This window comes from Pseudomonas sp. PDM04 (assembly GCF_014851765.1).
Classification (GTDB): Bacteria; Pseudomonadota; Gammaproteobacteria; order Pseudomonadales; family Pseudomonadaceae; genus Aquipseudomonas.
Genome location: NZ_JACVAI010000001.1, coordinates 1031752 through 1087925 on the forward strand (window position 1 = coordinate 1031752; position 56174 = coordinate 1087925).

The 56174-nt window shown below is 62.7% G+C and carries 56 protein-coding genes, 1 tRNA gene and 1 riboswitch (2 of these 58 only partly in view); of the genes, 27 read left to right on the forward strand and 30 right to left on the reverse strand.

From position 1 onward, the window contains the following. Both IB249_RS04805 and IB249_RS04810 read right to left on the reverse strand, forming a co-directional pair. A protein-coding gene (locus IB249_RS04805; RefSeq protein ID WP_192302348.1) for a hypothetical protein crosses the window boundary here: on the reverse strand, window positions 1-412 show its 5' portion. It extends 44 nt beyond the left edge of the window; 412 of the gene's 456 nt are visible here — the first part of the coding sequence; the start codon lies at window positions 410-412; its stop codon lies beyond the left edge, outside the window. A 167-nt stretch (window positions 413-579) separates the two neighbouring features. Beyond that, window positions 580-822, reverse strand: coding sequence for a hypothetical protein (locus IB249_RS04810; protein ID WP_192302349.1), 243 nt, complete (start codon window positions 820-822; stop codon window positions 580-582). 281 nt (window positions 823-1103) lie between these two features. Continuing rightward, window positions 1104-1204: riboswitch (guanidine-I (ykkC/yxkD leader) on the forward strand. Window positions 1205-1265: 61 nt separating this feature from the next. Here IB249_RS04810 and IB249_RS04815 point away from each other — a divergent pair. From IB249_RS04815 to IB249_RS04880, 14 genes are all read left to right on the forward strand, one after another. Next, window positions 1266-2333 carry a putative urea ABC transporter substrate-binding protein gene (locus IB249_RS04815; RefSeq protein WP_192302350.1) on the forward strand — a complete coding sequence of 356 codons (1068 nt, stop codon included), beginning with the start codon at window positions 1266-1268 and terminating at the stop codon, window positions 2331-2333. 15 nt (window positions 2334-2348) lie between these two features. Continuing rightward, a complete protein-coding gene (locus IB249_RS04820) occupies window positions 2349-3164 on the forward strand; it encodes an ABC transporter permease (protein ID WP_192302351.1) in 816 nt (271 codons plus the stop codon). Next, on the forward strand, window positions 3161-3949 hold the full coding sequence (locus tag IB249_RS04825) for an ABC transporter ATP-binding protein (RefSeq protein ID WP_192302352.1): 789 nt from the start codon (window positions 3161-3163) through the stop codon (window positions 3947-3949). The genes IB249_RS04820 and IB249_RS04825 overlap by 4 nt, the downstream gene beginning before the upstream one ends. A gap of 13 nt (window positions 3950-3962) precedes the next feature. Beyond that, on the forward strand, window positions 3963-4688 hold the full coding sequence (locus IB249_RS04830; protein WP_192302353.1) for an urea amidolyase associated protein UAAP1: 726 nt from the start codon (window positions 3963-3965) through the stop codon (window positions 4686-4688). Between the two features lie 11 nt (window positions 4689-4699). Next, window positions 4700-5341, forward strand: coding sequence for an urea amidolyase associated protein UAAP2 (locus IB249_RS04835; protein ID WP_192302354.1), 642 nt, complete (start codon window positions 4700-4702; stop codon window positions 5339-5341). Window positions 5342-5622: 281 nt separating this feature from the next. Continuing rightward, entirely contained in the window at window positions 5623-9258 is a 3636-nt protein-coding gene (gene uca, locus IB249_RS04840) for an urea carboxylase (protein ID WP_192302355.1), read from the forward strand. A 24-nt stretch (window positions 9259-9282) separates the two neighbouring features. Then, window positions 9283-11049 carry an allophanate hydrolase gene (gene atzF / locus IB249_RS04845; RefSeq protein ID WP_192302356.1) on the forward strand — a complete coding sequence of 589 codons (1767 nt, stop codon included), beginning with the start codon at window positions 9283-9285 and terminating at the stop codon, window positions 11047-11049. Between the two features lie 204 nt (window positions 11050-11253). Beyond that, a complete protein-coding gene (locus tag IB249_RS04850; RefSeq protein ID WP_192302357.1) occupies window positions 11254-12741 on the forward strand; it encodes a sensor domain-containing diguanylate cyclase in 1488 nt (495 codons plus the stop codon). Between the two features lie 6 nt (window positions 12742-12747). Continuing rightward, a complete protein-coding gene (locus IB249_RS04855; RefSeq protein WP_192302358.1) occupies window positions 12748-12942 on the forward strand; it encodes a cysteine-rich CWC family protein in 195 nt (64 codons plus the stop codon). 56 nt (window positions 12943-12998) lie between these two features. Further along, window positions 12999-13691 carry a pseudouridine synthase gene (locus tag IB249_RS04860; protein ID WP_192302359.1) on the forward strand — a complete coding sequence of 231 codons (693 nt, stop codon included), beginning with the start codon at window positions 12999-13001 and terminating at the stop codon, window positions 13689-13691. Window positions 13692-14005: 314 nt separating this feature from the next. Beyond that, window positions 14006-14890 (forward strand): alpha/beta fold hydrolase, encoded by an 885-nt coding sequence (locus IB249_RS04865; protein ID WP_192302360.1) that lies wholly within the window; start codon window positions 14006-14008, stop codon window positions 14888-14890. A gap of 151 nt (window positions 14891-15041) precedes the next feature. Then, window positions 15042-15115: transfer RNA gene (locus IB249_RS04870), tRNA-Gly, on the forward strand. A 336-nt stretch (window positions 15116-15451) separates the two neighbouring features. Then, window positions 15452-15631: a type II toxin-antitoxin system HicA family toxin gene (locus IB249_RS04875; RefSeq protein WP_192302361.1), complete on the forward strand. Its 180-nt coding sequence runs from the start codon at window positions 15452-15454 to the stop codon at window positions 15629-15631. Window positions 15632-15663: 32 nt separating this feature from the next. Continuing rightward, window positions 15664-16071, forward strand: a complete 408-nt coding sequence (locus IB249_RS04880; RefSeq protein WP_192302362.1) for a type II toxin-antitoxin system HicB family antitoxin — start codon at window positions 15664-15666, stop codon at window positions 16069-16071. Between the two features lie 306 nt (window positions 16072-16377). Here the strand turns inward: IB249_RS04880 and tam are convergent, their stop codons facing one another. Beyond that, complete coding sequence (gene tam, locus IB249_RS04885; protein ID WP_192302363.1) at window positions 16378-17148, reverse strand: trans-aconitate 2-methyltransferase; 771 nt, start codon at window positions 17146-17148, stop codon at window positions 16378-16380. Between the two features lie 149 nt (window positions 17149-17297). On the opposite strand from tam, the gene IB249_RS04890 reads away from it, so the two are divergent. Then, entirely contained in the window at window positions 17298-17708 is a 411-nt protein-coding gene (locus IB249_RS04890) for a low affinity iron permease family protein (protein ID WP_192302364.1), read from the forward strand. A gap of 62 nt (window positions 17709-17770) precedes the next feature. On the opposite strand, the gene IB249_RS04895 is transcribed toward IB249_RS04890, so the two are convergent. The 6 genes from IB249_RS04895 to yiaY all read right to left on the reverse strand — a co-directional run bounded on the left by IB249_RS04895 (window position 17771) and on the right by yiaY (window position 22491). Next, on the reverse strand, window positions 17771-18274 hold the full coding sequence (locus IB249_RS04895) for a DUF4142 domain-containing protein (RefSeq protein WP_192302365.1): 504 nt from the start codon (window positions 18272-18274) through the stop codon (window positions 17771-17773). Window positions 18275-18348: 74 nt separating this feature from the next. Beyond that, window positions 18349-18507, reverse strand: a complete 159-nt coding sequence (locus IB249_RS04900; RefSeq protein ID WP_157712152.1) for a KGG domain-containing protein — start codon at window positions 18505-18507, stop codon at window positions 18349-18351. A 117-nt stretch (window positions 18508-18624) separates the two neighbouring features. Beyond that, window positions 18625-19974 (reverse strand): diguanylate cyclase domain-containing protein, encoded by a 1350-nt coding sequence (locus tag IB249_RS04905; protein WP_192302366.1) that lies wholly within the window; start codon window positions 19972-19974, stop codon window positions 18625-18627. Window positions 19975-19977: 3 nt separating this feature from the next. Then, on the reverse strand, window positions 19978-20616 hold the full coding sequence (locus IB249_RS04910) for a LysE family translocator (RefSeq protein ID WP_192302367.1): 639 nt from the start codon (window positions 20614-20616) through the stop codon (window positions 19978-19980). Window positions 20617-20682: 66 nt separating this feature from the next. Beyond that, a complete protein-coding gene (fos, locus tag IB249_RS04915) occupies window positions 20683-21099 on the reverse strand; it encodes a fosfomycin resistance glutathione transferase (protein WP_192302368.1) in 417 nt (138 codons plus the stop codon). Between the two features lie 243 nt (window positions 21100-21342). Continuing rightward, complete coding sequence (gene yiaY / locus IB249_RS04920) at window positions 21343-22491, reverse strand: L-threonine dehydrogenase (protein WP_192302369.1); 1149 nt, start codon at window positions 22489-22491, stop codon at window positions 21343-21345. Window positions 22492-22647: 156 nt separating this feature from the next. Between yiaY and IB249_RS04925 the strand changes: the two genes are divergently transcribed. Further along, window positions 22648-23667 (forward strand): DUF4917 family protein, encoded by a 1020-nt coding sequence (locus tag IB249_RS04925; protein ID WP_192302370.1) that lies wholly within the window; start codon window positions 22648-22650, stop codon window positions 23665-23667. A gap of 39 nt (window positions 23668-23706) precedes the next feature. Here IB249_RS04925 and IB249_RS04930 read toward each other — a convergent pair whose 3' ends face one another. The 3 genes from IB249_RS04930 to IB249_RS04940 all read right to left on the reverse strand — a co-directional run bounded on the left by IB249_RS04930 (window position 23707) and on the right by IB249_RS04940 (window position 25075). Next, window positions 23707-24051: a YegP family protein gene (locus IB249_RS04930; RefSeq protein ID WP_192302371.1), complete on the reverse strand. Its 345-nt coding sequence runs from the start codon at window positions 24049-24051 to the stop codon at window positions 23707-23709. Window positions 24052-24173: 122 nt separating this feature from the next. Then, window positions 24174-24479: a ribbon-helix-helix domain-containing protein gene (locus IB249_RS04935; protein WP_192302372.1), complete on the reverse strand. Its 306-nt coding sequence runs from the start codon at window positions 24477-24479 to the stop codon at window positions 24174-24176. A gap of 14 nt (window positions 24480-24493) precedes the next feature. Continuing rightward, a complete protein-coding gene (locus IB249_RS04940) occupies window positions 24494-25075 on the reverse strand; it encodes a DJ-1/PfpI family protein (protein WP_192302373.1) in 582 nt (193 codons plus the stop codon). Between the two features lie 286 nt (window positions 25076-25361). On the opposite strand from IB249_RS04940, the gene IB249_RS04945 reads away from it, so the two are divergent. Then, the gene (locus IB249_RS04945; RefSeq protein WP_192302853.1) at window positions 25362-26267 is read left to right on the forward strand and encodes a DMT family transporter; all 906 of its coding nucleotides are present in this window, start codon (window positions 25362-25364) and stop codon (window positions 26265-26267) included. A gap of 56 nt (window positions 26268-26323) precedes the next feature. On the opposite strand, the gene IB249_RS04950 is transcribed toward IB249_RS04945, so the two are convergent. From IB249_RS04950 to IB249_RS04965, 4 genes are all read right to left on the reverse strand, one after another. After that, entirely contained in the window at window positions 26324-27538 is a 1215-nt protein-coding gene (locus tag IB249_RS04950; protein WP_192302374.1) for a class I SAM-dependent methyltransferase, read from the reverse strand. A 114-nt stretch (window positions 27539-27652) separates the two neighbouring features. Continuing rightward, on the reverse strand, window positions 27653-28270 hold the full coding sequence (locus IB249_RS04955) for a TPM domain-containing protein (protein WP_192302375.1): 618 nt from the start codon (window positions 28268-28270) through the stop codon (window positions 27653-27655). Window positions 28271-28298: 28 nt separating this feature from the next. Further along, entirely contained in the window at window positions 28299-29051 is a 753-nt protein-coding gene (locus tag IB249_RS04960) for a TPM domain-containing protein (RefSeq protein ID WP_192302376.1), read from the reverse strand. Window positions 29052-29085: 34 nt separating this feature from the next. Further along, window positions 29086-29694, reverse strand: a complete 609-nt coding sequence (locus IB249_RS04965; RefSeq protein WP_192302377.1) for a LemA family protein — start codon at window positions 29692-29694, stop codon at window positions 29086-29088. Window positions 29695-29944: 250 nt separating this feature from the next. Between IB249_RS04965 and bglX the strand changes: the two genes are divergently transcribed. Further along, window positions 29945-32236 carry a beta-glucosidase BglX gene (gene bglX / locus IB249_RS04970; RefSeq protein WP_192302378.1) on the forward strand — a complete coding sequence of 764 codons (2292 nt, stop codon included), beginning with the start codon at window positions 29945-29947 and terminating at the stop codon, window positions 32234-32236. A gap of 154 nt (window positions 32237-32390) precedes the next feature. Here the strand turns inward: bglX and IB249_RS04975 are convergent, their stop codons facing one another. The 5 genes from IB249_RS04975 to IB249_RS04995 all read right to left on the reverse strand — a co-directional run bounded on the left by IB249_RS04975 (window position 32391) and on the right by IB249_RS04995 (window position 36695). Then, window positions 32391-33548, reverse strand: a complete 1158-nt coding sequence (locus IB249_RS04975) for a phospholipase D-like domain-containing protein (RefSeq protein WP_192302379.1) — start codon at window positions 33546-33548, stop codon at window positions 32391-32393. Window position 33549: 1 nt separating this feature from the next. After that, entirely contained in the window at window positions 33550-34140 is a 591-nt protein-coding gene (locus IB249_RS04980; protein ID WP_192302380.1) for a YceI family protein, read from the reverse strand. Between the two features lie 90 nt (window positions 34141-34230). Further along, a complete protein-coding gene (locus IB249_RS04985) occupies window positions 34231-34560 on the reverse strand; it encodes an amidase (protein WP_192302381.1) in 330 nt (109 codons plus the stop codon). Beyond that, window positions 34557-35651 (reverse strand): serine hydrolase domain-containing protein, encoded by a 1095-nt coding sequence (locus IB249_RS04990; RefSeq protein WP_192302382.1) that lies wholly within the window; start codon window positions 35649-35651, stop codon window positions 34557-34559. The genes IB249_RS04985 and IB249_RS04990 overlap by 4 nt, the downstream gene beginning before the upstream one ends. A gap of 165 nt (window positions 35652-35816) precedes the next feature. After that, a complete protein-coding gene (locus IB249_RS04995; RefSeq protein WP_192302383.1) occupies window positions 35817-36695 on the reverse strand; it encodes an acyl-CoA dehydrogenase family protein in 879 nt (292 codons plus the stop codon). A gap of 155 nt (window positions 36696-36850) precedes the next feature. Here IB249_RS04995 and olsB point away from each other — a divergent pair, with 155 nt between their 5' ends. Both olsB and IB249_RS05005 read left to right on the forward strand, forming a co-directional pair. After that, the gene (gene olsB / locus IB249_RS05000) at window positions 36851-37606 is read left to right on the forward strand and encodes an L-ornithine N(alpha)-acyltransferase (RefSeq protein ID WP_192302384.1); all 756 of its coding nucleotides are present in this window, start codon (window positions 36851-36853) and stop codon (window positions 37604-37606) included. Next, window positions 37606-38397, forward strand: coding sequence for a lysophospholipid acyltransferase family protein (locus tag IB249_RS05005; RefSeq protein ID WP_192302385.1), 792 nt, complete (start codon window positions 37606-37608; stop codon window positions 38395-38397). Before olsB ends, IB249_RS05005 begins: the two co-directional genes overlap by 1 nt. Window positions 38398-38521: 124 nt before the next feature. Here the strand turns inward: IB249_RS05005 and IB249_RS05010 are convergent, their stop codons facing one another. Next, entirely contained in the window at window positions 38522-39100 is a 579-nt protein-coding gene (locus IB249_RS05010) for an ACP phosphodiesterase (RefSeq protein ID WP_192302386.1), read from the reverse strand. Between the two features lie 157 nt (window positions 39101-39257). Here IB249_RS05010 and IB249_RS05015 point away from each other — a divergent pair, with 157 nt between their 5' ends. The 3 genes from IB249_RS05015 to IB249_RS05025 are packed head-to-tail and all read left to right on the forward strand — an operon-like array spanning window position 39258 to window position 41818. Next, a complete protein-coding gene (locus IB249_RS05015) occupies window positions 39258-39578 on the forward strand; it encodes an ArsR/SmtB family transcription factor (protein ID WP_192302387.1) in 321 nt (106 codons plus the stop codon). 2 nt (window positions 39579-39580) lie between these two features. Beyond that, window positions 39581-40747 carry an MFS transporter gene (locus IB249_RS05020; RefSeq protein WP_192302388.1) on the forward strand — a complete coding sequence of 389 codons (1167 nt, stop codon included), beginning with the start codon at window positions 39581-39583 and terminating at the stop codon, window positions 40745-40747. Between the two features lie 21 nt (window positions 40748-40768). Next, window positions 40769-41818 (forward strand): alkene reductase, encoded by a 1050-nt coding sequence (locus IB249_RS05025; RefSeq protein ID WP_192302389.1) that lies wholly within the window; start codon window positions 40769-40771, stop codon window positions 41816-41818. Window positions 41819-42062: 244 nt separating this feature from the next. On the opposite strand, the gene emhR is transcribed toward IB249_RS05025, so the two are convergent. Then, complete coding sequence (gene emhR, locus IB249_RS05030) at window positions 42063-42695, reverse strand: efflux system transcriptional repressor EmhR (RefSeq protein ID WP_192302390.1); 633 nt, start codon at window positions 42693-42695, stop codon at window positions 42063-42065. Window positions 42696-42961: 266 nt separating this feature from the next. On the opposite strand from emhR, the gene emhA reads away from it, so the two are divergent. The 4 genes from emhA to IB249_RS05050 all read left to right on the forward strand — a co-directional run bounded on the left by emhA (window position 42962) and on the right by IB249_RS05050 (window position 50206). After that, window positions 42962-44119 carry an efflux RND transporter periplasmic adaptor subunit EmhA gene (gene emhA / locus IB249_RS05035; protein WP_192302391.1) on the forward strand — a complete coding sequence of 386 codons (1158 nt, stop codon included), beginning with the start codon at window positions 42962-42964 and terminating at the stop codon, window positions 44117-44119. Between the two features lie 3 nt (window positions 44120-44122). Continuing rightward, window positions 44123-47287: an efflux RND transporter permease subunit EmhB gene (gene emhB / locus IB249_RS05040; protein WP_192302392.1), complete on the forward strand. Its 3165-nt coding sequence runs from the start codon at window positions 44123-44125 to the stop codon at window positions 47285-47287. Continuing rightward, complete coding sequence (gene emhC / locus IB249_RS05045) at window positions 47284-48744, forward strand: efflux RND transporter outer membrane subunit EmhC (protein WP_192302393.1); 1461 nt, start codon at window positions 47284-47286, stop codon at window positions 48742-48744. Before emhB ends, emhC begins: the two co-directional genes overlap by 4 nt. 202 nt (window positions 48745-48946) lie before the next feature. Continuing rightward, window positions 48947-50206: an OprD family porin gene (locus IB249_RS05050; RefSeq protein ID WP_192302394.1), complete on the forward strand. Its 1260-nt coding sequence runs from the start codon at window positions 48947-48949 to the stop codon at window positions 50204-50206. A 112-nt stretch (window positions 50207-50318) separates the two neighbouring features. Here IB249_RS05050 and pcaC read toward each other — a convergent pair whose 3' ends face one another. From pcaC to pcaF, 7 genes are all read right to left on the reverse strand, one after another. Further along, entirely contained in the window at window positions 50319-50711 is a 393-nt protein-coding gene (pcaC, locus tag IB249_RS05055; RefSeq protein WP_192302395.1) for a 4-carboxymuconolactone decarboxylase, read from the reverse strand. 10 nt (window positions 50712-50721) lie between these two features. Beyond that, window positions 50722-51513 (reverse strand): 3-oxoadipate enol-lactonase, encoded by a 792-nt coding sequence (gene pcaD / locus IB249_RS05060; protein ID WP_192302396.1) that lies wholly within the window; start codon window positions 51511-51513, stop codon window positions 50722-50724. Between the two features lie 11 nt (window positions 51514-51524). Continuing rightward, window positions 51525-52889, reverse strand: coding sequence for a 3-carboxy-cis,cis-muconate cycloisomerase (locus IB249_RS05065; RefSeq protein WP_192302397.1), 1365 nt, complete (start codon window positions 52887-52889; stop codon window positions 51525-51527). A 45-nt stretch (window positions 52890-52934) separates the two neighbouring features. Continuing rightward, entirely contained in the window at window positions 52935-54239 is a 1305-nt protein-coding gene (locus tag IB249_RS05070; protein ID WP_192302398.1) for an MFS family transporter, read from the reverse strand. Window positions 54240-54371: 132 nt separating this feature from the next. Then, window positions 54372-54938 carry a protocatechuate 3,4-dioxygenase subunit alpha gene (gene pcaG, locus IB249_RS05075; RefSeq protein ID WP_192302399.1) on the reverse strand — a complete coding sequence of 189 codons (567 nt, stop codon included), beginning with the start codon at window positions 54936-54938 and terminating at the stop codon, window positions 54372-54374. Between the two features lies 1 nt (window position 54939). Then, on the reverse strand, window positions 54940-55644 hold the full coding sequence (pcaH, locus tag IB249_RS05080) for a protocatechuate 3,4-dioxygenase subunit beta (protein WP_192302400.1): 705 nt from the start codon (window positions 55642-55644) through the stop codon (window positions 54940-54942). Window positions 55645-55679: 35 nt separating this feature from the next. After that, window positions 55680-56174, reverse strand: partial view of a 3-oxoadipyl-CoA thiolase gene (pcaF, locus tag IB249_RS05085; protein WP_192302401.1) — the 3' portion only. Its footprint extends 711 nt past the window's final position; the window shows 495 of its 1206 coding nt (coding positions 712-1206); its start codon lies off the right edge, out of view; its stop codon occupies window positions 55680-55682.

Consider the following 56174-nt stretch of genomic DNA (forward strand, 5'->3'; position numbering starts at 1 on the left):
GGCCATCGCGACCGCCATGGCCTCCCCGGTAATCGTTGTTCCAGCCGCCACGGTTGCGACCATCCCAGCCGCTGCGGCTGTGGTTGTCCCAGCCGCGATTCTGATGGGCCCGGTAATCGCCCCGTGGCGATGGCTGGTAATAGCGCGGTGCCGGTTGATAAACCCGCGGCTGGTAGTAGTAGCGCGGAGTGGGCTGGTAATACCGGGCCGGTGGCGAGTAGTAGCGGCGTTGCGAGCTGTAGTAGCCGCCGTTTGAATAGTAGGCCCCGCCACCGGAATAGTACGGCGCCGGGGATGAATAGACCTCGGAACTGTAATAGCTGCCCCCGTCGGCGTAGGGCACGCACGCACCGATGGTCAACCCCGAGACAGCGATCAGAAGAATTCGGCGTAGCTGCTTTAGACAGTGCATGGCGGCCTCCTGGACCGCGAGTGAGCCACACCAGCGACGCTGGCGAGCGACAGTCAATTATTAGGAGACTGTCGAAAGATCAGACATCGAATCCGAAATCTGGTGCGGTCCTGCAACAAGTTGAAACATCTCGCCGATGAAAGGTTTTTCATCCATTCATGCGCTGGTTAATGGTGCCCTCCCCGATATCCACCGCCGTAATAACGCGGCGCGTGCCCTCCCCAATAGTAGTAGCGATAACCACCGTAAAAACGCGGGCCGTAGTAATAGCGCGGGCCATAGTAGTAGGAATAAGGCGCGTAGCCCGGGGAGTAATAAGGCGAGGAATACACGTCGTACGAACCGGCGTAGTAGTAGCAGCCGGACAGCCCGACACCGAGCACGACACCCAGCAACAGTCGACGAAACATGGCGGCCTCCTGAAAGACCTGCAGCCGATACAGGAACAGCTGACACCTGTATTGACTGTTTTTTGATCAGCGAGTGCCGGGCCTGCGGCGACCTTCGGATCGGCGGCCGACGATGCTGCAAACCGGTGCGTTCGTGCACCATCACGACGCAACCAACGCCGACCTGCGGCCTGCCCTCGCACATCGATCCCCCAGCGCAGAGGGCCTGGAGCGACTTGGCACGTCTCTCGCTTTAACAACCTCGTGCAGGAGTCATCACAGGTTCGCGGCACCACAATTTGCAAATGGCTGACTAGGGTTCCGGCTCGCCAAGGCGAGTGGCTGGTCCGAGAGTTGGCGACCTCCAGTTGAGGTTACACGGCGGGACAAAAGCCCGGGAGACAAGCCACCGTCAACGGTGCCGCATTGCCTCCTGTCCGCCCTTGATCAACTGGAGAACCACCATGCCCCAGCTTCGTTTACCCGCCCTGCTTGCCGCTGCCTTCGCAGCCTTCGTGAGCGTTTCGACCCAAGCCGCACAAAAAGACCACTTCAGCGTGTGCTGGACCATCTACGCCGGCTGGATGCCCTGGGAGTACGCAGGCAGCCAGGGCATCGTCGACAAATGGGCAAAGAAGTACGGCATCAAGATCGATGTGGTGCAGCTCAACGATTACGTCGAATCCATCAACCAATACACCGCCGGCCAGTTCGATGGTTGCACCATGACCAACATGGACGCGCTGACCATCCCGGCCGCCGGTGGCGTCGACAGCACCGCGCTGATCGTCAGCGACTTCTCCAACGGCAACGACGGCGTCGTCCTCAAGGGCGAGGGCAAGACCGTCAACGACCTCAAGGGCATGGACGTCAACCTGGTGGAGCTGTCGGTGTCCCACTACTTGCTGGCCCGCGCGCTGGACTCGGTCGATCTCACCGAGAAAGACCTGAAAGTGGTCAACACCTCCGACGCCGACATCGCTGCCGCATTCAACACTGCACAGGTCAACGCCGTCACCACCTGGAACCCGATGCTCTCGGACATCAAGGCCAAACCCGGCGTGACCGAAGTGTTCAACTCCAGCCAGATCCCCGGCGAAATCATGGACATGATGGTGGTCAACAGCGCCACCCTCAAGGACAACCCGGCCCTGGGCAAGGCCCTGACCGGCGCCTGGTTCGAAGTGGTCGAGTTGATGAACGCGAAGAACGCCGCCGGCCAGGCCGCACTCGAGCATATGGCCAAGGCCTCCGGCACCGACCTCGCAGGTTTCCAGGCGCAACTGGACACCACCAAACTGTTCGCCACTCCACAGCAAGCCCTCGCCTTCGCCACCAGCAAGCAATTGCCGGAAACCATGCGCCGGGTCGCCGAGTTCTCTTTCCAGCACGGCTTGCTGGGTGAAGGGGCCAAGGACACCAGCGCGGTCGGCATGGCCTTCGCCAACGGCGTGACCAGTGGCGACAAGAGCAATCTCAAGCTGCGTTTCGACCCCAGCTACGTGCAAATGGCCGCCGAAGCCAAGCTGTAAGAAGAGGACCTGGCCATGCGCCTGATCAATCGTCACCCGGACCGCCCGAGTCGCCTGTTGCTGGTGATCCTGCCGTTCGCCCTGGTGCTGTTTGCCTACTTCATGGGCTCGGCCGAGCGGCTGACGGAAAACCCCAACGACAAGCTGCTGCCGAGCGCCGTGCAAATGGCCGACGCGGTCAAGCGCCTGGCCTTCGTGGCGGACACGCGCACCGGTGAATACCTGCTGTGGCAGGACACCGCGTCGAGCCTGCAACGGTTGGCCATCGGCCTGGGTATCAGTGCGTTGGCCGGGCTGTGCCTGGGCATTGCCGCCGGCACCCTGCCGCTGTTTGGCGCACCGTTGTCACCGCTGCTGACAGTGCTGTCGATGGTGCCACCGCTGGCGATCCTGCCGATTCTGTTCATCGTGTTCGGGCTGGGGGAATTGTCGAAGGTGATGCTGATCGTGATCGGCATCACCCCGTGCCTGGCGCGGGATCTGGAACAACGGGCACGGGAAATTCCCGTCGAACTGCTGATCAAGGCCCAGACGCTCGGCGCCTCGACCTGGACCCTGATGCTGCGCGTGGTCCTGCCTCAATTGCTGCCGCGCCTGCTGATCTCGCTGCGGCTGATGCTCGGCTCGGCGTGGTTGTTCCTGATTGCGGCCGAAGCCATCGCCTCCACCGACGGTCTCGGCTACCGGATTTTCCTGGTGCGTCGTTACCTGGCCATGGACGTGATCCTGCCCTACGTGGTGTGGATCACCCTGCTTGCCTGGCTGATGGACTGGGGCCTCAAGCGCCTGACCCAACGCGCCTTCCCCTGGTATGAAGGAGCGCGCGCATGAGCTTCATCACCGTCAAGAACGTCTGGCAGCAATACGCCGATCAGGTGGTGCTCGAAGGCTTGAACCTGAACGTCAATGAAGGGGAGTTCTGCACCCTGGTCGGCGCCTCGGGTTGCGGCAAATCGACATTCCTGCGCCTGTTGCTCGGCCAGGAGCGCGCCAGTCGCGGCGAGATCCTGCTCGATGGCCAGGCCCTGGCCAGTGAACCGGATGCGAGTCGTGGCGTGGTGTTCCAGCGCTACTCGGTGTTCCCTCACCTGACGGTGCTCGACAACGTCGCCCTCGGCCTCGAACTGCCGCGCTCGCCGTTGCTCGGACGGCTGTTCGGCAGCGCGAAAAAACACGCCCGGGAGCAGGCTTCGGTGTTGCTGCACAAAGTCGGCCTCGGCCACGCGCTGGAAAAATACCCGGCGCAGCTCTCCGGCGGCATGCAACAACGGCTGGCCATCGCCCAGGCACTGATCATGAAACCCCGCGTGCTGCTGCTCGACGAACCCTTCGGCGCGCTCGACCCGGGCATCCGCAAGGACATGCACGCTTTGCTCCTGGAGCTGTGGCGCGAGACGCAACTGACGGTGTTCATGGTCACCCATGACCTGTCCGAAGGCTTCAGCCTCGGCACGCGCCTGCTGGTGTTCGACAAGGTTCGACTCGACCCGCACGCCCCCGGCGCCTATGGCGCACGCATCACTTACGACATCCCTTTGAACAGCGACCGCCGCGCCCAACGCGCCGCCGTCGACGCCTTGCCGCCCACACTGGCAGGCGTGCTTCGCACCGCTTGAGAGGAGTTTTCCCATGACCGATTCGACCCAACTGTTCCCGCCCTTCGCCGAAGAAACCCTGCCCGGTGGCGGCCATCGCTCCTTCGTCCTGAAGCGCGGCCAACTGCTGCGCCTGACCGACCTGCGCGGCGGCGCCAACGTCAGCCTGACGCTGCTCAACGCCAACGAAAAAACCGAACGCCTGAACCTGCCCGACAGCCTCAAATGCCAACACACCGCCAAGCTCACCCGCGGCCACTGCCTGTATTCGGACATGGGTCGAGTGCTGGCGGCGATCACCGCCGACACCTGCGGCTGGAGCGACAGCCTCGGCGGTGTGCTGTGCGCTGAGGAAGTCGCAGAAAAATACGGTGCCGGGCGCTACCAGGAGCTGCGCAACGGCTTCTTCCGCAACGGCACCGACAACCTGCTGGTGGAGCTGGGCAAGTGGGGCCTGGGCCTGTCGGACCTGCTGATGACCCTCAACCTGTTCAGCCGGGTGAATGTCGATGAGGCCGGGCGTTTCCACTTCGTCGAAGGCCATTCCAGGGCCGGCGACTATATCGAGTTGTATGCGCCCATGGACACCCTGGTGGTGCTGACCGCGCTGCAACACCCGATGGACCCGTCGCCGGACTACGCCCCCAAACCGCTGAAGCTGAGCTGGATGAACGCCGACGCCAGCGTCGCCGAACACTGCCGTACCTCGCGCCCGGAAAACGAGCGCGGCTTCATCAACACCGACCGCCTGTTCGCCTGAGGATCGCTGCCATGTCACTTGCAATCGCCACCGCTCAAAAGCTCCCGGAAACAGCGGTCTACCGCGCCACCATCCCGGCCGGCGAACCCTGGCTGATGGAGGTCAAGGCCGGCCAGACCCTGCGCATCCTCGACCTGGAAGGCAACCAGGCGGTCGACACCCTGTTCTACAGCGTCGCCAACCCCAAGGAGCGCTACGACGTGCAGCGCACCCTGCGCCGGCAGAACAGCGTCTACCTGAGCACCGGCAGCGTGCTGTATTCCAACCTCGGCAAACCGATGCTGACCATCGTCGCCGACACCTGCGGACGTCACGACACCCTCGGCGGTGCCTGCGCACAAGAGAGCAACACCGTGCGCTACGCCCTGGAAAAACGCTACATGCACAGCTGCCGCGACAACTACCTGCGCGCCTGCGTCCACGACGGTCGCCTGGGCAAGGGCGACATCGGGCCGAACATCAATTTCTTCATGAACGTGCCGGTCACCGCCGACGGCGGCCTGACCTTCGAAGACGGCATTTCGGCGCCGGGCAAGTACGTCGACCTGCGGGCGGAGATGGACGTGATCGTGCTGATCTCCAACTGCCCGCAATTGAACAACCCCTGCAACGCCTACAACCCGACGCCTGCGGAGCTGCTGGTATGGAACTGAAAATGGTGCGCTTGCGTCGCTGGTTGTTCGTCCTGTGCCAGGCGCGTTCGGGGCAGTGCCTGAAAAAATAAGACCCCTACGGTTTTTCCCCTGTGGGAGCGAGCCTGGTCGCGATAGCGGTGTATCAGGCGACCTCACGGAGGAATGTGCCGACGCCATCGCGTGCGGGCTCGCTTCCCCAAGGAGCCAACGATGGTTTGAAGAGCGTTTCCCGCCAGGGACGACCCCGGCGCTGATCGAAAAACTGCGGGACGGCCCGCATCCCCTCCAGGGGTTATGCCATGTTCGAAAAAGTCCTGATTGCCAACCGTGGCGCCATTGCCTGCCGCATCCTGCGCACCCTGCGCGACCTGCACGTCAACGGCGTGGCGGTGTACTCCGAAGCCGACGCCGCCAGCCTGCACATCCTGCAAGCGGATGAAGCCCACAGCCTCGGTGAAGGCGCGGCGGCCGGCACGTATCTCGCGGTCGAGAAAATCCTCGCAATTGCCAAAACCACTGGCGCCACGGCGATCCATCCCGGCTACGGCTTCCTTTCGGAAAACGCCGCGTTCGCCGAAGCCTGCGAAGCCGCCGACATCGCGTTCATCGGCCCGACGCCGGAGCAACTGCGCGTGTTTGGCCTCAAGCACACCGCTCGCGCCCTGGCCAGACAACACGGCGTGCCGATGCTCGAAGGCACCGAACTGCTCGACAGCCTCGACGCCGCGCTGAAGGCCGCTGAACAGATCGGTTACCCGGTGATGCTCAAGAGCACCGCCGGCGGTGGTGGCATCGGCATGCGGGTGTGCCGCGACGCGGCGCAGCTGGGCGAGTCCTTCGACGCCGTGAAACGCCTCGGCCAGAACAATTTCAGCGACGCCGGGGTGTTCATCGAGAAATACATCCAGCGTGCCCGTCACCTCGAAGTGCAGGTGTTCGGCGACGGTCGCGGCGAGGTGATTGCCCTCGGCGTGCGCGATTGCTCGGTGCAGCGCCGCAACCAGAAAGTCCTCGAGGAAACCCCGGCCCCCAACCTGCCCGACGGCATGGCCGAAGCCCTGTGCGCGGCGGCGATCAAACTGGCGAAAGCGGTGAACTACCGCAGCGCCGGCACCGTGGAATTCGTCTTCGACAGCGAAGACCAGCGCTTCTACTTCCTGGAAGTGAACACCCGCCTGCAGGTCGAACACGGAGTCACCGAACAGGTGTGGGGCGTCGACCTGGTGCGCTGGATGATCGAACTGGCGGCCGGTGACCTGCCGCCCCTGAGCGTCCTGGGCCAGGGTTTGAACGCCAACGGCCATGCGATTCAGGCGCGCCTGTACGCCGAAGACCCGGGCCGTGACTTCCAGCCGAGTCCGGGCCTGCTCACGGCCGTCGATTTCCCTGTCGCCGACGGCAAGCGACTGCGCATCGACACCTGGGTCGAGGCCGGCTGCGAGATTCCACCCTACTTCGACCCGATGATCGCCAAGGTCATCTGCTGGGCACCGACTCGCGAGCAAGCCCGTGCCGACCTGCATCAGGCTCTGGGCGCCAGCGTGCTCTACGGCGTGGAAACCAACCGCGACTACCTGCGCCAGATTGTCCTCGATACGCCGTTCGCCAGCGGCCAGCCATGGACCCGCTGCCTGGAAGACCTGGTCTATCGTGCCAACACCTTTGAAGTGCTTGGCGCCGGCACCCAGACCAGCGTTCAGGACTATCCCGGCCGCCTCGGCTATTGGGCCGTCGGCGTGCCGCCGTCGGGGCCGATGGACAGCCGCGCATTGCGCCTGGGCAATCTGTTGCTGGGCAATGAGGAAGGCGCCGCCGCGCTGGAAATCACCATGAGCGGGCCGTTGCTGCGTTTCAATTGCGAAGCGGTGGTGGCAGTGACCGGCGCCGCAATCCCGTTGACGCTGAATGGCCAAGCGGTCGCGATGAACACCGCGCTGCTGATTCCCGCCGGGGCCACCTTGAGCCTGGGCACCCTCGCCGGTGCGGGTGCACGCAGCTACCTGTGCCTGCGTGGTGGCCTGCAGGTGCCGGATTACCTGGGCAGCAAAAGCACGTTCACCCTCGGCCAGTTTGGCGGCCACGGCGGTCGTGCCCTGCGCGCCGGGGACATCTTGCATCTGCCGGCCCTGGCCGACCGCAGCGCCGGCCGACAACTGTCCGACGAACAGGTCACCGTGTTACCGGCCGTTCGGCAGATCCGGGTGATCTATGGCCCTCACGGCGCGCCGGAATACTTTACCGAAGACTACATCGGCACCTTCTTCGACACCCGCTGGGAAGTGCATTTCAACTCCAGTCGCACCGGCGTTCGCCTGATCGGACCAAAGCCACAATGGGTGCGCGCCGACGGCGGCGAAGCCGGCCTGCATCCGTCGAACATCCATGACAACCCGTACGCCATTGGCGCGGTGGACTTCACCGGCGACATGCCGGTGATCCTCGGGCCGGACGGACCGAGCCTGGGCGGGTTCGTCTGTCCGGTGACGGTGATCGAGGCGGATCTGTGGCAACTTGGCCAACTGAAGGCTGGGGACAAGGTGCAGTTTGTCCCCGTCGATCTCGCAACCGCCCGCAGCCTCGCCTTGAACTGGAACGCCCCTTGTGGGAGCGAGCCTGCTCGCGATGGGGCCAGCCCTGACACCGCGTCCACTTCATCGCGAGCAGGCTCGCTCCCACAGGGGCTTATGTTGCCGGTGGTGCTGGAGTTGGGTCAGGGAGACACACGTTTGGTCGCAAGGCTGTCGGGTGACACGCACCTGCTGCTGGAAATCGGCGATCCCGAACTGGACCTCGTCCTGCGCTTTCGCGCCCATGCCCTGATGCAGGCGCTGCAAGGCAAACAGCTGCACGGCGTGATCGACCTGACGCCGGGCATTCGTTCGCTGCAAGTGCACTACCAGCCCGAACAACTGCCGCTCGCCGACCTGCTCGGCATCGTCGCCGGCGAATGGGACGCGGTGTGCGCCGCCCGGGACCTGCAAGTGCCGTCGCGCATCGTCCATCTGCCGCTGTCCTGGGACGACCCGGCCTGCCAGCTGGCCATCGAAAAATACATGACCACCGTGCGCAAGGACGCGCCCTGGTGCCCGAGCAACCTGGAGTTCATCCGCCGCATCAACGATTTGCCGAACCTCGATGAAGTGCAGCGCACGGTGTTCGACGCCAGCTACCTGGTGATGGGGCTGGGCGACGTGTACCTCGGTGCGCCGGTGGCCACCCCGCTCGACCCACGGCACCGCCTGGTGACCACCAAGTACAACCCGGCCCGCACCTGGACCGCCGAAAACTCGGTGGGCATCGGCGGCGCCTACATGTGCGTGTACGGCATGGAAGGCCCCGGCGGTTACCAGTTCGTCGGTCGGACTTTGCAAATGTGGAACCGCTACCGCGAAGTCGCCGCGTTCGATGGCAAGCCGTGGCTGCTGCGCTTCTTCGACCAGATCCGTTTCTACCCGGTGAGTGCCGATGAATTGCTGCGCATTCGTCGCGATTTCCCGCTCGAGCGCTTCGACCTGAACATCGAGCACAGTCAGCTGAACCTCGCCGACTACCAGGCCTTCCTCGCCCGGGAGGCCGAGACCATTGCCGCCTTTCGCACCCGCCAACAAGGCGCGTTCAACGCCGAGCGCGAGCGCTGGATCGCCAGCGGCCAGGCGCATTTCGACAGCGAGGAAGCGGCGCCGCCCACCACCGAGGACGCCCCCCTGGCCAGCGGTGAAATGAGCGTCGACAGCCACATTGCCGGCAACCTCTGGCAAGTCCAGGTGCAGGTCGGCAGCCGCGTGGCCGCCGGTGATGTGCTGGTGATCCTGGAGTCGATGAAGATGGAAATTCCACTGCTGGCGCCGATGGCCGGCGTGGTGCGCGAGATCCGCGTGCAACCGGGTTCGGCGGTACGCGCCGGACAGCGCGTCGTGGTGCTGGCACTCGACTGAACCCCTTTGAACAGGACTGACCCCATGAACTTCAATTTGCAACTCGACGCCCTGCGCAGCGCCTACCGCGACGGCAGCACCACGCCCCGAAAACTGCTGCTGGCCCTGCGCGAAAAAGCCGCAGCGCTGAACCCCGACTATCACCTGTTCATTCACCTGCTCAGTGTCGAGGAACTGGAACCGTACCTCGCCGCACTCGACGACCGTGACCTCGACAGCCTGCCGTTGTACGGTGTGCCGTTCGCGATCAAGGACAACATCGATCTGGCGGGCATCCCCACCACGGCGGCGTGCCCGGCGTTTGCCTATGTGCCGCAGGCGTCGGCGACCATCGTCGAGCAACTGCTGGCACTGGGCGCGATTCCGCTGGGCAAGACCAACCTCGACCAGTTCGCCACCGGCCTCAACGGCAGTCGCTCGCCCTATGGCGCCTGCCCCAACAGCGTGTTGGCGGAGTATCCCTCGGGCGGCTCGAGTGCCGGCTCGTCGCTGGCCGTGGCGCTGGGGGTCGCGAGCTTTTCCCTGGGCACCGACACCGCAGGCTCCGGGCGCGTGCCCGCCGCGCTGAACAATCTGGTGGGGATGAAGGCCAGCAAGGGCCTGATCTCCACCGCCGGCGTGCTGCCGGCGTGCCGCACGCTGGATTGCGTCACGACCTTTACCGCCACCGCCCGGGAGGCCAGCCAGTTGTTGGCGCTCACCGCCCACTTCGACCCGAAGGACGCATACAGTCGCCGCAACCCGCTGTGGAATGACGGCTCGGCGTTCGGTACGCCGCGCCCTTTCCGCTTCGGCGTGCCGCGTGCCCAGGACCTGGAGTTCTTCGGTTGCACCGAAGGGCCACGGTTGTTTGCTCAAGCCGTCGATCAGCTCGAATCCCTGGGGGGCGAAGCGATCGAGTTGGACATGACGCCGTTCTTCGAAGCGGCACGCTTGCTCTATGAAGGCCCATGGGTGGCTGAGCGCTACAGCGTTGCGGGCGAGTTGATGGAACAGAATCCGCAAGCGGTGCTGCCGGTGATCCAGGCCGTGCTGGCCAAGGCACCCGCCGTGAGCGGTGTGCAGACATTCCGAGCGCAGTATCGACTGCAAGCGTTGGAAGCCCAGTGCGACCAGGCCCTGGAAGGTCTGGATTGCGTCGTCACGCCCACCATCGGTCGGCCCGTCACGCTGGCCGAGCTGGAAGCCGAGCCGGTGCTGCGCAACTCGGAACTGGGTTACTACACCAACTTCATGAACCTGCTCGACTACGCCGCCGTCGCAGTGCCGAGCGGTTTCATGGGCAATGGCCTGCCCTGGGGCGTGACGTTGTTTGGCCGGGCCTTTACCGATCAGTACCTGTTGAGCGTGGCGGAGGCGTTCCAATGTGGCTCATCGGCGCCGGCTTCCAGCGCCGTCGCCCGCCACGACCGCGCGCGTCTGGTGGTGTGCGGCGCGCACCTGGACGGGCTGGCGCTGAACTGGCAACTCAAGCGGCGTGGCGCGACGCTGGTCGAGACCACCTTCAGCTCGCCGGACTATCAACTCCATGCCCTGGCCGGCGGCCCACCGTTTCGCCCGGGCATGGTGCGGGTCAGGGAAGGTGGCGTGGCGATTGCGGTGGAGGTCTGGGAGTTGCCGAGCAGCGAACTGGGTTCGTTCCTGACCGGCATTCCGGCGCCGCTCGGCCTGGGCAAGGTGCAACTGGCCGATGGCCGTTGGGAAAGCGGCTTCATCTGTGAGCAGTATGGACTGGAGGGCGCGGTGAACATCAGTCATCTGGGCGGATGGCGCGCCTACCTGGCCCAGTGATCCGTGCTGTGGGAGCGGGCTTGCTGGCGAAGGCGGTCTGACATTCGGCAGGCTGTCGCCTGCCAGGCCCATTCGCGAGCAAGCCCGCGCCCACAAGGATCCGGTAAGACCCGATCCGTGCCGATTCACCCTGCAAATCCCGCAGTTTTTTCCGCGCAGTGCCACTAGAATGCTGATCACGGAGTCATTGCCAACGGATTCGCCATGCCGCTTCACTCGCCGCTGTATACGCAACGTTCGCTGGTGCTCACGCTGATCGCGCTGCTGGGCGCCGGCTTTCTCGCCACGTCCCTGCTCAGCTACTACGCCTCGCGCGCCTCGATCCGCGACAACATCGTCAACACCGAACTGCCGTTGACGTCGGACACGGTGTACTCCGAAATCCAGAAAGACCTCGTCAGGCCGATCCTGATTTCCTCGATGATGGCCCGTGACACCTTCATGCGCGACTGGGTGGTCGGGGGCGAACAAAACCCCGAACAAATGACCCGCTACCTCAACGAGGTCATGACCCACTACGGCGCCTACACCGCGTTCTTCGTCTCCAATTCCACGCTGACCTACTACCACGCCAAAGGCGTGCTCAAGCAGGTCCGAGTCGATGAACCGCGCGATGCCTGGTACTTCCGCGTGCGTGACATGGCCGATCCCTACGAGATCAACGTCGACCCGGACCTGGCCAACCGCGACAACCTGACCTTCTTCATCAACTACAAGGTCTTCGACTACGACAACCGTTTCATTGGCGCGGCGGGCGTCGGCCTGACCGTCGATGCGGTGATCAAGCTGATCGACAAATACCAGCAGCGTTATCAGCGCAGCGTGTTTTTCGTCGACAACTTCGGCCGCCTGGTGCTGACCGGCGCCGATGGCGGCCCGCAAGGTGCGCACATCGGCCAGACCCTGGGCGAAATCGAGAGCATGAAGAACCTCGTCAGCCAGCTGCCCAACCCTCACAGCGGCAGCTATGAATACTCCGGCCAGGGCCACGGACATTTCCTCAACGTGCGGTTCATCCCGGAGCTGAACTGGTACCTGTTCGTCGACAAGCGCGAAGATGGCGCCTTGAGTGAAATCCGCCAGTCGCTGTACCTCAACCTGCTGATCTGCCTGGTCGTCACCCTGATCGTCCTGGTCCTGCTCAACCGGGTGATCGGGCGCTATCAGGGCAAGATCCAGACGCAGGCGACGCTGGACAGCCTGACCGAGCTGCCCAATCGTCGCGGCTTCGACCTGCTGGCGGCGCAGGCGCTGCAAGAGGCGCACCGGGAGCCACAGCCGCTGACAGCGATGCTGCTGGACCTGGATCACTTCAAGGTGCTGAACGACACCTACGGTCACCTGGCCGGCGACCAGGTGCTGGTCGGTTTTGCCCGCGACCTGGAAAGTTGCCTGCGCCACGCCGACATCGTCTGCCGCTGGGGTGGCGAAGAATTCATCGTGCTACTCAAGGACACCGACGGTGAGACCGGCCTGAAGATCGCCGAGAAAATCCGCCACCATGTCGAACAGCAGCGTTACAGCTACAACGGGCAGGCCTTGCAGTTGACGGTCAGCATCGGCCTCAGCACGTTGCAACCGAATGAGACCTTGCACACCCTCATCTCCCGGGCCGATCATGCGATGTACCGGGCCAAGCAATCCGGCCGGAACCGCACCTGCGCGGAAATGCCCCAGACCAGTTATGCCTGAACCGACATGAACAAACCCGAATTCTGCCCGGCCTGCGGCGCCGCCAACGACTGCACCCTGGCCGACCCGCGCACCGCCGACCGGCCCTGCTGGTGCTACGGCGTCAGCATCGACCCGGCAGTCCTCGAAGCGCTGCCGGCCGAACTGCGCGACGTCGCCTGCCTGTGCCCGCGTTGCGCGCAGGTCGAAGCGCAGCTGTAAGCAAGCGCCCGGCCGATCGCGTAAGATGCGCGGCCCTTTCCTGTCGATTTCCCTTCATGCGCGTTGACCGTTTCCTCAGCAACCTGCCGCGCTTCAACCGCAAGCAGGTTCGCCTGTTGCTGGTGGAAAAGCGCGTGCGCGTCGACGGGAAAATCGTCAGCGATCCGCACGCCGAGGTACTGGAATTCAGCCGTGTCGAGGTCGACCAAGAGCTGCTGCAGGCCGGCAAGCCTGCGCGCTATTTCATGCTGCACAAACCACCCGGCTGCGTGAGCGCCACCCGCGATCCGCAGCATCCGACCGTGCTCGACCTGATCGACGAGCCGGACAAGCACGACCTGCACATCGCCGGGCGCCTGGACTTCAACACCACCGGCCTGATGCTGATCACCAATGACGGCAGCTGGTCACGACGCCTGACCCAGCCGCAGACCAAACTGCCCAAGGTCTATTACGTCGAGACCGAGCAGGTGATCGGTCCGGACTATGCGCTGAAGTTCACCGAGGGCCTGTATTTCGCTTTCGAAGACCTCACCACGCAGCCGGCGCAATTGCAGCTGCTGGGGCCGAAGTCGGCGCGCCTGAGCATCGTCGAAGGCCGTTACCACCAGGTGAAGCGCATGTTCGGCCACTTCGATAACAAAGTGCTGCGCCTGCACCGCGAATCCATGGGCCCGCTGGTGCTCGACAGCGCACTAAAACCGGGCGAGTACCGTCCCCTGCGCACCGATGAGATCCAATTGATCTAAGCAGACGACCGCTCAGCAGATGTTGTCGAACAATTTACCAACGGCACTTGCGCGATCACGGCCCCCCTGCTTGAATCAGGACGTCGGCCAAAATGTGACCGATGAGTCACCCCATACCTCTAAGAAACTTTTTGTCGGTTAGAGAGCCATCAGGCTCCGCCTCAGGCCGACAGACTGCCCGCCAATAACAACACCCGTCGACCGGACTGCAATGGATCGACATGGGCCCGCAACATTCCAGGCATATGCCTACCTGTCACAAAGCTCGTGCAATCTCATTTGCGCGCATACCCGCTTGCCAGGAGTCTTATGACATGAGGCCAGAAATCGCTGTGCTGGATATACAGGGTCAGTATCGGGTTTACACGGAGTTCTATCGCGCAGACGCCGCAGAAAAGACCATTATTCTGGTCAACGGCTCGATGGCCACGACTGCGTCGTTTGCACAAACCGTGAAAAACCTCCATCCGCAGTTCAACGTGGTGTGCTACGACCAGCCCTACGCGGGCAAGTCCAAGCCCCACAACCTGCATGAGAAAATGCTCACCAAGGAAATCGAAGGGCAGATCCTCCTGGAGCTGATCGACCACTTCGCCGCCGAACACGTGCTGTCGTTTTCCTGGGGGGGCGCCGCGACCCTGACCGCCTTGTCACAGCGGCCACGGCGCATCGAAAAAGCCGTGATCAGCTCGTTTTCCCCGGTGATCAACGCGCACATGCTCGACTACCTCGAGCGCGGCGTCGACTACCTGGGCAGCCGCGACGGCGACCGGGTCGGGCAGCTGGTGAACGACACCATCGGCAAGCACCTGCCATCGTTGTTCAAGCGCTTCAACTACCGCCACGTCAGCTCTCTGGCCGAGCACGAATACGGGCAGATGCACTTCCACATCAACGACGTGTTGCACAGCGATCGCCAGTGCTATTTGAACGCGGCGAAGAAAGTCAACGTGCCAGTGCTGTTCATGAACGGCGAATGGGACGAATACACCGCCGCCAGCGACGCCCGGTTATTCGCCAACCATGTGCAACACGCCACGTTCACCACTGTGGAAGCGACCGGCCACTTTCTCGACATGGAACACAAAGCCGCTTGCCGGGACAGCCGCAACGCACTGCTCGACTTCCTGAAGCCTGAGCCGCAAGCCAGCCGAACGCGTTACCACTTCGTCCAGGACCACCATGCATTGGCCATCTGAAACAGCGTCATCGCGAGCAGCCTTTGCCCTACAGCGTTAACGGAATCGCTGTAGGAGCGAGCTTGCTCGCGAATGACCGTCAGTTGAGGGAAATACAAAGAAAAAAACTTCAATTCCGGGCGCGCATCTGGTACAAAGTCACCCGCTCTGAGCGGGTATAGTTTAGTGGCAAAACGAAAGCTTCCCAAGCTTTAGTTGAGGGTTCGATTCCCTCTACCCGCTCCACAAAATTTTGCTCCCACGTCACTTTCGACGGGGGATGCAGGTAAGAAAAAACCGGCCTTGATGGCCGGTTTTTTTATGTCCGGGATTTGCCTGAACACCTCTGGCCGCCAAACGCGTTGCTTTGGGCTCAAATCAATCGCGGGCTTGCCTCCAGTGCTTACCTGGCAAAACCCTGCAATACAGAACACGGCTGACAAGGCCCTGCGCCCCCCACCCCCTCCTAAACTCCATCACTACCACCGTACCTTCTCGCATTGAACCGTTCGGTGGTTATAGTGTTGACCATAGGAAATGAGTAGGTATAGTAACCACCGAATCACACCACACGGAGGTGATGTGAATAGCCGTTTTTTGATAAGCCAAATCGTTGCGGATGGCTGGTATCTGGTTCGAATCAGAGGCAGTCATCATCATTTCAAGCATCCGAGCAAGCCTGGGTTGGTGACAGTTCCCCATCCGAAAAAGGACCTGCTTAAAAAAACGGCCGTGAGTATTTTGCAACAGGCGCTGCTCTGACACATGCGTGGCGTCTCTGGAGGACGATCAACATGCTTTACCCGATTGCGATTTCGATGGGCGATGAAGAACACGCCTGGGGCGTTGAAGTGCCGGATATCCCGGGGTGCTTCTCTGCAGGTGACGACCTGGATGATGCAATGACCATGGCGCGCGAAGCCATTGAAGGGCATTTCGAGATTCTGGCCGAAGACGGTCTACCGATCCCGCCCGCGAACAAGGTTACGCTGCATGCTGCCAACCCGCAGTACGCTGGATGCACGTGGGCAGTGGTGGACATCGATGTCACCAGGTATCTGGGCAAAGCCCAGAAACTGAACATTACGCTACCGGGCTACTTGCTCAACCGCATCGACGAATACGTCTTGAATCATCCCGAGGAGAAAAGCCGTTCAGGCTTTCTGGCTTCGGCGGCCCTCAAGGTGCTGCAACAGCGCTGATGTGCCGGGTTCAACCCTGCTCGAACCGGCTCCCTGCAGCCGGTTTTCATGAGCAGGATCCGGCCTGCCGTATAGACCTCGTAAACTTCCTCGCAAGCGCATAAACACGGCGTATCTCGGCGCCCCTTCCGCCGGCGGATCCCCTACTCTCCCCGCTCACCTTCCACACGGAGATCAGCATGGAAAACTCGGAGTTGGGGCTCATGATCGTTTCAATGATTGGGTTGTTCGGCTTTGCGTCGTTTCTTTTCGAGTACCTGAGCAGCAACAGAAAGGACCGATGATGTGATCGGTCCGTTTCTGGCATCAGCGCGTCGCAACAATGAACAACCGTGGAAACGGCAGCAGCACCGAGCCATCCGGTAACACCGGATACGCCTGCTCGACGGCGGCAAGGTATTGCTTGAGGAACTGTGTTTTTTCCGTGTCATCGAGCGGCTGCAGAAACGGCCGCAAACCGCTGCCCTTGAACCACTCGACCACGCCTGAAGCGCCTTGTGCCAGCGGGTGGTGGTAAGTGGTCAGCCATACATCGACCCTCGAACAGTGCGGTTTGAGCATCGAGTAATAATCGCTGGCACTGGCGATGTCCGTGCGTTGTCCGGCGGCATCGGCCAACTTGCCGGCCCATGGGCCATCGGCCGCTACTTCGCGCATCAGGCGATGGGACGGTTGGTCTAGGGTGTCGGGCATCTGGATCGCCAGGCTGCCGCCTTCGGTCAGGCGCGCGACCAGCGAGGGCAACAATGTGTCGTGATCGGGCAGCCATTGCAGCACCGCGTTGGCGAAAATCACGTCGAACGGGCCGCTGTCGTTCCAACTGCCGATATCGACGGTGTCGAACTGCACCTGCGGCAGGCGCTGGCGGGCCGCCTCGATCATGTCGGCAGAACTGTCGACGCCACGCACCGCGGCGCCGCTGAAGCGCTCGACCAGCAACTGGGTCGAATTGCCGGGGCCGCACCCGATGTCGATGGCCGAACGCACGTCCCCCGGCGGCAGGGCCGCCAGCAGGTCACGCGCCGGGCGTGTGCGTTCATCTTCAAAGGCAACGTATTGTTTGGCAGACCAGGTCATCGGGTTCTCCTGTCGGTGCGAAATACCGGTTCGCTACCATACCTGTTCAAGCGCGCCTTGCCCGCTCCTCAAGGCTGCAAATGTAAGCAGAATTTTCATCCCGCCCGCGCTGTCTCACCTTCAAGCGCATCCCTATAAGGAACACGGCAATGAAATTCGCAAAGATCTCGCAGAAGCTCGCCCTGTGGGCCGGTAGCCCCAAGACCTTCATGGGGGCGTTGATTCTCATTGGGTTGTGGGGGTTGAGCGGGCCGATTTTTGATTACAACGACACGTGGCAGCTGATCATCAATACCTCCACCACGATCATCACCTTTCTGATGGTGTTCCTGATCCAGAATACGCAGAACCGCGACACTGACATCCTGCACCTGAAAATCGACGAGTTGCTGCGGGTGAACAAGGAAGCGCAGAACGCCATGCTGGGACTGGAACTGCTCGATCTCAAGCAACTGGAGGCGCTGCGCAGACACTACCGCAGCATGGGCGAAAACGAGGTGCACGCGCTGGCGGGCCTGGCGACCAGTAGCAAGAAAAAAATCGACATGAACGATTGCTGAGCACAAAAAACGGCGCCTGATGTCAGTCAGGCGCCGTGGGTGTCTCAGGCTATCGAGTGGGATTACCGAGTGGCTTGCAACGCCTTGGCCATCTGCAGGTGGTTTTGCAGCTTGGGCAGGGTTTCTTCGGCGAAGGCCTTGATTTCCGGGATGTCGGTGGTCTGCGCCTGCTGTTGCAGTTGCTCGATGGCTTCCTGGGTGGTCTTGACCTGACTGGCGGCGTAGGCCTTGTCGAATGTCGCGCCTTCCTTCACTTCAGGCATCAGGGCTTTGGCCTTGTCGACCACTTCTTCCCGTGGGGCCACGGGCAGATCCAGTTGCTTGGCGATCTTGGCCAGGTGCTGGTTGGCGGTGGTGCGGTCGTTGATCACCACGATGGTGTAATCCTTGACCTCCCGGGATTCGGATTTCTGGTGCGCCAGGCGACTGGCTTCGATGTCCGCCATGCCTTTGGCCGAGGCATCGTTGATGAATTCGGCAGGGGACTGGGCAAAGGCATTGCAGGCAAACAGGCCCAGTAACGTGGCAAAACCGGCGTTGCGTAATGGGGTGGCCATCCAGCTCATGGTCGCGCCCTCCTTCAGTGAACATTCAAACGGGAGCTTTCGCTCCCGCCTCTCAATCAAAACTACTGTCACCACTACTTGGATTTCTGACCACCTTTGCGGCCCATGTCGGGTTTCGAAGGCTCTTTATCGACGGTCGTGGTGGTAGTTTTCCCACCTTTGCGACCCGCTTCAGACGCCTTGGTTCGATCGTTGGCGAAATTGCCCGAGTTCGAGTTTCTTGAGTTAGGCATGATTCTCTACCTCTTGGTGATGATCGCGGCGAGCAGGAGCCCGCCTTAGTTGAGAATTTTCATCACGGCAAAGGTTTAGAAAAATCACGGCATGAAGCGACGAACGGCGCGGCGCGCTCAGATCTTGTCACCGAGATGCTGCTGCCGCTTGGCGCAGTACATGGCCTCGTCGGCATGACGGAACAACTGCTGTTCCTCGGTGCCGTGTTCGGGGAAATGAGCCACGCCAATGCTCGGCTGGATGTGCAGACTGTGGCCCTCCAGCCGCAAGGGTTGTGCAAGGACCACACGGATCTTGGCGGCGACACTGTCGGCGTCTTCTGCCGCCCGGATGCTGTGCAGCAGCACCACGAATTCATCATCGCCGATGCGCGCCACGGTGTCGGTTTCGCGCACGCAGCCCTTGAGCCGATTGGCCACCGCTTGCAACAGCATGTCGCCGACCGCATGACCGTGGGTGTCGTTGACCTCCTTGAAGCGGTCCAGGTCGACGTACAGCAGCGCCATGCGCCCGCCGTCCAGTCTGGCCAGGGTCAGCGAGGCCTTGAGCCGATCACGCAGCAGCTCGCGGTTCGGCAGCTGGGTCAGTTGATCATATTGAGCCATGTGCTGCAGCCGTGCGTGCAATTGCTTGCGCTCGATCGCGGTCGCGACCTGGGCACAGACGAATTGCAGCATTTCCTTGTCCTGCTCGGTATAGCGCTGGCCGCCGGCCACGCTTTTAACGATCAACGCGCCGATGGTGCCTTTCTGCGAGTTCAAGGGCACGCCCAGCCAGCACGGCGCCTGCTGGCCTGCGACCAGTTGCTCGAACCCCGGCGGTGCACCCTCCTGACCCGGCGTCAGCAGGATTGGCTGGCCACTGCGGATCACTTCGGCGCACAGCCGCCCGGTGGCCGTTCCGGGCTGTTCGGGTTGTTGTTCGTGGTCGTCGACGTGATAAGGGAAGTTGATCCGGGCGCCGTGTTCGTCATACAGCGCGACGGAGAAATTCAGTGCCGGCAGCCATTCGCCAATGATCAGGTGGATGCGCCTGAACAACGCCAACAGGTCTTCCGCTGCGTGGGCCGCTTCGGAAATCGCATACAACGCCGCCTGGCGGGACTCGGCCTGCTTGCGGTCGGTGATGTCGCGAGCCACGGCGATGCGCAACTGATCGACTTCCGACCAGCGCGCCGACCACAGGATGTGCACCACCCGGCCATCCTTGCGCAGGTAGCGGTTCTCGAAATTGAGCTTGGGCTCGCCGCCCATGATCTCCCGCGCGGCGTCGAGCGTGCGCTGCCGATCGGCGGGATGCACCATTTCGATCATCGGCTGACCGATGAGCTCGTCCGGCGCATAACCGAAAATACGCTCGCAGGCCGCGCTGACAAACACAAAGCGGCCCTGCTTATCCACCGCACAAACGGCGTCCAGCAGCAGATCGATATAACTCGCCAGCGGCGCGGAGTTCCTGGTGGTCATGCCTCAAGCCTTGTTCGGCATCAGCCCCGGCAGGGCATGCACCAGGGCGTTGATGGCGAAGCCGATGAACATCACCCCGCACAACCGGGTGATCAGTAGCTCATGCCGTTGATAAAGGCTGCGGACCTGCCGCGCACCGACAATGCCAACAAGGATCGCGTAGGCCGCCAGGCCACCGACGAAGCTCAGGACGATCAGCCACGGCAGCATCGCCCAGTGCAGCAGTTCTGCCCGGCTGGACAGCAGCGCGGTGAAGGTCGCCACCGCCACCGGATACGCCTTGGGGTTGGTCAGGCCGAACAGCACGCCATGCCAGAACGGTTGCCGTGCCGGGCCCTGGGGTTGCTCGGCGCTGCTGCGTCTGGCCCGCACGGCGCGCAGCCCGAGCCAGAACAGGTACAAGCCGCTGAGCACGCCCAGCACGTCAAACGCGGTACTGCCGATTTCCCGTGCACCGACAATCGCGATCAGCGCCGTGCTGCACCAGACCACGTCGCCAAGCAAATGCCCGCACAAAAAGCCGGCCCCGGCCCGTCGCCCGCGCGCCGCGCCAATGCCGAACACCGCCAGCACACCCGGCCCAGGCGTGATGCCATAGATGAAACCCGAGGCGAGAACGGCCATCAACAGCGAGGGGGTCATCGGGAAAATCCTTTCGAACGGACGGGTGAGTGGGCGCAAGTCTATATCAGCTCTCGGGAAATCGACTCACTGCTCGTCGAAGAACTTCATTCCCGCATACGGCTGCTGCCGGCAGGCCACCAGGCGCGACGCCAGATCCCCGACATGCACTTCGAGCTTGTGGCCATCCGGGTCGAGGAAATAGAACGAGTCGCCTTCGCTGCGGTTGTCGCGCCACGCCGGGACATTGGCGGCACGAAGGCCGGCGACGAGCGACGGGAAGTCCGTGGCGTCGCAGGTAAAGGCGTAATGGGTGTAATCGGCGGCGGGCGCGGCGTTGCGCAGCGGATCCCGGGAAAGACACAGCCACAGGCCGGGCAGCGATAAATAGGCGCCGTCGTCCCACGTGGCGTGGAGCCGGAGTTGCAGCAGATCGCAGTAGAACGCCACGCTGCGAGCCAGGTCGGTGACTGCGAGGGTCAGGTGATTGAGGCCGGAGAGCAAGCTGGGGCACCTCGGGTTTTGGGCGATATCGGCGGCTCGATCCTAATGGGGTTGGATCAATCGCGCGAGTGCTGTTCCCGAATCCCCGTGTGGGAGCGGGCTTGCTCGCGAAGGCGCCGTGTCAGTCGGTGCACATTTGCCTGCCCCACCGTCTTCGCGAGCAAGCCCGCTCCCACAGGGTGCCCTTTCACCCAAAACGCTGCCGCCCCCGATCCATCCATGGGTGTTCGGGGCTGGCTCGGGTCAGAACGCGCTGAGGAAAATCTCCTCGATCTGGCGTTGATCCGCCGCACGCGGGTTGGTCAGGCCACAGGCGTCTTTCAAGGCGTTGCTGGCCAGGGTCGGGATGTCATTGAGGCGAGCGCCGAGTGCCCGCAGGCCGGCAGGAATCTCGACGTCCCTGGCCAGGCTGCGGATCGCCGACAGGGCGGCCTGGGCCCCTTCTTCCGGGCTGAAGCCGCGGATGTCGGCGCTCATGGCATGGGCGACATCGGTCAGACGATCGGCGCAGACCATCGCGTTGAAGCTTTGCACATGGGGCAGCAGCACGGCGTTGCACACGCCATGGGGCAGGTCGTAGAAACCGCCCAATTGGTGAGCCATGGCGTGCACGTAACCCAACGACGCGTTGTTGAACGCCATGCCGGCCAGAAATTGCGCGTACGCCATGTTCTCCCGGGCTTCAATATCGCTGCCGTCACGCACCGCCAGGCGCAGGTTGTTGCTGATCAGGGTGATCGCTTTCAACGCGCAGGCGTCGGTGATCGGGTTGGCTGCGGTGGACACATAGGCTTCGATGGCATGGGTCAGCGCGTCCATGCCGGTGGCGGCGGTCAGGCTCCTGGGCATGGCCACCATCAGCGCCGGGTCGTTGACCGACAGCAGCGGCGTGACGTTGCGGTCGACGATGGCCATTTTCACGTGGCGCGTTTCGTCGGTGATGATGCAGAAACGGGTCATCTCGCTGGCGGTACCGGCGGTGGTGTTGATGGCGATCAGCGGCAGTTGTGGCTTGCTCGACTGATCGACGCCTTCGTAATCGCGGATCTGCCCGCCGTTGGTCGCGCACAAGGCAATGCCTTTGGCGCAGTCATGGGGCGAACCGCCGCCCAACGACACCACGAAATCACAGTGGCTTTCCTTGAGCAGGCCCAGGCCGCTCTCGACGTTGGCAATGCTGGGGTTGGGCTTGGCGCCGTCGAAAATCACCGAGTCGATGTCGCGCATCCGCAGTTTTTCGGCAATCATCGCCGCCACCCCGGCCTTGGCCAGCCCCACGTCGGTGACGATCAGCGCCTTGCGAAAGCCGTAGTTGCGGATAGCGTCCATTGCTTCGTCAAGGCAACCGTTGCCCATGATATTCACGGCGGGGATGAAAAAGGTGCTGCTCATGCGCGAGTCTCCAGGTCTGGGCCGTATCGCCTGTTCGATCCGGCGGCCACCGACAGCATCGACCCATCGGCCAATGATTGACTTGATCTGGCTCAAGGACGGGTCGTGATAAAGTCGCCACCCATCTGACCTTTGGCTTTTTGAGACGACCACGCAATGACCGATTTCCAGGATGTCGATGCCCAGCTTGAAGACTGGAACGCACTGCGCGCCAGCGCCTCGTTCAGCGGCTTGCTGCTGGGCAACGGCGCCAGTCGCGCGGTGTGGGACGACTTCGGCTATGACTCGCTGTTCGAAAACGCCCGCACCGTCGAAGAAAAGCCGCTGAGCCCCTCCGAACTGAGTGTGTTCGATGCCTTGCAGACTCGCAGTTTCGAGCAGGTGCTGGGCGCGCTGAAAACCACCAGCCGGGTGAACAAGGCCCTGGCCGTCAGTTCCGCCGCACCGCGCAATCGCTACTACGCGATCAAGGAAGCACTGATCAACAGTGTGCACGCCGTGCACATTCCCTGGCGACTGGTGCAGCCCGCAACACTGGCGACCATCAATCAGGAGCTGGGACGCTACCGGACGGTGTTCAGCAGCAACTACGATCTGCTCACCCATTGGGCGCTCCAGCATCAGCCCGGCACCCTCGACGATCTGTTCCAGGGCGCCGAGCCGGGCTTTGACCTGAGCGCCACGGCTACCGATAAAACCCGCGTGCTGTACCTGCACGGCGGCCTGCACCTGGTGCGCAACCAGGACGGCACGGCGCGCAAACTGACCTCCACCGAGGCGACGTTGCTCGGCAGCTTTGCGATCAACAACACGATCAAGACGCTGGACGATGTGCCGCTGTTCATCAACGAAGGGGCGAGCGCCGACAAGCTCAAGACCATTCGCAGTTCGGATTACCTGTCGTTCTGCTATGAGCAGTTACTGGCGCATGGCGAAGGGTTGTGCCTCTTCGGGCATGCGCTGGGGGAGCAGGACAGCCACCTTATTCACGCGTTGCGCCAGGCAAAACCGGCACGGGTGGCGATCTCGATCTACCCGCGCAGCAAGGCGTTTATCCAGCACCAGAAGCGGCACTATACGAAGGTGTTCGAGGGGACCGGATCAGAACTGCGCTTCTTCGATTCAAAGACCCATGCGCTGGGCGATCCGAAGCTGGCGGTTCCTGTCGAGGTTTAAGTCGACGGATGGGAGCGAGCAGGCTCGCTCCCAGGGTCTTTACAGCACCGGCAAGGTCTTGTCCTTGATCACCGTGGTCGGGCCATTGGCCTTGACACTGGCGATGCCTTTGTCCCGTGCCGCCTCGGAAGAATAGGCTTCGCTGCTGCCAATGATTTCGTGGTTGGCCGCCTTGAGGTTGAAGTACGGATGACCGTCCTTGGTGATCTTTTTCTCGTAGCGCTCATCCAGCGGGCTGTTCTTCTGCACCGCGGCAATGCCGTTTTCCGCGGCGCTGCGGGTGGTGTAGTGCTCGCTGTTCAGAATGGTTTCGGCGTTTGCCGCCTTCAGCACGAAGCGAAACTGGCCAATGCTGGTTTTGCTCAACTCATACCATCCGGACATGGTGTTGCTCCTGTGGATTGATCCAGTGAACGTTGCCTGACAGTAAAGACCGTCCGCGCGGTTTCGCCACGCCTGCCTCATGGGAAGGTGCACCGATCGTTCGGGGCCTGAGTCGGCCTACGTTACTTCGCCGCCGCCCGCACCACCGACAACTCCGGCGCCTGCACCCGGCGCTGCGACAGATATCGCATGCAACTGACCCGCAGGAACGAGGCGAAATTCACCACTTCGCCGCGATAGTCCATCACCTCTTCATACAGCTTGGCGATCAGCTGGTTGGTGGTCATGCCGTCGACCTCGGCAATTTCGCTGAGGATGTCCCAGAATTGATTCTCCAGCCGCAACGTGGTCACCACGCCGCAGATGCGCAGCGAGCGGGAGCGCGACTCGTAGAGAATCGGATCGGCCTTGACGTAGAGCTCGCACATGCAAACGTCCCTCGCTACAGCGTGATTCGGGTGCCCAGCAGGCCAAGGAAGCCGGCGAGCCAGCTCGGATGCGCCGGCCACGCCGGGGCAGTGGCCAGATTGCCTTGAACGTGACCTTCCGTCACCGGGATATCGACGAACTTGCCGCCCGCCAGGCGCACTTCCGGCGCACAGGCCGGGTACGCGCTGCATTCGCGACCTTCAAGAATGCCTGCCGCGGCGAGCAATTGCGCACCATGGCACACCGCCGCGATCGGCTTGCCGGCCTTGTCGAAAGCCCGCACCAGCGCCAGGACGTTCTCGTTCAGGCGCAGGTATTCTGGCGCCCGACCGCCGGGGATCAGCAACGCATCGTAGTCGGCCTCCGCGACCTGGGCGAAATCGAAGTTCAACGCAAACAGGTGGCCCGGTTTTTCGCTGTAGGTCTGGTCGCCTTCAAAGTCGTGGATCGCCGTACGCACCGTCTGGCCGGCGGACTTGTCCGGGCAGACGGCGTGCACCGTGTGACCGACCATCAACAGGGCCTGGAAGGGCACCATCACTTCATAGTCTTCGACGTAATCACCGACCAGCATCAGGATTTTCTTGGCAGCCATGGGGAGGACTCCTCTGGGAAATGCTTGGGAGTATTCAAGGTAGCCCTTATCCAGCGGGGTGGGTAATAACCAGCTACTACCTCGGGACCGCGTTATCGTTCATCGCGAGCAGGCTCGCTCCCACACTGGACTTGCGTACGACACCTAACCCTTGTGGGAGCGAGCCCTGCTCGCGATGGGGCCCTCAAACTGTACGGATAACTCTGCACCTAGCTGTAACAGCGAAAAGCCGCGGGTTTATGGCTAGATGAACACTGTCCCCGTCACCCTGATTCTGGTTGCCATCATGTCCTCGCGCGAAAACACCGGCATGGCCCTCGGCCTGCTGGGCGTTGTGATTTTCAGCCTCACCCTGCCCTTTACCCGGGTGGTCGTGCAGGAACTGCACCCGCTGTTGAACGGCCTCGGTCGCGCCCTGTTCGCGGCGGTTCCGGCCGCGCTCCTGTTGCTCTGGCGCCGGGAAAAGTGGCCGACCTGGAAACAGTTCAAAGGCCTGACCCTGGTCATCGCAGGGGTGATCCTCGGTTTCCCGGTGCTCTCGGCCTGGGCCATGCAAACCTTGCCGGCGTCCCACGGCGCACTGGTCAACGGCCTGCAACCGCTGTGCGTGGCGCTGTACGCCGCCTGGCTGTCCCACGAACGACCGTCGAAAGCCTTTTGGGCCTGCGCCGCGCTGGGCAGTGCACTGGTACTCGGTTACGCGCTGATCAGCGGTGCCGGCAGCATTCAGGCGGGCGATCTGCTGATGCTCGGCGCAATTGGCCTGGGGGGCCTGGGCTATGCCGAAGGTGGCCGGCTGGCCCGGGAAATGGGCGGCTGGCAGGTGATCTGCTGGGCACTGGTGCTGTCGACGCCGCTATTGATCGGGCCGGTGCTGTACCTGGCGCTGCAACACCAGGGCGACGTCTCGGCCAGGGCGTGGTGGGCGTTCGGCTACGTCGCGCTGTTCTCGCAGTTCATCGGCTTCTTTGCCTGGTACGCCGGGCTGGCGATGGGCGGGATTGCCCGGGTCAGCCAGATCCAGCTGCTGCAGATCTTCTTCACCATCGCGTTTTCAGCGCTGTTTTTTGGCGAGCATGTCGAGCCGATCACCTGGCTGTTTGCGGTCGGGGTCATCGTCACCGTGATGCTCGGTCGCAAGACCGCAGTGAAACCTCATGGGGGAGCGAGCCTGCTCGCGAAGACGGACTGACCGTCAACGACAATGTTGGCTGGGGCGGCCCTTTCGCCAGCAGGCTCGACAGAGGACTAGAGAAAACCGTCGGCGCGCAGCAGGGTTTCCAGGCAATGCTCGGTGATGCGGTAGAAATCCTTCAGTTCCCGGATTTTCACCAGCAACTGGGCCGGGTCCACCGGCTCGGCGCGCTTGACCGCCAGGATCATCTTGTTTTTGTTGGTGTGTTCCAGTGAGATGAACTCGAACACCTTGGTCTCGTAACCGCAGGCTTCCAGGAACAGCGCACGCAAGCTGTCGGTGACCATTTCCGCCTGCTGGCCCAGGTGCAAGCCGTATTGCAGCATCGGCTTGAGCAGCACCGGGCTCTGGATTTGCAGGCGGATCTGCTTGTGGCAGCACGGCGAGCACATGATGATCGACGCGCCGGACCGAATGCCCGTGTGGATCGCGTAGTCGGTGGCAATGTCGCAGGCATGCAGGGCGATCATCACCTCCAGCTCGCTCGGCGCGACGCTGCGCACGTCACCGCACTTGAACACCAGCCCCGGATGATCGAGCTTGGCGGCCGCGGCATTGCACAGGGTGACCATGTCTTCGCGCAGCTCGACACCGGTCACCTCAGCCTGGGTGTTCAAGGTGTTGCGCAGGTAGTCGTGGATCGCGAACGTCAGGTACCCCTTGCCCGAGCCGAAGTCTGCCACCCGCACCGGCTGGTCCAGCGCCAGCGGCGAGGACGTCAGCGCATGGCTGAAGACCTCGATGAACTTGTTGATCTGCTTCCACTTGCGCGACATCGCCGGGATCAGCTCATGCTGGCTGTTCGTCACCCCGAGGTCGGCGAGAAATGGCCGGCCGAGGTCGAGAAACCGGTTTTTTTCGCGGTTGTGCCCGGTGGAGGGCACTTCACGCAATTGCTGGGGTTTGCTTTTGAACAGTGAAGACTTGCCCTTTTTGCTGTATTCGAGCTGGGCTTCCTCGGTCAGCGACAACAAATGCGCATTTTTGAACGAGGTCGGCAACAGCGCGGCAATGCTCGCCACGCCTTCGGCCAGCGGCAGGTTCTTGGTGATGTCACGGGTCTTGTAGCGGTAGACGAAAGACAGGCACGGCTGATCCTTCACCGTCAGTTGCTTGATGATCAGCCGCTGCAGGTCCGCTTCGCCGCCTACGTACTTGGCCAACACCAGTTTGATGAAGGCGTTGGCGTCGAGGCTGCCTTGCAGCAGGTCGATGAACTGGGCGTGGTGGTCCGGCGCGAGGCTGGCGGGTGTGGCGGTGACGGACATGGAGAAAACGGCCTCGGGCGGAGCGAATCGGGAATGGCGGGCATTTTAGGGGGGATGGCGGCTCAGGACACGCAGTTATTTACGAACGGCGCGTTCCCACAGGGGAATCCGGGTTCAGCCCAGGACCACCAGGCGATTGGGCAGCTCGTTGCGCACGTGGGTGACCGGCACATGCACCTTGAGCAACTCACCGCAGGCCTCGACGCAGGTGACGAAGCCCTGCAGCGTCTGGCCCTGCTTCACCTGCCGGGTGAAGGCTGCAACGATGGACGCCCAGTGCTGGTTATCCAGCCGGCTGGAAATGCCCTCATCCACCAGAATTTCCACATAACGCTCGGCTTCGCAGACGAAAATCAGCATGCCGGTGCTGCCCACGGTGTGGTGCAGGTTCTGCGCCAGGAACTGCCGACGCGCCAGGTTCGAGGCACGCCAGTGACGCACGGAACGCGGGACCAAGTGCGTGGTGACCTTCGGTAGTCGAAACAGCAGGCACAGCACGATGAAGGTGATCCACTGCACCAGCAGCAGGCTGTTCATGGTCAGCCATCCCGTCAGGTAATGCATGACACCCGGCACCACCAGCGCCAGCAGGCTGGCCCACAGCAACGGGATGTACGCATAATCGTCGGCACGGGCCGCGAGTACCGTCACCAGTTCGGCGTCGGTGTCACGCTCGACCCGGGCAATCGCCTCGGCGACTTTGCGCTGTTCGTGTTCGGTCAGTAATGCCATGTCTGAAAGTGCCCATCGATTATTGTGATCACCAGCCGCCCGACGACCCGCCGCCCCCGAAACTGCCCCCGCCGCCGCTGAAGCCCCCGCCGCCCCCGCCGCCACCAAAACCACCACCGCCAAAGCCACCACCGGAACCGCCTGAACCTCCCCGGCCGGCCGGCAGGATGCCGAGCATCTGCAGGACGAAAATCGTCAGGATGAACAGCATCACCAGAAACACGAAAATCCCCGGATGCCGGGACACGAAGTCGCCCTGGTCACCGTTCGACTCATAAAGGGTCGACGGCTCGTCCAGCGGGTTGCCGCCCAACACCACCAGCATCGCCGCGACCCCGTCGCTGATGCCCTTGCTGAAGTTGCCGGCTTTGAACGCCGGGGTGATCACCTGGTTGATGATCACCGAACTCTGCGCATCGGTCAGGCGCTCTTCCAGGCCGTAGCCGACTTCAATCCGCAGCTTGCGCTCATCGCGCGCGACGATCAGCAGCGCGCCGTTGTTCCTGTCCTTCTGGCCGATGCCCCAATGGCGGCCGAGCTGATAGCCGAAATCGGCGATCTCGGCGCCCTGCAGGTCCGGCAACGTCACCACCACCAATTGCTCGCCGGTGGCGCTTTCATGGGCGGCGAGCTGTTGCGTCAGTTGCTCGCGCACCGCCGGTTCGATCATCCGGGCGTTGTCCACCACCCGCCCGGTCAGTTCGGGAAACTTCAGCTCGGCCTGGGCCGTCAGGGCAAACACCCATAGCAACAGCACCAGGCCCACTTTCAACACGCGCATTGGCAACCTCGTCCGTGGTGACGCTTCAGGCCGGTCAGAACTTCACTTCAGGCGCTTTTTCGGCGCCAGGGCTGGTGGCCTCGAAGGTTTCACGGATCGGCAGGTTGCTGTACATCACGGTGTGCCACAAGCGCCCCGGGAAGGTACGGATTTCGGTGTTGTAGTTCTGCACCGCCAGAATGAAGTCGCGACGGGCCACGGCGATGCGATTCTCGGTGCCTTCGAGCTGCGATTGCAACGCCAGGAAATTCTGGTTGGCCTTGAGGTCCGGATAACGCTCGGACACCACCATCAGGCGGCTCAGGGCGCCGGTCAACTGGTCCTGCGCCTGCTGAAACTGCTTGAGTCGTTCGGGGTTGTCCAGGGTGCTGGCATCCACCTGGATGGACGTGGCCTTCGCCCGCGCCTCGATCACGGCGGTCAGGGTTTCTTCCTCGTGCCTGGCGTAACCCTTGACGGTCTCCACCAGGTTGGGGATCAGGTCGGCACGACGCTGGTACTGGTTCTGCACCTGGCCCCAGGCGGCCTTGGCCTGTTCGTCCAGGGTCGGAATGTTGTTGATGCCGCAACCGGCCAGCAAGGTGCCCAACAGCAGCAGGACGATGACCTGCAAGCCCGATCGGGTGTGGTGTCGTGCATTCATTTGATTTTGCTCCCTTGCCTCATCCATTGAACCGTCGACCTTCAAGCCGCAACCAGCGACCGTCCGATCCACTCTTCGGGCATAATCTGCCACCGCACTGGATTGCATCCAGCCGATGGGCTAAAAGATGCACCAGCACAAAAAAACCTGCAGAAGTTTGCTGCATTTACCTGAACAACAATAGTCGCTCCCTAACTTTTGGCTGATCGGCGTGTATCGACTGCCGTTTAGGCCCTTGAGAAAACTATTCATGAAGAAGCTGTGTTTGCTGGGACTGCTCGTCAGCCTGGCCAGTCATAACGTATTGGCCGCCACGACACCCCCGCCGCTGGAGAACAAGGACGCCTTCATCAGCAACCTGATGAAGCAGATGACCCTCGATGAAAAAATCGGCCAGTTGCGCCTGATCAGCATCGGCCCGGAAATGCCCCGGGAGATGATCCGCAAGGAGATCGCCGACGGCAACATCGGTGGCACGTTCAACTCGATCACCCGCCCGGAAAACCGTCCGATGCAGGACGCCGCGATGCGTAGCCGGCTGAAGATCCCGATGTTCTTCGCCTACGACGTGATCCACGGCCACCGCACCATTTTCCCGATTCCGCTGGCGCTGGCCTCGAGCTGGGACATGGACGCCATTGGCCGCTCCGGGCGCGTTGCCGCCAAGGAAGCTGCCGCCGACAGCCTCGACATCACCTTCGCGCCGATGGTCGACATCTCCCGCGACCCGCGCTGGGGCCGGACCTCCGAAGGCTTTGGCGAAGACACCTACCTGGTGTCGCGCATTGCCGCAGTGATGGTCAAGGCGTTCCAGGGCGCCGGTGCCAACGCAGCCGACAGCATCATGGCCAGCGTCAAGCACTTCGCCCTGTACGGCGCGGTCGAGGGCGGCCGCGACTACAACGTGGTCGACATGAGCCCGGTCAAGATGTACCAGGACTACCTGCCACCATACCGCGCGGCCATCGACGCCGGTGCGGGCGGGGTGATGGTGGCGCTGAACTCGATCAACGGCGTGCCGGCCACGTCCAACACCTGGTTGATGAACGACCTGCTGCGCAAGGAGTGGGGCTTCAAGGGCCTGGCGGTCAGTGACCACGGGGCGATTTTCGAGCTGATCAAGCACGGCGTCGCGCGCGACGGTCGCGAGGCCGCGAAGCTGGCCATCAAGGCCGGCATCCACATGAGCATGAACGACACCCTGTACGGCAAGGAACTGCCGGGGCTGCTCAAGTCCGGCGAGATCCAGCAGAGCGACATCGACAACGCCGTGCGCGCGGTGCTCGACGCCAAGTACGACATGGGCCTGTTCAAGGATCCGTACCTGCGCATCGGCAAGGCCGAGGACGATCCGGTCGACACCTATGCCGACAGCCGCCTGCACCGCGCGGATGCCCGTGACGTGGCCCGTCGCAGCCTGGTGCTGTTGAAAAACAGCAACGAAACCCTGCCGCTGAAGAAAACCGCGAAGATTGCCCTGGTCGGTCCGCTGGCCAAGGCGCCGATCGACATGATGGGCAGCTGGGCCGCCGCCGGTCGTCCCGCGCAGTCGGTGACCCTGTTCGACGGCATGAGCCATGTGATCGGCGACCCATCGACGCTGATCTACGCCCGTGGCGCCAACATCACCAGCGACAAGAAAGTCCTCGACTACCTGAACTTCCTCAACTTCGATGCCCCGGAAGTGGTGGACGATCCGCGCCCGGCCAACGTGTTGATCGACGAAGCGGTCAAAGCGGCCAAGGACGCTGACGTGGTCGTCGCCGCCGTGGGCGAGTCCCGTGGCATGTCCCACGAATCGTCGAGCCGTACCGAACTGAACATCCCGGAAAACCAGCGTGAACTGATCCGCGCCCTGAAAGCCACGGGCAAGCCGCTGGTGCTGGTGCTGATGAATGGTCGTCCGTTGGCGCTGCTCGACGAAAACCAACAGGCTGACGCGATCCTGGAGACCTGGTTCAGCGGCACCGAGGGCGGCAACGCCATCGCCGACGTGCTGTTCGGCGACTACAACCCGTCGGGCAAACTGCCGATCACCTTCCCACGCTCGGTGGGGCAGATTCCCACCTACTACAACCACCTGAGCATTGGCCGGCCGTTCACCCCGGGCAAACCGGGCAACTACACCTCGCAGTACTTCGACGACACCACCGGCCCCCTCTTCCCGTTCGGCTACGGCCTGAGCTACACAGGTTTCAGCCTGAGCGACATGGCCCTGTCATCGACCACGCTGAACAAGACCGGCAAGCTCGACGCCAGCGTCACGGTGAAAAACACCGGCAAGCGTGACGGCGAAACCGTGGTGCAGCTGTACATCCAGGACGTGACCGGCTCGATGATCCGTCCGGTCAAGGAACTGAAGAACTTCCAGAAAATCATGCTCAAGGCCGGTGAAGAGAAAGTCGTGCACTTCACCATCACCGAGGACGACCTGAAGTTCTACAACACCCAGCTCAAGTACGCAGCGGAGCCGGGCAAGTTCAACGTGCAGATCGGCCTGGATTCACAGGATGTGACGCAGCAGAGTTTTGAGTTGCTGTAGGCCGAAAACGACACCATAACGGTGGAATCTGTGGGAGCGAGCCTGCTCGCGACAGCGGACATTCAGTCGACATCATCGTTGACTGATACGCCGCTATCGCCAGCAGGCTCGCTCCCACAGTCATTTTATCCCTCTCCGGTCTTGGCGAGGACGGCTACCCCCGCCGATCCAACAGGTTCACCACCACCCGATCCACCCATCCCCAGATCCTCTGCTTGATCCGCCGCCACAGTGGCCGGCGCTTCCAGGCTTCCAGACTGACTTCCTGGCTCAACGCGAAATCCTGCTCGAAACTGGCCACCACCGCCCGGGTCAGGCTCGGGTCCAGCGCTTCGAGGTTGGCTTCGAGGTTGAAGCGCAGGTTCCAGTGATCGAAGTTGCACGAACCGATGCTGACCCAGTCATCGACCAGCACCATTTTCAGGTGCAAGAAACACGGCTGGTACTCGAATATTTTGACCCCGGCCCTGAGCAGGCGCGGGTAATAGCGATGCCCGGCGTAGCGCACCGACGGGTGATCGGTGCGCGGGCCGGTCAGCAACAGCCGTACATCGACCCCGCGACCGGCCGCCCGGCGCAGTGAGCGACGCACTTTCCAGGTCGGCAGGAAGTACGGCGTGGCCAGCCAGATCCGGCGCTGGCCGCTGTTCAGCGCGCGCACCAGCGATTGCAGGATGTCACGGTGCTGACGCGCATCGGCGTAGGCCACGCGCCCCATACCCTCGCCCGTGGACGGCAGGCGCGGCAGTCGCGGCAAGCCGAAATGCGCGGCGGGTTTCCAGGCGCGCCGGTGACGGTTGGCGATCCACTGGCGATCGAACAGCAACTGCCAGTCGATCACCAGCGGGCCGGTGATTTCCACCATCACTTCATGCCATTGGCTGGTGTTTTCACTCGGCGACCAGAACTCATCGGTGACCCCCGTCCCGCCCACCACCGCCAGGCTTTGATCGACCAGCAACAGCTTGCGGTGATCGCGATAGAAGTTACCCACCCAGCGCCGCCAGCTCAGGCGATTGTAGAAACGCAGTTCCACTCCCGCCGCCATCAGCCGCTGCCGCAAGGTCAGGGTAAACGCCAGGCTGCCGTAATCGTCGAACAGGCAGCGCACCCGCACGCCACGCTCGGCCGCCTGGACCAAGGCCTGGACCATGGCTTCGGCGCACTCGCCCGCCTCCACCAGATACAACTCCAGCTCGACCTGTTCCTCGGCCCGGGCAATCGCCACCAGCATCCGCGGGAAGAACTGCGGACCGTCGATCAACAGTTCGAAGTGATTGCCTTCACGCCAGGGAAAAATCGCGCCTTGCATGTCAGCGCGCCGTGAAAATCAGCACCGCACCCACCGGCACCGACAGGCTGATGGCCGATAAACCGGCGGTCTTGCGCAATGCATCCAGGCCCGGCGCCAGATCGAAGTCCGCCGCATTGATCACCAGCGGTTCCAGGGTCACCACCTGAAAACGCCGGTCGTCGAGGCGGGTGGCCAGCAGCTCGGCGTTGTATTGATGCTGTTTGCCGTGGAGATTGACGGTGACCGGCAAGCGCAGTTCCAGTTGCGCGCCGGAGGCCAGATCGTTGATCGGGCGCAAATCGATCTGCGCGGAAATCAGCGCTTCGGGGAAGCGCTCGATCTCGAACAAATCCTTGCGCATGCGCTCGTCGCGCAGGGGGATGCCGCTGTAGATCGACTCCAGCTCGACCTCGACCTCAGCCAGCCCCTTGGGGCTGACCTTGCCGTGCAGCACCAGAAAACGCTGCACCTCGGAAACGTTGGCGTTTTTGGTACTGACGAACGACAGCCGCGAGGACTCGCCGTCCAGGTACCAATTGGCCTGCGCCGAGCACGTGGCTCCCGCCAACAGCACAGCGGCGAGGGTTTTGGAGAGGGACCTTTTGCACATAGAGACTCGTGGGGCAGATAAACCTGCACGAACCTTAACCGCCCGCGAGCCCGTTGCAAACCGCCAGCCGTTACCGCGGGTATCGAGCCTTCAAGGATTCAAGCGACAACCCCGGCGCTCGCCGAGCCATTGCGCAGTGTGACTGCGTCCCAGGCCGCTCACCGAAACGCGCTGTTGAACGGGGTCATCGTTGAAATCGCTGACGGGCAGCCACTGCTTCACATAACCACGGCAATACCCGGCATCGTTGTTCATCACATAGCGGCACGAGCAGTATTCCTTGGCGGTATAGGCGCTGATGATATCGGGGAAGGCCCACAGCGCCACGCGCTCCTGCCAGATCCAGCCGAACAGGGCGAACAGCAGGATCAGCCCCAGTGTGGCAACTGGGTGACGGCACACAAAATGGCGGCGCGTCATGGCCGTGCCGCCCCGGCGAATGCCTGGCGCGTCAGCTTCAACAGCTCGTTGTGACGATAACTGCCGTCGCGATCATCGCCGTAGCGCACGATCACCAATTGCTCGCCGGGGATCACGTACAGGGCCTGGCCCCAATGGCCCAGTGCGGCGAACGTGTCGGCCGGGGCGTCGGGCCAGGGACGGGACGCGCCGTCCGCCGCGCGATTGAGCCACCAGTGACCACCCGGCACCGCTTCGTCCTGATGGGCCTGGTAGCGCTCGAACGGTTGGCGGTTGAAGGTCACCCACTCCCTGGGCAGCAATTGCCGGCCGCCCCAACGACCGTCGCGAGCCATCAACAGACCGATCCGCGCCAGGTCCCGCGCGGTGAGGTAGGCATAGGACGAAGCGACGAAGGTGCCGCTGGCGTCGGTTTCCCAGATCGCATGACGAATGCCCAGCGGCTCGAACAGGGCGCTCCAGGGATAGTCCGGATAACGCGCCGGGCCGACGATGTTTTTCAGCGCGGCGGACAGCAGGTTGCTGTCGCCGCTGGAATAGCGAAAGGCCTGACCGGGTTTGGCGTAGTCAGCGTGACCGGCGGTGAACCCGGCCATGTCGTGCTGGCCCCGGGTATAGAGCATCGCCACCACCGAAGACTTCAACGGCGCGTATTCGTAGTCTTCCTGCCAGTCCAGGCCCGAGGCCCAGTGCAGCAGGTCGGCCAGGGTCATCGCCGGGCGGCTGGCCAGTGCCGGGTAGAACTTCGCCACGGGATCCTCCAGCTTGAACAGGCCCTCGCCATAGGCCACGCCGAGCACCGTGGCCATCAGGCTCTTGCTGATCGACCAGGTCAGGTGCGGGGTGTCGACCGTGGTCGGGCCAGCGTAGCGTTCGTAGATCAACTGGCCGTCGCGGATTACCAGCAAGGCGTCGGTGCGGATGCCTGTGCGGTGTGCGTCGTCACGGGGCGGGAAGGCATAGGCTTCAAGCGCCTGGAGGGCCGGGCCGGCCGGAGCCGGCACGGTGGACCATTGCTCGCCGGGCCAGGTGTCGGCGTGGGCCGTGAGGCTCAGTAGCAGCAGGACAATCAGGGACACGCCTTTGAACATGGCGGGGGCTCTGGGGAATGGGCGGGGTGAGGTTAGCTGAGGTTGATGACAGTTTCGGAATGTGTGTAGTTCATCCCGCCACCATCGCGAGCAGGCTCGCTCCCACATGGGATAGGTGGCGTACACAAGCCATTGTGGGAGCGAGCCTGCTCGCGATGGGGCCCTTCAGGTCAAGGCGAGTGCCTTGGCCAACCGTTTGGCTCTGGCCCCCGCCGCCAGGTCCATCACCGCCCGATCGCGCTGCCACATCGTCGCCCACGGTGGCGGTCCATCGGCCAATGCCTGCTCAAGCTCAGCCTTGAGCCCGTCGAACTGCGCAAACAACCCGCCCAGCAAGACATGCCCGGACGGGTTGTTCGGCGCCTGGCGGCTGACTTCCGCACAGCCGGTCAGCAACGCCAGCAATCGCAGTTGCAAGGTCTGCGGCCAATTGCAGTCCTGGCCGACACCATACAGCCAGGCGCCCATGGCGCTCAGCACATAGAGGTCTTCGAGGGTGCGGAACGGTTTGACGTACGCGTCCCAGCCATCCCCCGCGAGCAATTCACACAGCGCATTGTCCAGGACCAGACGCCCGTGGCTGAGGTCCGGCATCAGCGGCATGGGCGGCAGTGTTTCCACGTGCACGCCGGGCTCGCCGGGGTAGATCACCGCCAGACTCAGGCGCGGATCGGTGCCGGGCGCTTCGCTGCGGGCGGCGACCAGCAGCCAGTCGGCGGCATCGCCGGCGGTGACGAAATCCTTGCGCCCGCTCAGGCGCAGGTCGTTCAGCCGGGTCTGCATGTCCGCCGCCCGCAGGCTGCGCTGCTCGGTGGCACACAACGCGCCCAGGCTGAGCGGCGCGCTTGGCCAGAGCATGCGCAACGCCGCCTGATAACCCACCAGGAAAGCCAGCCCCGGGGTCGCCATCAGGCGCCCGCCAGCCACCGCCAGCTCGAACGGCGTGACCGTCCCCAACTCACGCAACAAGGCCGCGAACCCCTCCCCCAGGTCCGGGTGAGCAGGCAAGCGATCACGGCGTTTCAACAGGGTATGCCAGGGCATGGGAGGCTCCTCAAGGGCTGTCATATAAGCATCACCAAAGCTTAACGGCGATGACACCGGGGCTACATAGCCTGACTTTGCACAACAAGGCTGGATAAAGAAAGTCGATCCGCTGTAACCCAAAGACGGGTGAGCAGCCCGCACGGAGATTCGCCATGACTCAGATCGCCCGCATCAGCGACACCGGCAATGAACGCCGCCTGCAAGCCGAACGCCTGGTCGGCGCCCACGCCCTGCAGGAGGCCCAGGCCTTGCGCTTCAACGTGTTCAGCGGCGAATTCGACGCCAAGCTGAAAGGCGCGGAGCTGGGGCTGGACATGGATGACTATGACGTTCACTGCGCCCACATCGGCGTGCGCGACCTGAATACCGGGCGCCTGGTGGCGACCACCCGCCTGCTCGACCACACGGCCGCCAGCAGCCTGGGCAAGTTTTACAGCGAAGAAGAATTCAGCCTGCACGGCCTGGTCCACCTCAAGGGCCCGATCCTGGAAATCGGTCGCACCTGCGTCGACCCGGCCTACCGCAACGGCGGCACCATCGCCGTGCTCTGGGGGGAACTGGCCGAAGTGCTGAACCAGGGTGGCTACAGTTACCTGATGGGGTGCGCGAGCATCCCGATGCAGGACGGCGGCGTCCAGGCCCACGCGATCATGCAGCGCCTGCGCGAGCGCTACCTGTGCACCGAACACCTGCGGGCCGAACCGAAAAAGCCGTTGCCGGCCCTGGACATCCCTTCCAACGTCATCGCCGAAATGCCGCCGCTGCTCAAGGCCTACATGCGCCTGGGCGCGAAAATCTGCGGCGAGCCCTGCTGGGACGAAGACTTCCAGGTCGCCGACGTGTTCATCCTGCTCAAGCGCGACGAACTCTGCCCGCGCTATGCCAAGCACTTCAAGGCGGCGGTGTAATGAGCCGCCTGCGGGTGTACGCGCGGGTCGCGCGAGTCCTGGCGGTGGTGACACTGGGGTTGGCCATGGCCAGTGTCTTTGGTGTGTTCGAGCGTCTGGGCATGGCTCATTCGATGGCCCGTCGGCAGCGCTGGTCGCGTTTTTTCATGGCCCGCCTGACCAACGCCCTGCCCTTTCGCGTGACCGTACACGGTGAACTGCCGAAGGAATCGATGCTCTGGGTCAGCAATCACGTGTCCTGGACCGACATTCCACTGCTGGGCATGCTCACGCCGCTGTCGTTCCTGTCCAAGGCCGAAGTGCGCACCTGGCCCGTGGCGGGCTGGCTGGCGGCCAAGGCCGGCAGCCTGTTCATCCGTCGCGGTTCGGGCGACAGCCAGTTGATCCGCAAGCAGATGACCCGGCACCTCGAACACGCCCATCCGCTGCTGATGTTTCCGGAGGGCACCACCACCGACGGACGTTCGTTGCGCACCTTCCATGGCCGGCTGCTGTCGGCGGCCATCGATTCCCAGGTGAAGCTGCAACCCGTGGCCATTCGTTATCTGCGCGAAGGCCACGTGTGTTCGCTGGCACCGTTCATCGGTGACGATGACTTGCTGTCGCACCTGATGCGCCTGTTCGCCAACGACCGCGGCGACGTGGAGATTCACCTGCTCAAGCCGATTGTCTGCGAAGGTCGGGAGCGCGCGGTACTGGCGTTCGAGGCGCAGCAGGCGGTGCAGAAGGCATTGTTCGGCGCGACGGCGGAACACCAGCCAGCGCCAATGCGGCCGGCGATTGCGGCTTGAAGCATCGAGCCGGGAAAATGCAAAACCCGGTGGGAGCGAGCCTGCTCGCGATGACGGTCCAACATTCAACAATGATGTTGAATCAGAGGATGTCATCGCGAGCAGGCTCGCTCCCACAAGGCATTCAGAGCGTCTCAGGGCTTTGCGCAAACAGCTGCAACTGTGGATAAAACAACCTGAAGTCTTCACTGAGCGGCTCATACAGCGCGCGCAACTCCTGCATCGCCCCCGCCAGTTCCTCAGGCCTGGTCAGGCGCCTCGAAATACCCCGCAGCACCTGTTCCAGCACGTCGAACTCGCGGTAAGAACCCAACCAGTCGTCCGCCACCATATAAGGTGCGATCCGCGCCAGGCGGTCCGGCAGTTGCGGCTCACTGGACAGCGCCCGATACACGTCAGAGGTGAACACCTCCAGCGGCCGGTCGGCGTACAGTGCCCAGTCCCGGGCCAGGCAGTGGTCGAAAAACACATCCAGCACAATTCCGGCGTAGCGCCGACGGGTCAGTGAAAAGCGCGACAGCGCCACATCCACCAGCGGATGGCGATCGGTAAATACGTCGATACGACGATGCAGCTGGATGGCGGCTTCGACCTCTGGGGCAAACTGGCCTTGCAGCCGTCCCTTGACGAAATCGCCATACAGGCTGCCGAGCAATTGACCGGGACGCTGGCCACCGAGGTGCAGATGTGCGAGATAGTTCATGCCGCGCAGTCTAGCACTGCCGCACTCGTATCGTTATAACCCGATATACCGATTTATGCGGTTGTCAGAGCAAAATCATATTGGTATATCGCGAAGTACCGATTTAAAGTTCGCCTCATCGCGATATAGCGTTTTACTCATCACGAGCCCAAATACCATGACCATCGACCTCGACGAAATAATAAAAGCCCTGGCACACCCAGTACGCCGAGACATCCTCACCTGGCTGAAAGACCCCAAGGCCCAGTTCCCGGAACAGATCCACAACCACGAGCACGGCATTTGTGCCGGGCAGATCGATCAACGCTGCGGCCTGTCGCAGTCGACCGTATCGGCCCATTTGGCGACGTTGCAACGTGCGGGTCTGATCAGCAGCCAGAAAGCCGGTCAATGGCACTTTTTCAAACGCAACGAGGACGTGATTCAGGCGTTCCTCGACGCCATCGTCAAGGAGCTCAGCGCTCCGGCAAGGAATTAAACATGCCCCTCTCGCTACTCATTCTGGCCCTGAGCGCCTTCGCCATCGGCACCACTGAATTCGTCATCATGGGCCTGTTGCCCGATGTGGCGGCCGACCTCGGTGTGTCGATCCCCGGTGCCGGCTGGCTGGTGACCGGCTACGCCCTGGGCGTGGCCATCGGTGCACCGTTCATGGCCCTGGCCACCGCGAAGCTGCCGCGCAAGGCCGCACTGGTAGCGTTGATGGGCATTTTCATCATTGGCAACCTGCTGTGTGCCCTGGCCAGCGACTACAACGTGCTGATGTTTGCCCGGGTGATCACCGCCCTGTGTCACGGCGCCTTCTTTGGTATCGGTTCGGTGGTGGCGGCCAACCTGGTGCCCGCCAACAAGCGTGCGTCGGCGGTGGCGCTGATGTTCACCGGCCTGACCCTGGCCAACGTCCTTGGCGTGCCACTGGGCACCGCGCTCGGTCAGCAAGCCGGCTGGCGCTCGACCTTCTGGGCGGTGACCGTGATCGGCGTGGTGGCACTGATCGGCCTGATCCGCTTCCTGCCGGCCAAGCGCGATGAAGAGAAACTCGACATGCGCTCCGAACTGCGGGCCCTCAAAGGCGCCGGCATCTGGCTGTCGCTGAGCATGACCGCACTGTTCGCCGCGTCGGTCTTCACCCTGTTCACCTACGTCGCACCGCTGCTGGGCGAAGTCACCGGTGTTTCGCCACGCGGCGTGACCTGGACCCTGATGCTCATCGGCCTGGGCCTGACCGTCGGCAACATCATCGGCGGCAAGCTGGCGGACAAGGGCCTGGCGGCCACGCTGATCGGCGTGTTCATTGCCATGGCCGTGGTGTCCACCGTGCTGACCTGGACCAGCGTCGCGCTGATCCCGACCGAGATCACCCTGTTCCTCTGGGCCACCGCGTGTTTCGCCGCCGTGCCGGCCCTGCAAGTCAACGTGGTGACCTACGGCAAAGCCGCCCCGAACCTGGTCTCGACCCTGAACATCGGCGCCTTCAACGTCGGCAATGCCCTGGGCGCCTGGGTCGGCGGCAGCGTCATCGCCCACGGCTTCGGCCTGACCAGCGTGCCCCTCGCCGCTGCGGCACTGGCAGTGCTCGCCCTGCTCGTCACCCTGATCACTTTCCGCCAGAACGGTAACCCCGAGCTGGCTCCTGCTACCCACTGATATTTTCTTGAGGATATTGAAATGACCACTATTTTCGATCCGATCAAACTGGGCGACGTCGAGTTGGCCAACCGCATCATCATGGCGCCACTGACCCGCTGCCGCGCCGACGAAGGTCGCGTGCCCAACGCACTGATGGCCGAATACTACGTGCAGCGCGCCTCGGCCGGCCTGATCCTCAGCGAAGCGACTTCGGTGACGCCGATGGGCGTCGGCTACCCGGATACCCCGGGGATCTGGTCCAACGACCAGGTCCGTGGCTGGACCAACGTCACCAAAGCGATCCACGGCGCAGGCGGCAAGATTTTCCTGCAACTGTGGCACGTCGGCCGGGTGTCCCATCCGTCGTACCTGAACGGCGAAGCTCCGGTCGCACCGAGCGCTATCCAGCCCAAAGGTCACGTCAGCCTGGTGCGTCCGATGGCCGACTACCCGACCCCGCGCGCCCTGGAAACCGATGAAATCGCCGACATCATCGAGGCTTATCGCACCGGTGCCGAAAACGCCAAGGCCGCAGGCTTCGACGGCGTGGAAATCCACGGTGCCAACGGCTACCTGCTCGACCAGTTCCTGCAAAGCAGCACCAACCAGCGCACCGACCAGTACGGCGGCTCCCTGGAAAACCGTGCCCGCCTGTTGCTGGAAGTGACCGACGCTGCGATCGAAGTCTGGGGCGCCGGCCGTGTTGGCGTGCACCTGGCACCGCGCGCCGACTCCCACGACATGGGCGACGACAACCTGGCCGAAACCTTCACCTACGTTGCCCGGGAACTGGGCAAACGCGGCATTGCGTTCATCTGCTCTCGCGAGAAAGAAGGCGCCGACAGCCTTGGCCCAACCCTGAAGGAAGCGTTCGGCGGCCCTTACATCGCCAACGAGCGTTTCACCAAGGACAGCGCCAACGCCTGGCTCGCCAGCGGCAAGGCTGATGCCGTGGCCTTCGGCATCCCGTTCATCGCCAACCCTGACCTGCCGGCGCGCCTGAAAGCCGATGCAGCGCTGAACGAGCCGCGCCCGGAACTGTTCTACGGCAAGGGGCCGGTGGGCTACATCGATTACCCGACGCTGTAACCCTGCCTCCCTGAAACGCAAAAAGCCCCGGTTCGATAGCACCGGGGCTTTTTGTTATCGAGCACATCATGCTGGAGCAGCCGGTCAGGCCTCGATTGCTCGCGAGGGTCCTGCGCGCCCGGGATGATCGCGAGCAAGCTGACTCCTACCGGGACCAACACAAAAACCCTACAAAATACGTCGCTCACTGCCTGTCAACTTGGCGTTCAGCCGTATATAAAAGCATCCCATCACGAAACGTGTTTCATTTGCGCAGGCTGGGGCTCAGGCGCAGCATGTCCAGCCCGGTATCGACCCAGCGCTCGGCCTCGGCGTGCAATTGAAAACTGTCGGGGGCCAGGAGCCACTGGTACAGGATGCCGTCGATGTAGGCATGCAGGCTGATCGCCGCCCGGGCCGTGTCGAGGTTGTCCGGCAACTGCCCGCGATTCACCGCGTTACGCAAGGCCAGGCCAATGCGCACATTGCAATCGAGGCTCGCCTCCAGGCGTTGCTGGCGCAGATCGCACATTTCGTCGGTGAATTCGCACTTATGAAACAAAATCTCATTGATGCGTCGGGTTTTCGGGTCCAGTGCAACTTGATGAAACAAATGAATCAGCAATTTGCGCATGCAACCCAACGGGTCGGGCTCCTCTTCGCTCTCACTGGCCTTGGCCATTTCGTCGAGCGGCTCGTGCAGCGTATCGAGCATGGCCTGCACCAGGTCCGCCTTGTTGCTGAAGTGCCAGTAGATGGCGCCGCGCGTTACGCCGGCCAAGGTCGCGATGTCGGCCAGCGTGGTGCGCGCCACGCCCCGTTCGTAAAAGGCTTTCTCGGCCGCTTCGAGTATCTGGCTACGGGTTTCCTGGGCTTCCTCTTTGGTACGACGGACCATGGCAGTACAACCTCAATCAGGGTGCTTCAGCGATGTCTGAACAGGCGCTGAATAAAAGTGGGGCGGACGCTCTCGGGTGTCGTCCCCGGCCTACAATTCGAACCTTTGAAACGGCTTTTGTAACGGTGTGGGTACGCAGCCAAGGTATTTACAAACAACCATGAACGTAAGTATATTCCTTAGCAAGCTACTTATCCACCCGGCACTCTTTTTTTACCCTTTCACATTTCCTGTGCGCCATTGGCGCGCCTGACCCGAGGATTTTCATGCAATTCAAGCCAGCTGTTACCGCTCTGGTCGCCGCCGTCGCCCTTGCATCGCTGCTCAGCGGATGTAAAAAGGAAGAGGCGGCACCCGCCGCTCCACCGCCTCAGGTCGGCGTCGTCACCCTGCAACCCCAGGCCTTCACCCTGACCTCGGAGCTGCCGGGGCGCACCAGCGCCTATCGCATTGCCGAAGTGCGTCCTCAGGTCAACGGCATCATTCTCAAGCGTCTGTTCAAGGAAGGCGCCGACGTCAAGGCCGGCCAGCAGCTGTATCAGATCGATCCAGCGGTGTATGAAGCCACGCTGAAAAGCGCCGAAGCCAACCTGCAACAGACCAAATCGATCTCCGATCGCTACAAGCAATTGGTCAACGAGCAGGCGGTCAGCCGCCAGGAGTACGACACTGCCCAGGCCAACCGCCTGCAATCGGAAGCCGCCCTGCAAAGCGCTCAGATCAATGTGCGCTACACCAAGGTCTACGCGCCACTGACCGGTCGCATCGGCCGTTCCAGCGTGACGGAAGGCGCCCTGGTCACCAGCGGCCAGGCCGACGCGATGGCGGTGATCCAGCAACTGGACCCGATCTACGTCGACGTCACTCAGTCCTCGGTTGAACTGCTGCAACTGCGCCGCGAACTGGAAAGCGGCCGCCTGCAGAAATCCGGCGACAACGCGGCGGCGGTCAAGCTGACCCTCGAGGACGGCAGCCAGTACAAGCTGGACGGCAAGCTCGAATTCTCCGAAGTCTCGGTGGATCAGACCACCGGCTCCGTGACATTGCGTGCCGTGTTCCCGAACCCGGACCACACCCTGCTCCCTGGCATGTTCGTGCACGCCCAATTGCAGGCCGGCGTGAACAGCGCGGCCATCCTGGCCCCGCAGCAGGGCGTGACCCGTGACCTCAAGGGCACCCCGACCGCCCTGGTCGTCGGTCCCGACAACAAGGTCGAGCTGCGTCAGCTCAAGGCCAGCCGCACCGTCGGCAGCCAGTGGCTGATCGAAGACGGCCTGAAAGCCGGCGACCGCCTGATCACCGAAGGCCTGCAATTCGTCAAGCCTGGCGTTGAAGTCAAGGCTACCGAGGCAACCAACGTCGGCGCGAAGAACCCGGCCCCCGCACAGGCAGCTGATAAGGCTTCCAGCGGCAAAGGGGAGTAAACCATGTCGAAATTCTTTATCGAACGACCGATTTTCGCCTGGGTGATTGCCCTGGTGATCATGCTGGTCGGCGCTCTGTCGATCCTCAAGTTACCGATCAACCAGTACCCGAGCATCGCCCCTCCGGCCATCGCCATCTCGGTGACCTACCCAGGTGCCTCTGCACAAACCGTGCAGGACACCGTGGTGCAGGTCATCGAGCAGCAGCTCAACGGGATCGACAACCTGCGTTATGTGTCCTCGGAAAGTAACTCCGACGGCACCATGACCATCACCGCGACCTTCGAGCAAGGCACCAACTCCGATACCGCCCAGGTCCAGGTGCAGAACAAGCTGAACCTGGCCACCCCGCTGCTGCCGCAAGAAGTGCAGCAACAGGGTATCCGCGTGACCAAGGCGGTGAAGAACTTCCTGCTGGTGATCGGCGTGGTATCGCGCGACGGCAGCATGACCAAGGACGACCTGTCCAACTACATCGTGTCCAACATGCAGGACCCGATTTCGCGGACCGCCGGTGTCGGTGACTTCCAGGTGTTCGGTTCCCAGTACGCCATGCGCATCTGGCTCGATCCGGCCAAGTTGAACAAATTCAACCTGACCCCGATCGACGTCAAGACCGCCATCGCGGCGCAGAACGTCCAGGTGTCGTCCGGCCAGCTCGGCGGCTTGCCTGCCCTGCCCGGCACCCAGTTGAACGCGACGATCATCGGCAAGACCCGCCTGCAGACCGCCGAGCAGTTCGACAAGATCCTGCTCAAGGTCAACAAGGACGGTTCCCAGGTCCGCCTCAAGGACGTCGCTGACGTCGGCCTGGGCGGCGAGAACTACAGCATCAATGCCCAGTTCAACGGCGCGCCGGCCTCCGGTCTCGCGGTCAAGCTGGCCAACGGCGCCAACGCCCTCGACACGGCGAAAGCCCTGCGCACCACCATCAACAACCTGAAGCCGTTCTTCCCGCAAGGGATGGAAGTGGTATTCCCGTACGACACCACCCCGGTGGTGACCGAATCGATCAAGGGCGTGGTTGAAACCCTGGTCGAAGCGGTCGTGCTGGTGTTCCTGGTGATGTTCCTGTTCCTGCAGAACTTCCGCGCCACCGTCATCACCACGATGACCGTGCCCGTGGTACTGCTGGGTACATTCGGGATCCTCGCGGCAGCCGGTTTCAGCATCAACACCCTGACCATGTTCGGCATGGTGCTGGCCATCGGCTTGCTGGTGGACGACGCCATCGTCGTGGTGGAAAACGTCGAGCGGGTGATGAGCGAGGAAGGCCTGTCACCCAAGGAAGCGACGAAGAAATCCATGGGCCAGATCCAGGGCGCCCTGGTCGGTATTGCCCTGGTGCTGTCGGCAGTGTTGCTGCCCATGGCGTTCTTCGGTGGTTCCACCGGTGTGATCTACAAGCAGTTCTCCATCACCATCGTCTCGGCCATGGCCCTGTCGGTCCTGGTGGCGCTGATCTTCACCCCGGCCCTGTGTGCCACCATGCTCAAGCCGATTCCCAAAGGCGAGCATGGCACGCCAAAACGCGGCTTCTTTGGCTGGTTCAACCGTAATTTCGATCGCAGCGTGCAAAGCTACGAGCGTGGCGTGGGCAATATCCTGCGTCACAAGGCGCCGTACCTGCTCGCCTACCTGATCATTTTCATCGGCATGATCTGGCTGTTCCTGCGCATCCCGTCCTCGTTCCTCCCCGAGGAAGACCAGGGCGTACTGTTTGCCCAGGTACAGACACCGGCCGGCTCCACGTCCCAACGCACGCAAGTGGTCGTGGACCAGATGCGTGAATACCTGCTGCGTCCGGCCAAGGACGGCGGTGAAGGCGATGCGGTGAACTCGGTGTTTACCGTGACCGGCTTCAACTTCGCCGGCCGTGGCCAGAGCTCGGGCATGGCGTTCATCATGATGAAGCCGTGGGACGAGCGTAACGCCGATAACAGCGTGTTCAAGGTCGCTGCCCGTGCCCAACAGCACTTCTTCACCTTCCGTGACGCCATGGTGTTCGCCTTTGCTCCGCCAGCCGTACTGGAGTTGGGTAACGCCACCGGTTTCGACGTGTTCCTGCAGGATCGCGCCGGCCTGGGCCACGAGAAGCTGATGGAGGCGCGCAACCAGTTCCTCGGCATGGCCGCGCAAAGCAAGGTGCTGGCGCAGGTGCGTCCGAACGGTCTGAACGACGAACCGCAATACCAGCTGGAAATCGATGACGAGAAGGCCAGTGCCCTGGGCATTACCATCGCCGACATCAACAACACCCTGTCGATTGCGCTGGGCAGTAGCTACGTCAACGACTTCATCGACCGTGGTCGGGTGAAGAAGGTGTACGTGCAAGGCCAGCCGGACTCGCGGATGAGCCCCGAAGACCTGCAGAAGTGGTACGTGCGCAACAGCGCGGGGACCATGGTGCCGTTCTCGGCGTTCGCCAAGGGTGAGTGGATCTACGGTTCGCCGAAGCTGTCGCGCTACAACGGCGTGGAAGCGGTGGAAATCCTCGGCGCCCCGGCACCGGGTTACTCCACGGGTGAAGCCATGGCCGAAGTCGAGGCCCTCGCCAAGAAACTGCCGGCCGGCGTCGGTATTTCCTGGACCGGCCTGTCCTATGAAGAACGCCTGGCAGGTTCGCAGGCACCGGCGCTGTTCGCCCTGTCGTTGCTGATGGTGTTCCTGTGCCTGGCGGCGCTGTACGAAAGCTGGTCGATTCCGATCGCGGTGGTGCTGGTGGTACCGTTGGGGATCATCGGCGCCCTGCTGGCCACCAGCCTGCGCGGCCTGTCCAACGACGTGTACTTCCTGGTGGGCCTGTTGACGACCATCGGTCTGGCGGCGAAAAACGCCATCCTGATCGTCGAGTTCGCCAAGGAACTGCATGAGCAAGGGCGCAGCCTGAGCGAAGCCGCGATCGAAGCCTGCCGCATGCGTCTGCGCCCGATCATCATGACCTCGCTGGCGTTTATCCTCGGCGTTGTACCGTTGGCGATTTCCACCGGTGCGGGTTCGGGTAGTCAACATGCGATCGGTACCGTGGTAATTGGCGGTATGATCACCGCCACCGTACTGGCGATCTTCTGGGTCCCGTTGTTCTTCGTCGCCGTATCGTCCATGGGCCAGCGCAAGATTGCCGACCAGGACGATGCACATGAACCTTCCAAAGAGGCTGGCCAATGAGCAAGTCGCTACTCTCCATCGCAGTCGCCGCCTTCGTGCTGAGCGGCTGCTCGCTGATCCCTGACTACCAGCAGCCGCAAGCGCCGGTGGCAGCCCAGTACCCGCAGGGTCCGGCGTATTCGCCGGCCCAGGCACCTGCCCAGTCGGCCGCAGAGCAAGGCTGGAAGCAGTTTTTCCATGACCCGGCCCTGCAGCAGATGATCCAGGTCGCCCTGGAGAACAACCGTGACCTGCGTGTCGCGGCGCTGAACATCGATGCGTTCGCCGCGCAGTACCGCATCCAGCGTGCCGACCTGTACCCGGCCATTTCGGCCAACGGTACCGGCAGCCGCCAGCGGGTTCCGGCGGATGCCTCGCAGACCGGCCAGGCCGGGATCACCAGTTCCTACTCCGCCACCGTCGGCATCAGTGCCTATGAACTCGACCTGTTCGGTCGGGTTCGCAGCCTGAGCGAAGAAGCGCTGCAAAGATACTTCGCCACCGAAGAAGGCCGTCGCAGCACGCAGATCAGTCTGGTGGCCAGCGTGGCCAATGCCTACCTGACCTGGCAGGCCGACAAGGAACTGCTCAAGCTGACCCAGGACACCCTCGGTGCCTTCGAGGAGAGCTACAAGCTCACCTCGCGCAGCAACGAAGTGGGGGTCGCCTCGGCGCTGGACCTGGCGCAGTCGCGGACCTCGGTGGAAAACGCCCGTGCGCAACTGGCCCGTTACACCCGCCAGGTCGCCCAGGATGAAAACAGCCTGGTGCTGCTGCTCGGCACCGGCATCCCGGCCAATCTGCAAGCCGCCAAGCCGCTGTCCGACGATCTGCTGAGCGATGTTCCGCCCGGCTTGCCGTCGGACCTGCTGCAACGCCGTCCGGACATCCTGCAGGCCGAATACAACCTGAAAGCGGCCAACGCCAACATTGGCGCGGCACGTGCGGCGTTCTTCCCGAGCATTAGCCTGACCGCCAACGCCGGGACCCTCAGCCCCGACCTGTCGGGCCTGTTCAAGGGCGGTTCGGGCACCTGGCTGTTCCAGCCGCAGATCAACCTGCCGATCTTCAACGCCGGCAGCCTGCGCGCCAGCCTGGATTATTCGAAAATCCAGAAGGACATCGGCGTGGCGAACTACGAGAAGTCCATTCAAACGGCCTTCCAGGAAGTCGCCGACGGCCTGGCCGCGCGCCAGACCTACACCGAGCAGTTGCAGGCGCAACGTGATTTCGTCAGTGCCAACCAGGACTACTACCGCCTGGCCGAGCGTCGTTATCGCATTGGGGTCGACAGCAACCTGACCTTCCTCGATGCCCAGCGTCAGCTGTTCAGCGCCCAACAGGCACTGATCACCGACCGCCTGGCACAGCTGACCAGTGCCGTGAACCTGTACAAGGCACTGGGCGGCGGCTGGAACGAGCAGACGGCAAAGGTCGAACCGCTGAAGGAAGAAGCGCCGAAGATGCGATTGTTCTGAGCAAAGCCCTAAACACGAAGCCCACCTTTTGGTGGGCTTTTTGTTGGCTGCGGGAAATGTTGTTGTCTGCTCGCGATTCGGCCCGCGCGCCACCTCAAACTGGGTTCGATAATCGCCCAGAACCCGTTTTTGACAATTGAACCATTTAGTTCATTCCACGCACCATCCGTCGCACAAAACCAATAACAACAGGTTCGACGCCATGACCCGTTCCACCCCACAGTATGTGTTTTCCAGTCTGATCGCCCTCGCCCTGAGCGGCGGCGCCCTGCCCTCCTCTGCCGAAGAGGCGGGTTTCGTCGAAGGTGCCAGGGTCAACCTGAACCTGCGCAACTTCTACATCAACCGCAACTTCACCAACCCCAGCAAAACCCAGGGCAAGGCTGAAGAGTGGACGCAAAGTTTCATCCTCGACGCCCGGTCCGGGTTTACCCAGGGCACGGTCGGGTTCGGCATGGACGTGCTGGGCCTGTACTCGGTGAAGCTCGATGGCGGCAAAGGCACCGGGGGCACGCAACTGCTGCCGCTGGACCACGATGGCCGTCCGGCGGACAACTTCGGTCGCACCAACGTGGCGTTCAAAGCCAAGTTGTCGCAGACCGAAGTGAAGGTCGGCGAATGGATGCCGGTGCTGCCGATCCTGCGTTCGGACGATGGCCGCTCGTTGCCGCAGACTTTTCGCGGCGGCCAGGTCACGTCGAAGGAAATCGCCGGCCTGACGCTCTACGGTGGTCAGTTCCGGCAGAACAGCCCGCGTGACGACAGCAGCATGAGCGACCTGTCGATGACCGGCAAAGCCGCGTTCACCTCGGACCGCTTCAACTTCCAGGGCGGCGAATACCTGTTCAACGAAAAACGCACGCAGGTTGCGTTGTGGAATGCCCAACTCAAGGACATCTACAGCCAGCAATTCCTCAACCTGACCCACAGCCAGCCCGTCGGCGACTGGACCCTGGGCGCCAACCTCGGCTATTTCTACGGCAAGGAGGACGGCAGCGCCCGGGCCGGTGACCTGGACAACAAGACCTGGTCGGCCCTGCTCTCGGCCAAGTACGGCGGCCACACCTTCTACGTCGGCCTGCAAAAGCTCACCGGCGACAGCGCCTGGATGCGCGTCAATGGCACCAGCGGCGGCACACTGGCCAACGACAGCTACAACGCCAGCTACGACAACGCCAGGGAGAAATCCTGGCAGGTGCGTCATGACTACAACTTCGTGGCGCTGGGCATTCCCGGCCTGACCCTGATGAATCGCTACATCAGCGGCGATAACGTGCACACCGGCACGATCACCGACGGCAAGGAATGGGGACGGGAATCGGAACTGGGCTACACCGTGCAGAGCGGCGCGCTGAAAGACCTGAACCTGAAGTGGCGCAACTCGACGATGCGCCGGGATTTCAGCAACAACGAGTTTGATGAGAACCGGTTGATTGTCAGCTATCCGATCAGTTTGCTGTAGATCTTGCTACCACTATTGCCGGCAAGCCGGTCTCGCTCCCACAAGAGATCATCGACCTGTGGGAGCGAGCCTGCTCGCGATGAAGTCAGCCCCCACACATCGGTGTCAGGATCTACTCCCGCGACTCGACCCCCAACTCATCCCAGACCAACTCGGCCAGGTGGAACGTCGCATTGGCCGCCGGAATGCCGCAGTAGATCGCGCTCTGCATGATCACTTCCTTGATTTCGCCACGGCTGACGCCATTGTTGGCGGCGGCGCGCAGGTGCAGCTTGAGTTCACCCTCGCGGTTCATGCCGATCAGCATGGCGATGGTGATCAGGCTACGGGTATGGCGCGGCAAGCCCGGACGGGTCCAGATGTCACCCCAGGCGTGGCGGGTGATCATTTCCTGGAACTCCGAGTTGAACTCGGTCAGCGTGGTCAGGCTGCGGTCGACATGGGCGTCGCCGAGCACGGCGCGACGCACGTTCATGCCCTCGTCGTAACGTTGTTTCTCGTCCACAACAATCCCCTTAATCGGCCAACAGGAAGGCCAGCACCCGCGCGCTGAAATCAGCCCCGGCCTGGACATTGGACAGGTGCGCGGCATAAAACTCGGCGTACTCGGCGCCCGGCACGCGCTCCTCGATGAAGTGCCCACCGGACGGAGGCGTAACGGCGTCTTCAGTGCCGGCGATGACCAGCAGCGGCACCTTGATCGACGACAATTGCTCACGCAAATCGGCATCGCGCACGGCCGCGCAATTGGCGGCATAACCTTGCGGCGACGTGGCCGCGAGCATGTCGGTGATCTGCTTCGCCGCCGCCGGATTGGCCTGGGCAAAGTCCGGGGTGAACCAGCGCGCAATCGATGCATCGCGCAGCGCAACCATGGCGGCCGCGCCGTCGCGCAGCACGGTTTCGATCCGGGGGTTCCAGATCGACGGATCGCCGATCTTCGCCGCGGTGTTGCACACCACCAGTTTGTTCAGGCGCTGTCCGGCGTTGATCCCCAGCCACTGGCCAATCAGGCCGCCCATCGACAGACCACAGAAATGCACCCGTTCGATGTTCAACGCGTCCAGCAGCGCCAACACATCGGCGCCCAGTTGCTCGATGCTGTACGGCCCCGGTGTGACCAGCGACTGGCCGTGGCCACGGGTGTCGAAACGCAGCACGCGAAAGTGCCGGGTGAAGTCAGCCATCTGCGCATCCCACATGTGCAGGTTGGTGCCCAGCGAGTTGGACAGCACCAGCACCGGCGCCTCCACCGGCCCATCGAGTTGGTAATGCAGTTCGCCCTCGGCGAGTTGTACGAAAGCCACAGCAATCTCCTTCAGGCAGTCAACGCGGAATGTTCAGCCACCGCACGCTCGACCCAGACCTGGGCCTGACCGAGGTAGTGGGCGGGGTCCAGCAGGTCATCGAGCTCAGCCGCCGACAGTTCGGCAGTCACTTGCGGCTCGTCGCCGAGCACGGCGCGCAGGTGTCGTTGTTCGGCCACGGCGCGCTTGCAGCATTGCTCCAGCAGGTGGTGCGCGGTGTCGCGCCCGACGCGCTGGGCGAGGACGATGCTCACCGCTTCGGCCAGGACCAGGCCCCGGGTCAGGTCGAGGTTGCGCGCCATGCGCTCGGCGTCCACTTCCAGACCGGCCGCGAGCAACAGCGCCTGCTTGAGACTGCCGGACACCAGGCAGCAAATCTCCGGCAAGGTTTCCCACTCGGCGTGCCACAGGCCCAGGCTGCGTTCGTGCTCTTGCGGCATGGCGCTGAACAGGGTCGAGAGCAAGCCGGGCACCCGCGTCGCGGCGCCGATCAGCACCGCCGCCCCCACCGGGTTGCGTTTGTGCGGCATGGTCGAGGAACCACCCTTGCCCGGTGCCGAAGGTTCGAACACTTCGCCGGCTTCGGTCTGCATCAGCAGGCTGATGTCGCGTCCCAGTTTGCCGAGGCTGCCGGCGATCAAGCCCAGCACCGAGGCGAATTCCACCAGGCGATCGCGCTGGGTGTGCCAAGGCTGCTCCGGCAGGCTCAACCGCAACTCGTCCGCCAGCGCCTGGGCAACCGGCATGGCCTTCTCGCCCAGGGCCGCCAAGGTGCCGGACGCGCCGCCGAATTGCAGCACCAGCAGACGTGGCCTGAGCGCTTGCAGGCGTTGCCGGCTGCGGGTGACGGCACCCAGCCAGCCAGCGATCTTCATGCCCAGGGTGACCGGCGTCGCATGCTGCAACCAGGTGCGCCCGGCCAGCGGTGTGGCAACAAAGCGCGCGGCTTGCGTCGCCAGGGTTTCGCCCAGTTGCGCCAGATCGGCTTCGATCAGTTCCAGCGCACGACGCAGTTGCAGCACCAGGCCGGTGTCCATCACATCCTGGCTGGTCGCACCCAGGTGCACATAACGCTCGGCGTCGGCATCGCTGGCCGCAATCCGCTTGCCCAAGGCTTTCACCAACGGAATCGCCGAATTGCCCGCCGTGGCAATCGCCTCGCCAAGGGCGGCAAAGTCGTACTGCCCGGCCTGGCACGCAGCGTCGATGGACGCCACCGCCGCGTGCGGAATCAACCCGACCCGCGCCTCGGCCCGGGCCAGTGCCGATTCGAAATCGAGCATGGCCTGAACCCGGCCCTGATCGCAGAACACCTCACGCATATCGCGGGCAGTGAAATAGGCATCGAACAATTGATTGCCCGGTCGCTGGTTCATAAACAGTCCTTGAAAGCGTGGGCCGCAGCGGCCCACGCAGATGGATCAAAGGTCGTGGTGCAGGTACTTCGCCTGTTTCGGCAGGCGCAGGCTGAACAGGAATGCCACCGCCATCATCACCGTAACGTACCAGTAGAACGAGTTTTCCATGCCCCCGGCCTTCAGGCTCAGCGCGACGTACTCCGCCGAGCCGCCGAAGATCGCGTTGGCCACCGCATACGCCAGGCCAACACCCAGGGCGCGCACCTCGGGCGGAAACATCTCGGCTTTCACCAGGCCGCTGATCGAGGTGTAGAAACTGACGATGGCCAGCGCCAAAGTGATCAGCACGAAAGCCAGGAACGGGCTGCTGATGCCTTTCAGGGTCAACAGAATCGGTACGGTAAACAACGTGCCGAGGGCGCCGAACCAGAGCATCGAGTTACGCCGGCCGATCTTGTCGGCGAGCATGCCGAAAAACGGCTGCATGCACATATAGAGGAACAGCGCGCCGGTCATGATGTAACTGGCGGTCTTGGCGTGCATGCCGGCGGTGTTCACCAGGTATTTCTGCATGTACGTGGTGAAGGTGTAGAAAATCAGCGAGCCACCGGCGGTGTAGCCCAACACGGTGATGAACGCGGCCTTGTGGTCACGGAACAGCGCCATGATGCTGCCGGCGTCCTTGTTCTCGCGCATCTCCTTGCTGGTGGTTTCCTTGAGCGAGCGACGCAGAAACAGCGAAATCAACGCAGCCACCGCACCGACAACGAACGGAATCCGCCAACCGTAGGCACGCAACTCATCTTCGTTGAGAAACTGTTGCAGGATCACCACCAGCAACACCGCCAGTAGTTGCCCGCCGATCAGCGTCACATACTGGAAGGAAGCGAAGAATCCGCGCTGGCCCTTGAGGGCCACTTCGCTCATGTAGGTGGCGGTGGTGCCGTACTCGCCGCCCACGGACAGGCCCTGGAGCAAACGGGCGAACAGCAGCAGGACCGGGGCCCAGACGCCGATGTCCTGGTAGGTCGGCAGGCAGGCGATGAGCAGGGAGCCGAAGCACATCATCAGAATCGAAATCAGCATCGAATTCTTGCGCCCGTGCTTGTCGGCGACACGGCCGAAAATCCAGCCGCCAATCGGTCGCATCAGGAACCCGGCGGCGAACACGCCGGCCGTGTTCACCAATTGCACCGTCGGGTTGTCCGAGGGGAAAAACGCCGGGGCGAAATAGATCGCGCAGAAGGCATAGACGTAAAAGTCGAACCATTCGACGAGGTTGCCCGACGAAGCACCGACAATCGCAAAAATCCGTTTGCTGCGCTCTTCGCCGGTGTAGTGCGCTGTAGTAGCGGAGGGAATGGTCATTGTTGTTTCACTCTTTGGGGACAGTGAAAGTCTAGACATACTTTGCAACAGTCCCGTTCCACAGATGGCTCAGCACCTACATTCCCTTGTGGGAGCGCTTGCCCGCTCCACAAGGCAATGTGCGGCGTTCGATCAATAATCGAAAAACACCGTCTCGGCCTCGGTCCCCTGCAACACCACATTCCACTGATAAACGCCGCTCGCATCCGGCTTCGCCAGCAGCGTGCCGCGACGTTCGGCAGGTACGCACTCCAGCAACGGATCGTTCACGTTGGCCGGTTCGCCCTCGAAGTAAATCCGCGTCAGCAAGTGCTTCACCAGGCCACGGGCGAACACGAGCACCACCAGGTGCGGCGCCTGGGTCGAGCCCTTCAGGCCTTCGACCGTCCCCGGCTTGATCGTGGTAAAGCGGAAGCGCCCTTCGGCGTCCACCGGAATCCGGCCAAAGCCTTCGAAGTGCGGGTCCAGGGGTTTGTCCTGATCGTCTTCGGGATGGTCGTACTTGCCGGCGGCGTTGGCCTGCCAGACTTCGAGCATCGCGTCGTTGACGATGTCGCCATTGCCATCGACGACTTGCCCGGTGATCGCCACGCGTTGGCCCAGGGTCTGTTCGACGGTCAGGTTTTCACGGTTCAGCCAGGTCAGGCCAATGTGGTAATACGGCCCGACGGTGTGGGACGTGGTCGCAGTCAGGGTCATCTTATTTCTCCATCGGCGTGGCGTCGCGGCCGCGCAGGACAATGTCCCAACGATAACCGAGGGCGTAGGAAGGAATGGTTTTTTCCAGGTCGAACCGGGCGATCAAGCGCTCCTTGGCGCTGGTATCCGGTACGCAGTTGTAGATCGGGTCGTACGCCAGCAGTGGATCGCCGGGGAAATACATCTGCGTCACCAGGCGGGTCAGGATGCTCGGCCCGAACAGCGAGAAATGGATATGCGCCGGGCGCCACGCGTTGTGGTGGTTGCCCCACGGGTAAGCGCCGGGCTTGATCGTCTGGAACTGATACCAGCCATCGGCGTCGGTCACGGTGCGACCCGTGCCGGTGAAGTTCGGGTCCAGCGGCGCATCGTGCAGGTCACGGGCATGGGCGTAGCGACCGGCGGCGTTGGCCTGCCAGATTTCCACCAGGATGCCCGGGACCGGCAGGCCGTTTTCATCCAGCACACGGCCGTGAATGATGATGCGCTCGCCCTGAGGTTGCCCCTCGTGCTGGGCGGTCAGGTCATTGTCCTTGTCGTTGATGCGTTCGGCACCGACGGTTGGCCCGGTGATTTCCGACAATGAATGGGGCAGAAACACCAACGGCTTGGACGGCGAGCGCAGGTTGGTGGATTGGTAAGCCGGGTGCAGGTATTCCGGCTGGGTGCCTTCCTGCGGGCGGCGATAACCAGGCTTGTCAGACATTTCGCTTTCCTCTGTTCTTGTTAGTCCGCTGGGCGTCAAACGCGCTCGATGGCCAGGGCCAGGCCTTGGCCCACTCCGACGCACATGGTCGCCAGGCCTTTCTTGCCACCGGTTTTTTCCAGTTGATGCAGCGCCGTCAGCACCAGACGCGCACCACTCATGCCCAACGGATGCCCCAGGGCAATGGCGCCGCCGTTCGGGTTGACCTGGGGTGCGTCATCGGCGATCCCCAGTTCGCGCAGCACGGCCAGGCCCTGGCTGGCGAAGGCTTCGTTGAGTTCGATGACGTCGAAATCGCTGACCGCCACACCCAGGCGCTCGGTCAGCTTGCGCACCGCTGGCACAGGGCCGACGCCCATCACCCGTGGCGCCACACCGGCACTGGCCATGCCCAGCACTTTTGCGCGAGCGGTCAGGCCGTGTTTTTTCACCGCATCGGCCGAGGCCAGAATCAACGCCGCCGCGCCATCGTTCACACCCGACGCGTTGCCGGCGGTGACGGTTTTGTCGGGACCGTTGACCGGTTTCAG

Coding starts and splice junctions, on each gene's coding strand:
- pcaH (WP_192302400.1), bottom strand. CDS start 55,644: ATGTCTGACAAGCCTGGTTATCGCCGCCCGCAGGAAGGCACCCAGCCG.
- IB249_RS04990 (WP_192302382.1), bottom strand. CDS start 35,651: ATGTTCAAAGGCGTGTCCCTGATTGTCCTGCTGCTACTGAGCCTCACG.
- IB249_RS04880 (WP_192302362.1), top strand. CDS start 15,664: ATGCTTTACCCGATTGCGATTTCGATGGGCGATGAAGAACACGCCTGG.
- IB249_RS04865 (WP_192302360.1), top strand. CDS start 14,006: ATGAGGCCAGAAATCGCTGTGCTGGATATACAGGGTCAGTATCGGGTT.
- IB249_RS05020 (WP_192302388.1), top strand. CDS start 39,581: ATGCCCCTCTCGCTACTCATTCTGGCCCTGAGCGCCTTCGCCATCGGC.
- uca (WP_192302355.1), top strand. CDS start 5,623: ATGTTCGAAAAAGTCCTGATTGCCAACCGTGGCGCCATTGCCTGCCGC.
- IB249_RS04930 (WP_192302371.1), bottom strand. CDS start 24,051: ATGTCCGGATGGTATGAGTTGAGCAAAACCAGCATTGGCCAGTTTCGC.
- IB249_RS04965 (WP_192302377.1), bottom strand. CDS start 29,694: ATGAATGCACGACACCACACCCGATCGGGCTTGCAGGTCATCGTCCTG.
- atzF (WP_192302356.1), top strand. CDS start 9,283: ATGAACTTCAATTTGCAACTCGACGCCCTGCGCAGCGCCTACCGCGAC.
- IB249_RS04890 (WP_192302364.1), top strand. CDS start 17,298: ATGAAATTCGCAAAGATCTCGCAGAAGCTCGCCCTGTGGGCCGGTAGC.
- IB249_RS04830 (WP_192302353.1), top strand. CDS start 3,963: ATGACCGATTCGACCCAACTGTTCCCGCCCTTCGCCGAAGAAACCCTG.
- IB249_RS05010 (WP_192302386.1), bottom strand. CDS start 39,100: ATGAACTATCTCGCACATCTGCACCTCGGTGGCCAGCGTCCCGGTCAA.
- IB249_RS04855 (WP_192302358.1), top strand. CDS start 12,748: ATGAACAAACCCGAATTCTGCCCGGCCTGCGGCGCCGCCAACGACTGC.
- IB249_RS04975 (WP_192302379.1), bottom strand. CDS start 33,548: ATGCAAGGCGCGATTTTTCCCTGGCGTGAAGGCAATCACTTCGAACTG.
- IB249_RS04910 (WP_192302367.1), bottom strand. CDS start 20,616: ATGACCCCCTCGCTGTTGATGGCCGTTCTCGCCTCGGGTTTCATCTAT.
- emhC (WP_192302393.1), top strand. CDS start 47,284: ATGAGCAAGTCGCTACTCTCCATCGCAGTCGCCGCCTTCGTGCTGAGC.
- olsB (WP_192302384.1), top strand. CDS start 36,851: ATGACTCAGATCGCCCGCATCAGCGACACCGGCAATGAACGCCGCCTG.
- bglX (WP_192302378.1), top strand. CDS start 29,945: ATGAAGAAGCTGTGTTTGCTGGGACTGCTCGTCAGCCTGGCCAGTCAT.
- IB249_RS04835 (WP_192302354.1), top strand. CDS start 4,700: ATGTCACTTGCAATCGCCACCGCTCAAAAGCTCCCGGAAACAGCGGTC.
- emhR (WP_192302390.1), bottom strand. CDS start 42,695: ATGGTCCGTCGTACCAAAGAGGAAGCCCAGGAAACCCGTAGCCAGATA.
- IB249_RS04985 (WP_192302381.1), bottom strand. CDS start 34,560: ATGACGCGCCGCCATTTTGTGTGCCGTCACCCAGTTGCCACACTGGGG.
- IB249_RS04900 (WP_157712152.1), bottom strand. CDS start 18,507: ATGCCTAACTCAAGAAACTCGAACTCGGGCAATTTCGCCAACGATCGA.
- IB249_RS05050 (WP_192302394.1), top strand. CDS start 48,947: ATGACCCGTTCCACCCCACAGTATGTGTTTTCCAGTCTGATCGCCCTC.
- IB249_RS04980 (WP_192302380.1), bottom strand. CDS start 34,140: ATGTGCAAAAGGTCCCTCTCCAAAACCCTCGCCGCTGTGCTGTTGGCG.
- IB249_RS04940 (WP_192302373.1), bottom strand. CDS start 25,075: ATGGCTGCCAAGAAAATCCTGATGCTGGTCGGTGATTACGTCGAAGAC.
- IB249_RS04815 (WP_192302350.1), top strand. CDS start 1,266: ATGCCCCAGCTTCGTTTACCCGCCCTGCTTGCCGCTGCCTTCGCAGCC.
- yiaY (WP_192302369.1), bottom strand. CDS start 22,491: ATGAGCAGCACCTTTTTCATCCCCGCCGTGAATATCATGGGCAACGGT.
- IB249_RS04950 (WP_192302374.1), bottom strand. CDS start 27,538: ATGTCCGTCACCGCCACACCCGCCAGCCTCGCGCCGGACCACCACGCC.
- IB249_RS05065 (WP_192302397.1), bottom strand. CDS start 52,889: ATGAACCAGCGACCGGGCAATCAATTGTTCGATGCCTATTTCACTGCC.
- IB249_RS04945 (WP_192302853.1), top strand. CDS start 25,362: ATGTCCTCGCGCGAAAACACCGGCATGGCCCTCGGCCTGCTGGGCGTT.
- IB249_RS04995 (WP_192302383.1), bottom strand. CDS start 36,695: ATGCCCTGGCATACCCTGTTGAAACGCCGTGATCGCTTGCCTGCTCAC.
- IB249_RS05005 (WP_192302385.1), top strand. CDS start 37,606: ATGAGCCGCCTGCGGGTGTACGCGCGGGTCGCGCGAGTCCTGGCGGTG.
- IB249_RS04895 (WP_192302365.1), bottom strand. CDS start 18,274: ATGAGCTGGATGGCCACCCCATTACGCAACGCCGGTTTTGCCACGTTA.
- emhA (WP_192302391.1), top strand. CDS start 42,962: ATGCAATTCAAGCCAGCTGTTACCGCTCTGGTCGCCGCCGTCGCCCTT.
- IB249_RS04850 (WP_192302357.1), top strand. CDS start 11,254: ATGCCGCTTCACTCGCCGCTGTATACGCAACGTTCGCTGGTGCTCACG.
- IB249_RS04935 (WP_192302372.1), bottom strand. CDS start 24,479: ATGTGCGAGCTCTACGTCAAGGCCGATCCGATTCTCTACGAGTCGCGC.
- IB249_RS04825 (WP_192302352.1), top strand. CDS start 3,161: ATGAGCTTCATCACCGTCAAGAACGTCTGGCAGCAATACGCCGATCAG.
- IB249_RS04810 (WP_192302349.1), bottom strand. CDS start 822: ATGTTTCGTCGACTGTTGCTGGGTGTCGTGCTCGGTGTCGGGCTGTCC.
- IB249_RS04960 (WP_192302376.1), bottom strand. CDS start 29,051: ATGCGCGTGTTGAAAGTGGGCCTGGTGCTGTTGCTATGGGTGTTTGCC.
- pcaG (WP_192302399.1), bottom strand. CDS start 54,938: ATGACCCTGACTGCGACCACGTCCCACACCGTCGGGCCGTATTACCAC.
- IB249_RS04925 (WP_192302370.1), top strand. CDS start 22,648: ATGACCGATTTCCAGGATGTCGATGCCCAGCTTGAAGACTGGAACGCA.
- emhB (WP_192302392.1), top strand. CDS start 44,123: ATGTCGAAATTCTTTATCGAACGACCGATTTTCGCCTGGGTGATTGCC.
- IB249_RS04860 (WP_192302359.1), top strand. CDS start 12,999: ATGCGCGTTGACCGTTTCCTCAGCAACCTGCCGCGCTTCAACCGCAAG.
- IB249_RS04820 (WP_192302351.1), top strand. CDS start 2,349: ATGCGCCTGATCAATCGTCACCCGGACCGCCCGAGTCGCCTGTTGCTG.
- IB249_RS05025 (WP_192302389.1), top strand. CDS start 40,769: ATGACCACTATTTTCGATCCGATCAAACTGGGCGACGTCGAGTTGGCC.
- tam (WP_192302363.1), bottom strand. CDS start 17,148: ATGACCTGGTCTGCCAAACAATACGTTGCCTTTGAAGATGAACGCACA.
- IB249_RS05015 (WP_192302387.1), top strand. CDS start 39,258: ATGACCATCGACCTCGACGAAATAATAAAAGCCCTGGCACACCCAGTA.
- IB249_RS04955 (WP_192302375.1), bottom strand. CDS start 28,270: ATGGCATTACTGACCGAACACGAACAGCGCAAAGTCGCCGAGGCGATT.
- IB249_RS05070 (WP_192302398.1), bottom strand. CDS start 54,239: ATGACCATTCCCTCCGCTACTACAGCGCACTACACCGGCGAAGAGCGC.
- IB249_RS04905 (WP_192302366.1), bottom strand. CDS start 19,974: ATGACCACCAGGAACTCCGCGCCGCTGGCGAGTTATATCGATCTGCTG.